The organism is Bacteroides sp. 1_1_30, assembly GCF_020982715.1.
GTDB classification, from domain to species: domain Bacteria; phylum Bacteroidota; class Bacteroidia; order Bacteroidales; family Bacteroidaceae; genus Bacteroides; species Bacteroides xylanisolvens.
Genome location: NZ_JAJKHN010000056.1, coordinates 1 through 44,311 on the forward strand (window position 1 = coordinate 1; position 44,311 = coordinate 44,311).

Genomic DNA, 44,311 nt, shown 5'->3' on the forward strand with positions numbered 1-44,311 from the left:
GTGAAAATACTATAATATCTATCAATATTAGAGTAAATCATTTGAGTTAGATATAATGGATTCTTATGTAAAAACATAGCCCCTACTTTGTAAGAGCTATGTAACCTAACCATTAGTTGACATTTACATTTATGTCTGCATTCACATCGTATGGAGCGTCTTGCCAAGGCATCTCTTCAACTTCCCATTTAATCTGATCAAGAACCTGGGTACCGTCATCTTTATATCCACCACCGAAGATCAGCGTATATACATATCTCTTACCCGGTTCCCATTTTACACCAAAAGGAACGAATAGTCTCCAAGCCTTATCTTCACTACCCCACAGATAAACCCCATTTTGCTTAATTTTACACAAAACTGAAAGATAACTTTGCTTTTCTTGATTTGCCTGATCAATCGTCTTAGTTTCCGGAGTCCACTTTGTAAGTTCCTGCGGCAAATACATCTTGCCAGTTAATTCTTTGGCTTCTGTTCCAATTTCCATAATCGGAGTTTCAAGGTTCTTCGGTTCAAACGCGATGTGTTTCTTTTCTTGAGTATCCCAATCTTTCATGGAAATATCTGTACCAGTCTGTGGTAATGTCAAGTCACCATCAACAGCAATGTTGTGGATCTGGATATCTTCAACATCAACTCTCATGGATTCCATTTCTGTTTTTGCTTTGAAGCATGCCTGTGAGAGTGCATGTTTGAATAATATCTTAACCTTTCCTGCGTTCGTATTTTTGTCCACCCCTCGTGAAATGGCGTACATCAAGTCTTTCTGAAATTTAGCATTGGTAGGTACAGAATAACGCACCACTTGTTTTGAGGCAGAAAAGACCTCCACGCTATATCCTCCGCTAGGGTCTGGTTGTGGATGGAATGCAAAGAAATTCAGTTTTTTGTCCGTAGGCCAGTATGCCTTGTCTGCCGGGTTAGCATAATCCCACGCAGAACCATTGTGTCGGATTTCAACACCCTGGCTTAATTCGTAATCGGATTCGCTCAGGCTTTTTCCTATGAACAGTTTGCCATCAGTCTCTGTGAAAGCATAGACATCAAACGGACTGTCTTTAAGGTTAACACTATTGGTTTCGTTGACAGCTCTGGTGGTTACTCCCGATGTCAGTGCGTGAAAACCTACAACGGCGTTAGTTTCGTTGGTCGTCAACTCATCGTTAGTACAACTTACTGCCAATGCAGCCAATGCAAGAATGTAAAAGCTCTTTTTTTTCATAATTTTGCGTTTCTTATTGTTTAATTAAAAAATTATTATTCTACAATGGAATATCTATTTCAATGTCTTCCCAACCTTCAACTTCCGGATCGAAAAAACCTTCAGTGTCATCGGTGTCATCACCACCATCGGGATGTGCCAAATTTAAATCAACTACAATACTAAAATCCTCCATGGGTAAACCTATCGGATTCTCGCAATGTATCTGTTGTGTCACATCAATATCTAACTTTTTGTATTTATTATCCTTATACACTGCGTATATAGACAGAATGTGGACATGTTCGCTCGTTCTTCTATTTTCAGGGGTGAATCCGCCTCCAAACATATAGAACCATCCTTGCTGCTTCCATTTATCTACTTCAAATACTATATTATGCTGTATTCCATCTTCATGCCTTTCCACACAACATCCGGTATAGAGTTCCAATTCGGCTGAACATCCCGACAGTACAGCATAGATAGCATCTGCTTTTTCCAACCTTTCAATGCCATTTATCCTATAGTCCACCCTTGCTGTTCGTCTGATGGGTTTTGCCGTTATCAACCTGGACGTTTCGGAATCTGTAAGCGCAACCCTTAGGTTCTCCAAGCACAAAAAATCAGGAGCCTCATAATATATTCCTTTCAATTTGCGAGAAACAGGAGTCGTTACTATTTTGCCTGCATCTGTCTCCTTAAAGATGTTTCCATATTGACCCACATTATAGGCTGTAAACTCATACGCTCCATTAGGAATCATTACTATACCACCTTCCGGTGGCAAGGCAAATTCTACGACAGTATTTGTTTCTTCATTACGAAAGACGACAGCAACCACTTTCGGAATATTCTCCTCGCGAATATTGCTCCAATCAAAAAGGATTCTTACCTCTTGGTCATGTGGATGACTATAACACAAGTCTTTATGCTCACAAGAGACAAGAGACAAGAGACAAGAGCAAAACAATATCGAAATGATACCCATTCTCATCTTATACCTCCTTTCTGTGCATTTTTGTTGCCTCTTCCAATCAACCAAACTAGAGATATTTCTGCTTTTGTCGGACCGAACCAATTCATCCTGCGAGTTTTCTGCCATACATAGTGATCATCAATAGGAAGATATTCTTTGTAAATGCCACCTAAATAGCCTAGACCCAATGTGAAATCCATATTTAGGCGTGAGGTCAGTGGAAGAGAGTAACCATAACTTACACCACATCCATAGGTCCATTTATCACCCAGATAACCACGGCCACCCAATTCGAAATCATAAGTTAACATCTGAGCGTATACACCTAAATGATGTCCGCTTAGAGGTTTTATGTCAGACTTTTTGCCCAGCCAACGTCTTATCTCAAAATCACCGCCATAGGTACGCCAATAGTTATGCTTACGATCACTTTTCCACCAAGCATACATCCAATTCAAACTGGCTGACCATTTTTTACCAAGATAGAATTCAATTCCGATATTCGGAATCAACAATGCATCGTATGTCAAATTGGTTTTTATAGCCATGTAGAACGGTTTCTTATTAGCAATTACCGGAACGTAAATGGTATCGCATTCTATTTCTTTGACTGGTATATAGACTGTATCCGTAACATGGATATAAACCGTATCGGGCATGAAAACGGATGCACAAGGTTTTCTTTCTTTTGCAAACTGAATAATAGTGGAACGTAGTTCAGGAAAAACTTTTTGATATAGATAAGCATAGATCCTACCACTATGTAGAGTTCTAATTTCATCAAAGTATTTATACTTCTCCGCTTCATCCAAAATCATCAACTGTTCCACAATGTTAATTGCTTCTGCTTGAAATGGAATGCCTTTATCCCTTCTAACCAAATCCAGAAGTCGATTCCAGTCACTTCCTTTAAAATGCACGTCAATTGTGCTTATTTTTTTCTGCACATTGGTTGAAAGAAATTCAATAATCGCATCTGCTCGTTTTTTCGAAAGACTGCTATTTATTGATATGCCCCCTTCCGGAGAAGTCCACCCTTTGATAGATATATTATTATAATACAAAGTAGTATCCTCAATTGACGAACACAATTCCAACAGACGCTCCAACTCCAATTTGTTGCTTCTTAATTTCATATCAAGATCAGCTCTCCCTTGATAAAAGAAAATTCGGACAGAATCTTTCTGAACCTGCGCATGTAACATGTTCGCACCATATATAGAATAGAGTGCAACAATCAAGCCACATAATAAGGTTGTCAAATTTCTGTTCATACTAATATATTATACATTCGTTATCTATTTCGAGTGCAAAATTAACTCCGATTTTTCTCCCCAACAAAGAGCCAAACAACTATTTTATACTTGTTTACACTTAAAGTTTTATGGCATAATACTTGATTTACTGGTCATATCTACTTATTTATACTTATAATAATAGTAGTATATAATTATAATGCTTATCTTATCAATTTCATGATACTTATGGCACTTTATATACTTTATGTTGCATACTTACCCTAATTATCCGATTAAACCTCGAATACTTATAATGATTACATATTATAGATAAATATTTGGTTTTCAATAAAAAAACTAATTATATTTGCACCTAATAAAAATAAACATATACATTAACAACTGAAAATCGATTAATTATGACAGTAGGAACCGTATATCGACAGCTTATTGATAATTCGATAGAAGAAGGTACTATGATGGAACATCAGCAAAAGAACGTATTCCTTCTTTTCTTAGGCATTGTATTTCTCTGTATTCCAACTTACACCTTCAGTATACCATTCCCGGGAACACTGTACTATTATATGAATGCGATTCAGTTTGCGGCATTGGTGGTGTTTACTACACTTTACTCCACAAAGAAAATCAATATCAATACAGCGTTTTCTTCCATCTTAATCGTTATACATATAGAAACATGTATAGAAATAATCTATTGTTCTATTTATAATGATTACTCTTTTCAACGATTACTCATTATGAGTAATATGGTAATATCAATATTATATATCATGATTGCTAACTGCGCATATATGTATAAAGTATCCATCCAGTTATCCATATTAGCTGTTGCTTCATATATAGCCTGTGTTGTTGTCACGCATGGACCTTTTTTGACCTCTTTTCTCCCTTTGATAATCATTATATATAGTATGGTAGCAATACTGGGACGGCTGTTAAATAAAAACATCAATTCCCTTCAGAAGGAATACAATATCCTGAAGGCAGAAGAGGCCTCCCTCTTAAAATCGCTTCAGATGAGCAGAAAAGAGCTGTTTGCATTTGCCGAGCTCGCAAACAATGACAATACGGAAGAAAAGAACGGTTCGCTGCTAAGCATATTGGGGGAAAAGACAAAAAAGAACCTCTATGCAGCCATTACTTCACACATGAAAGAAGAAAAGAGCTACATTGAAGTGCTCCGGACCATATTTCCAGAACTATCCCCATCTGAGTTAAGCATCTGCCGACTGATTGTGCAGGATAAGACAGTCAGTCAGATATGTGAAATACTGCATAGAAGTAGCGGCAACATTACAAGTCAGCGCTCAAGCATAAGAAGCAAGCTCAACCTAGACAAAAATGACAATTTGAAAGAAGTTTTATTAGAGCGGATGAGAGCGGATGAAGAACAAGTATAGTCATGAATCGGAAATGACAACACAAAGAACAAATGAGGCTCCTGGATCCACCTCAAAAGGTTGGGAAGAACAGAAACTTTGTGAAATCATAGAATTGTCAAGGCAGGTTCAGGTTATCAGCAATTAAGTCAATAAGCAAATGAGTAACTTGGAATGAACCTTCAAGAACTAAAGAAAATGGCTGAATCGGTGAATGCTTTAAGCATTAAAGTTTATCCTGTCTTGGATGATGGAACAAAATAGAAAGTAAAAGAACAAGGTACAGGATACTATTGGCGATGCCATAAAGACATCAAAAAATCTATAGATACACTGAAAGAAGCGAAGAAAGAGAAGAAAGGACAATGGATTTCCGATAGTCAAATTTGGTATTGGGGATTTCTCATGTTTACATTGATAGCCCTTTGTATGACATTAATAGGATTGTTCTTGGCTCCATGGCTTGTTCAACAAACCTTGGTTGATTATAACTAATTCCAATCAGCAGTTGAACTGCTGTGATTTATAAGTTTAACCGAGGTCATTAAATCCTCGAAATTAGTTGTAAATATTTTAAAATTAAGGGATAATATACTTGCAAAAGTCCTTGAAAATCATTAACTTAAAGTAAAAAATACCCCTATTTTTTGCTTGTTATGATTCCCAAGGACAAAGAGTATAGACTAATAAAAATCTATATGTATATCTGCGATATGTACGAACAATGTCTCAAATACCATTGCCAAAGATATAGCAATAATTCGAAACCATTGTTCTCCGACGAGGAAATTCTTACAATTTATTTCTTTGTCGGTTATGAGCAGAAGTACACCTTCATCAAGGATATTCACAATTTCGCTAAAGAGTACTTGCGCGACTGGTTTCCAAACTTGGTGTCCTATCAGACATTCAATTACCGTCTCAATAGGATGGCCAGTGCTGTTTCGGAACTGTCCTCGCAGTTATTAAGTATGTTCAAGCCTTCTGATTGTCAGGAGGATACCGTTATTGTTGACTCGATGCCGATAATCACGTGCTGCGGAAGAAACCGTAAAGGCAAGGTCGCCAAGGATATCACTGACAAAGGATATTGTTCCACCAAGAACCTGTACTATCATGGACTAAAGCTTCATGTGGTAGGTTATCGCAGGAAAGGACATCTTCCTCATCCGTGCCAGATAGCACTGTCACCTGCATCCGAGAATGACCTGAAGGTCTTTCAGAGCGAATGCATGCCGGGGCTTTTCAACAAGAAGATCTTCGCTGACAAGATATACCGAAGCAGTGACTACTGGGAGAGGGAAAGAAGCGATAGAGCTAATGAGTTCTACGCTCCCGTCAAGTCCGTCAAAGGGGCTTCGGAGGAAGAAAAACGGAGAAGCAAGGCTGCTGATGACCTTTATTCTCAAGCCGTTTCATCTATCAGGGAACCAATCGAGGCACTCTTCAGTTGGCTGAACGAAAAAACAAATATTCAAAGAGCTAGTAAGTGTCGCTCAACTTGCGGACTGCTAATTCATACGATGGGAAAGGTAGCCATCGCATTTCTCTACCTTATTTTTAACTACTGATTCAAATACTTCGGTAAATTTTTACCGAAGTATTGAATATATTTGTACTGCGTATTCTATTTGCGCAACGTAAATATATCATATTATGGGTAAAATGTCTGGGAATAAGGGTACTAAAAAAGGAATAGAGAGAGGTAAAAGCTGGTTCAGACAAACCAAGGTATCATCGAAATTTCCCCGAAAGTGATTGACTGGAAACTTGCAAACAGGAAATTGAATAACGAAACATGGCGAAAAAGAAGAAGAATCAAGGCCATTATTGCCACATCTGCGGTGAATATCTGCCCAACGAAAAATTCTCCGGCAAAAGACATGCGCAACATGTATGCAAGGTGTGTCTTTCCTTGCCTCAGGATGTACAGGCGGATATGGAACGCTGCAACGAGATAGAGAAAATCATATCCAAATACCCCATGAGCAGTCAGGACGGTGAACTGCTCGAACGATATGCCTTACTATATCAGGATAAGGATTCGGGAAAGTATGCGCAGGAGATACTGGAGATGAAAAACGAGATTCCGGACAGCTGTGAGGTGGACAGCCTGTTGGAAAGTTTCGAGACCGGAGACATGGCGTTTTCAGAACTGGAAGACGACATCCGTTATGAGGTGGAGAAGCTGTTGGAGAATCATATCAGCGACTTCATGCAAGACAAGAACTTCATCCCCGAGGAAAGGCACTTGCAGGAAATCACAGGATGGGTTCTGAAGGAAGTGTATGATGCGTTTCTTATACGGGTCATACCGGACGAAAGATGCTTCGGGCTGGCCAATGAGATTGTATGCGACCTTGTAAAGGGATGGAAAGAGGACGGTTTTGAGATAAAGACCTATTCCGAGTCGCTGGTGGTGACGGAAACGGAACGGCTGGTCATCCGCCGGTTAACCGGCAAGGATGTGAACGCACTGCATTCAATAATGAAAAAGCAGGAAGTGATGTATGCCTGGGAACACGGCTTCGCAAAGGGTGATGTCCGCAAATGGATAAACAGACAGCTCGTCAGATACCACAAGGACGGCATCGGATACTACGCCCTCTGCCTAAAGGAGAACGGGACGCTGATCGGACAGGCCGGTCTGTTGAAAAGTACCATTAACGGGGAAGAAAGGGTGGAACTCGGATATATCCTCGACAACGCCTACTGGCACCATGGCTACGCACTGGAAGCCGCCCGTGCGTGTCTGGACTATGCCTTCCGTCAGCTGGAGCTGCCATCCGTCTGTTGTAGTATCAGACCCGAGAACGAGGCATCCATCCGCGTGGCAGAAAGGTTGGACATGTCCCTATGTGGCGAACATACAGTCACCTACCGTGGAAAGGACATGCTGCACTTGATTTATGAACGGTCAGGAGATGACGGACATGGAATGAAGGGAAAATAAACGAATTCAATCTTATCAGCATTTGGTCGCATAGCATGGCCGGATATTGATTGAAACAGAAAAAAGACAGGCAAGTGTATGTTACCAGGCAAGGATGAAATCAGAAAAGACAGTCAGGAGGTGTATGCGTATATCCGACAAAACACGACCTGCAGCTATGCAATCCAGATGGAACTGTGTATGGACAGTACACGTCTTTGCATAGCCCTTCTTCATCTGATGCGCGAACAGAAAATCATTCAGCATTACCATGAAGGAAGTACCTATTATATGGCCATTCTGGAAGGCAATGCAGACCTGTTTTAGGAAACAACTGGTAAAAAATCAATCCTGTTGAATTTGCATTCCTATATTGGATGCCATTTCGGGACAAAGGTGTAATTTTGCAGAAATCTAATTTGGAAATCATGAAAGAGTATGTGAAGAAGGCTGCTGATGCCTTCCTTGTGGAACGACCGTATGGTATGCGTGTGGATTACAGGAAGCAGGGATACGTGCTGTTTAACCGCAACTTGAATCTGTTGGGCAAAACGGAGCCGGCCAGTCTGGAGGAACTACCTTTGGAGCGGTTTGATGTGGAAGAGATTCCGTTGGCTGGAGAAACCGTAGAAGAACATGCCGGTTTCACAGATGTGTTCTTTTACAGCGAATGTACCAACCCCTATGCCGGACAGGTAGTGAATCTGAAGAAACTAAAGACGTACAATCAGTATGTCTATCCCTTGGCCACATTGCTGAACCGGACATTGTAACGCAGTCAAGGTCGTTGATAGAAATATATGCAATACAGACAAGTTATGGAAAAGCCAATCAAGAAGTCATTCGAATTGAGAAACTGCCTGGTACATCTGTAGGCAAACGGATCGAGTTAAGCCTGTTTGTCAAAGATATGGATCATAGCATATCATCCATATCTTTGACAATCTACACCACGACTTTAGATAAGAATCCTGCATATCATCAGGAGGGAATCTGTAAGGACGAGAGATTATGCCATACTATCATTGAAGGTATAAAATCAGCATGTAAAAATATGCGGAAAATGACAAGGACTGTAAAACAACCGAGTTCCATAAATGCGGAGTTAAGAATTTTCATCTATACGTTGGCTACTATCTATGGATAGGCAGTTTCGCCACTCTGTTACTGGGAGAATTTGTTTTGTCGGCAACGCATAAAAGGCATTTTTCATGAGTCAGACAGATATCACGATAACACTATTTTTGCAGTGGTATCTCTTCTACGGAAGTCTTTAAGCAGAAGATGCCTTTAACTCCAACCATTCCTTCTACCACCAAGCTACTTGCCAGTTCTACTGCTTCTTTCTCATTCTTGGCCGATACATTCAGTGTTTCCGTCTCACCCAGTTCTGTAGTAACAGTGACCAGATAGCGATGGTGGGATTCGGAATCCAGCCGTACCTCTTGTGATGAATCAGTCCAGTGAATAAGTGAAGCAGGTTTCTTTCGTAAGTTCTGTAGCATTTTTACTTTGACAGGTGCTGGTGTTCCGTCCGGAAGGACTTTCCGGAAACGCTTTCCACAGCAGGAGCATGCCCATATAGGTGGATTCCGTGGTATGTAGTCACCACCTACCATTCCTTCTCTTCTGTATTCAAGCACAAATTCGATAGGAGTCATCTCTCCGGTACCATAGATGATCTCCACGACACGCTCACCACATTGCGGACATTTGGTTGGTTTCCGCTGCACATCAATGATTCTTGTTCTCAGACTTTCCATACTAAATCTTTTTAAACTGTTGCAAATATAGCAAGCATTACTGACATTCAACTGTTGAATAAGGCTTTTCTTAAAACAAGTAGCCATACCAAGAGAAGAATCAGTGCCATTCCCAAAGCTAAATAAAGCATCTTCTTAAAATAGACTGCTTTATCCAGTTCTTCCTTTTCCTGAGTCTTCTTGCGGATGTCCTCCATCTTATCCACCGTCACCTGTGAAAGAACTGTACTTTTCCCTATATCCAGCAGCTGGTGGTAGGTGTCTGTCATCCGTTCCCGGTTTCGCTTGCGCAACTCCCGATTTTCTTTATTGCGTTGCAGCATATTGTTGATACATCCTAAGGTTCCTATAAAAAGTGATTTTGTTGCAGCTTAATATAATGCTCTCCTTGGGAATTTAGGACATTACCGTCAATCTATTTTTATTTTTAAACATTCATTCTCAATGGATTATATTAACAATTCTTTTTTTCTTCCTGTCAAGAGAGAGGCTGTTATGTAGTGATTCTAAAATCTTACCATGTGTCTTGGACTGAAAACTGTTGTCTGACATATCAGGCAGTACGGCTCTTCCTGCATCTGTCATCAATCCGAGTCGCTCCATTCTTCGGCACCTTTCCTTATTTAGCTCCGACCAAATGCTTTTTGCTTTTCGCGGACAGAGTTTCTGTACCGTCCTACCATCATCCATTCTCTTGGTCATGCTGTCAATCCAGCCAAAGCATAGGGTCTCCTCCACTGCATCAATGTACCGAAATGTTCTGTCATCTTTGGATCTGCTACATTTCACAACCACCCAACACTCTGTTTCTATACGATGATTTTGAATCAGTCATTCACGCAATTCTATCCTTGACTTGGCTTCCAACAAATTGACTATTTCCATTTCTACGCCTATCTTTGTAAATCGTTGTAAAGGTATAAAGAAAAGACCATTCTTATATCATTGCCAAACGGGAAAATACGTCAGCAATGAAAATCATACCTGAAAGCGGATTTTACATTCCAGCCAAGGCTGTCACACATTCCTGACGGATGGAGCGGATGTAGTCGAGCATCACAGAAGGATTGACACTCCTGCCGTCCATCTTGCAGGTGATGTGCAGGTGTTCGCCGGTACTGCGCCCTGTAGAACCTGTGATACCGACCACATCACGCGGACGGACCATCGTGCCCCTGACGACAAGAATCTTCGACAAATGGCAGTAACTGACGGTATACCTGCCATGCCGCAGCGTGACATATTTGCCGGAAATCTTGTCCTGGCCGACCTTGATGACCCGACCGGACATCATGGCCATCACTTCATCGCCCCGGGCATGCAAGTCCAGTCCACCATGAAACTTTCTTTTCCCGGTAAACGGGTCCTTGCGGTAGCCGTAAGGCGAAGTAACCTTGATACGGCGCAGCGGATAGCTTACGCTCATATAACGTTCCATCCATTTCTTCTTATCCATATCTTCTGATGCCGGGGTATCTTTGGAGATTTCTTCTGTGGAAATCCCGTTTCCGCAAACCGGCCATGTAGGTTCCGTACCCATACCTGACACCTCTACCTTGTAGCGTGCAGGAACGGCAGCGACGGTATTGAATTGTGCTTTGACAGGAGCTGCACACAAACAGACATTCGCCGCCACCAACCATAAAAATTTTCTCATAACGGCAAAGATAGCATGCTTGTCCTACTCATCTCCTGCTATCGGAAAATTTCCTTTTAAATATGGTACGTTTTAGCATTTGAAATATGATTATTTACTTTAAATCATATTCCAAATATTGAATTTCGTACTTTTTAATCACTTATATAGCCACTTATTAACTCTCAGAACAGAATCGCTCTATATTTGCGTAATATAACTTTATAATATTATTTGGAATATGAAACAAGAGCATTTTGAGTTCAACGAACTGCCTTATCAGACACTGGCCCGTTTCGGTCTCACACAAGAGATGATCGAAGACCTACCCATGCGTGTACTCGAAGAAATCGGGAGAGGCGGCTATTCACCGGTACTGCCCGTACGTGTGACCGACGAGAACGGCGAAACCATCGAGAGCCGCAGCCGCTTTGCCTTTATCCGCATGGATAGCGGAGCGGTGGATGTAGTCTTCTATCCCGCACTGAAGTCCTCACCGTTGGAACGCTATGACGGGAACCAGCAGAAAAAGCTGCTGGAAGGCAAGACCATCATCGCTGACGTGGAGATGGCGGACGGACGCCGCAGCAAGTCATTCGTACAGATTGACGAAGGGACCAAACAGGTAATGTATGTCCCGACCCCCATCATCGCCCGCAACCTGAAAGTGCTGGCCGGAATGATGCACCTCGGTACGGTGGAAGTGAACGGCATGCAGCATGGTGAGCCGCTGACAGTAGCGGTGGAAGGCGAACCTGTCACGGTAGGTATCGACCTGCATAACAAAACCGGCATCCGTTTCTGTGCTGGCGACGCGCAAAAATGGAAAGAACAGCCCAAGAGGGAATGGGACAAATACACCTTCGGCTGCTACGGCTGCTGGGTGATGGACGACGACGGCAACCTTGATTATGTCCCCGAGGAGGAATACACCGAAGAACTGTGGAACGAACAGAAGAAGAGCGGTGAACGTAACCGTGCAGCCGGCCTTCATAAGTAGAACCTGACCAATCAAAAAAGTATGGCACAACAGAAATATTACCCCGAAGAGATTCTTGTCGAGAAAATGCAAAGCGGTGAATACGGCTGGCTCGACTATGTCAACCATTACTCCGCCGAGTGGCAGGAGGAATATGTGGACTACTGCGCAGACAAAGGCCTCACGGTAGGCGAAGACTCCGCAGCCGCCTTCGTCCGCTTCAAGGACGGACAGCTGGAGGAAGCCCTGGAACGCGGCGACGCTTGACAAACCAACATCATAACATCAGACTATGGCGATACGAACAAATACCAACCCCCGGCAGATGGACTTGCAGCCCGAAATGCACAGCATACTGTTGCGCAACGGGCTACAGGCCCATGTTGCGTTTGACGGAGGCGGCTACCGGCTGATCGTGCAGGGACATGATTCGCCGTTGTTGGTCTATCCGATCACCGAACGTCAGATGCTGGCCCTGACGGACTGGGGAACCAATACGGCCAACAAGAAAGCCTACAATGTGCTTACGAGCATCATCGGCAAAGACTTCTACATGCCCAAGAACTTTGTCCATGCCCGCAATGCCAACGGGCGTGTGGCGATGGGGCTGCACGGCTACCGCATCGGCATCGGTGAGTACGGTCATCTGGGACGGCTGGGCATGCCTCCGCCGTTCCTCGGCTGGACTCCACGCCATCAATGGGGGTTCCACCTGCGCAGGGTCGGCGGACAGCTGTTCTTTCCAGGCCCCTCCATCGTACCCGAAGGACCCGACGGACGCATGAAACCCGGTGAGCTGCAATCGGGCGGCTACGGATTCTACTACAAAGGTCGTCAGGCGGAACCTCCTGCCAGAGAGCAGGACGTGCTTCAGAATCTACAAGCGGCCATCACACCGCTTGTCAGCCGTCCGCGCAGTACGGAACCGGCACGTCCCTACAAGAAACTGATAGCCTCTCCTGTCTATTTCTCCAACGAGAAATGGTCGGAATGTCTTACTTCACACGGCCTGATCGTGGACGCGGAGCAACGGACGCTGACCGTACAGTCAGAAAACGTACAGGCCGACATGGTCTATGACCTGACGGAAGCGGAAGTGCATACACTGGTCAAAGCTTCCATCGAGGAGCAGCCCATAGAAAAGCGTCTGGAACTGCTGAACGACATCATACGGGCGGATTATGCCGAGAAAGTGACCCTGGAACAGCTCAACAGCAGCGACCGCATCGCCATCGGACTGCATCCCGAAGTGCAGCAGGAACTGGAAGAGCGACAACGGCAGGAACAGGATCTGTTTCAGCCGGAAGAGGCTACGCTCCAGCAAGCCTCCATACAAGGTACGGTCGGTGCCGCCGTGGACGGACGTGACCTCCAGTACCTGAACGAGAACAAGGGCTGGTACCGGGAGGAGAAACATGGTCGGGAGGTCGAGGTGAGCAAAATCGCCGTACAGCCGGCAGAGACAGAAGGGAAATACAAGATGTCCGCTGTCATAGACGGAAAGATCATCAATCATGAGATCAGCCAAAAGGACTACGACAAGTTCCTTGCCGTGGACGACTATCACCGCATGAAGATGTTCTCGAAGATTTTCAGCGAAGTGGATATGAAGACCCACCCGGGAGCAAGCAAAGGACTGGGTGTGAAAATCTTTGCCGCCCTTACAGCCGGTGCGGTGGTCGCCTCGGAGGCCGCCCACGACCTTCATCACCATCATCATCACCACGGCCCGCATTTCCACGGAGAATGTTTCAGCGGTCCGAGACCGTACTTCAAACCCGGTGTGGACACTCCGAGGGATGTGGCCATCCGTTACTTTGAAGCGCAAATGAACCAAGATATCAACGAAATGAGAAGAGGAAGATAAACCTATGAGAAACGGAGACCTTACCTACGACGACTTCCTGCAACGACTGAACATACAGGACGTACTGATTGATGCGGGATACCACCTGAACCGCCGGGACGGTTTGCGCTATCCTGCGTATGTCCGTCTGGACAACGAAGGCAGACGCATCCGTGGAGACAAGTTCATTGTGACACAACAGGGGAAATGCTGTTTCCAAGCACAACAGCAGAAAGTGTATAACATCATCTCCTTCATCAAGGAGCATCCGCACTTCTTTGCGGAGTATCATGCCGGCATGTCTCCGGACAGGCTGGTAAACCTCGTTTGCAACAGACTGCTGCACATACCCGTCACGGAGCGGGAAACCCGGATTGTCCAGCCCAAACGGGACGTGAAACCGTTCCAGATGACGGACTACGACATCCACAGGTTCAATCCGCAGGATCGGGAAACGCAGAAGAAGTTCTATCCTTTCTTCAAGCACCGCGGCATCGACCTGTATACGCAGTATGCCTTTCACCGGGATTTCTTCCTGGCAACCAGGCACCGGGCAGACGGCCTGCAATTCACCAACCTTGCCTTCCCGCTGTCCCTGCCCAGGAATCCAGAGCAGATTGTCGGTCTGGAAGAGCGCGGTCGTCTGCGTATGGACGGAAGCGGCAGCTACAAGGGCAAGGCCGAAGGAAGCAATTCAAGCGAGGGGCTGTGGATTGCCAGTCCAGCCCAAACCCCTCCGGCTTCTGCAAGACATATCTATTGGTTTGAGAGTGCCTATGATGCCATGGCTTATTACCAGCTTCATCAGGCACAGAACAAGGAGTTGAGAAAAGCAGTATTCATTTCTACCGGCGGAACACCAAGCCAACTTCAATTTAAGGGAATGATAAAGGCCAATCCTCATGCCTTCCATCACCTTTGTTTCGACCGTGACCGTGCCGGGCAGATTTATGCCATTCATTTTGCATTCACTCATTCCGGCAGGAACTTTACCACCAGTCTGTCGAATGATGACAAGCTGATAGTTCAGGATTACACCAACAATAAAATACAATATGAACTGTCCCTTAAGTCTTTTGATTTCAATAAAATCATATCCACTTTGGGACTCAACACCAAGACCCCGAATCTGAATGACAGAATGGATATCGATGACGGTTATCTGCAAGAGCAGAAGATGGTCTGTATGGATGAATATGAAATGGCCTGCGCCAACGGTTCGGCAAGCAAAGAAGAATTAGAGCGAATGAGAAACAATCTGGAAGCTATCCAAAAGGCTCTTCAGGAACCTTCTGTTTCTCCTCTGGAATCTGGAGAATGTATCATTTATGAATCTGCAGCAGAAGGCTATAAAGACTGGAACGACCAGCTACTCGGCAAGCGCATACAAGCGGAGGAAAAAAATGCTGACGACTGGGAAATCAGCGGTAAAGCAACACTCAATCGAGCCTTGTCCGATTTACCGGATGTCAATCCCGAACATATCCGAAGCGGACTGTATGACGAAACCGATCACGAAGCCATACGGAAACGACTTGAACGTGCGGACAAAGTGATATTTTCCTTTGAAGTCAATGATCAGGGAATGTCAGACAAAGGCTTTCAGGAGATGTACAAAATCCGGGAAGATCTTGCCCGGCTGGAAATAGACATTACAAACTCGCTTTCCGGTATGAAAGAAGATTATCAACCTCATTTTCACCGCTAAACACATCAGACCATGCAGACAAACCGTTCTTCAAACTGTCCTTTGGCATACACGCCGCACACCGGACAGTTCATCATTGACGAACTGCCCACACTGCTGCTGTGTACGGCAGCATGGGTGTACGGCGGCATGGAGGGACTTCCGTTGACCGTCGCTGCCGTATCTGCCGCCGCCGTACTGACGCTGCTGTTGCTCTACCGCTACATCTATCTGCGGAGAATCCGCTACAGCATCGGTACGGAACAGATTGTCAGTGAACATGGCATTCTCTGCCGTAAGGTGGACTATATGGAGCTGTACCGCATCGTGGACTTTCAGGAGCACCAGAGCCTGCTGCAGCAGCTTTGCGGACTGAAGACGGTGCGCATCCTCTCCATGGACAGGAATACACCCCGTTTGGATCTCATCGGCATCCGCCGCAGGGAGGACATCGTATCGGTCATTCGTGAACGGGTGGAAATCAATAAACGAAACAAGGGAATATATGAAATCACGAATCATTAGCCTGACTGTACTCGCCTTGTCGGTGTGTCTGCTTCCACAGGCGGCCAAAGCCCAGGTTGCAGCCTCCAATCCACTGGAGTGGACAGCCCTGGCAGAAGGAAATGACCTGATAAACAAGCAGGTCGAGAAGCAGATCAAAGGTCAGACACAGACAGCCCTGCTGCAGAACACCATCGCCGCCGAGTTCAACCGGATCCACAAATGGGAAAAGCAGTACAACAGCTATCTCAAGACGGCCAGCGGCTATGCTTCGTCACTGAAAGCCTGTACACACCTCTACAACGACGGTGTACGGATATTTCTGACGCTGGGCAAGCTATGCAAGGCGGTCCGGAACAATCCGCAGGGTATTGTGGCAAGCATCGGGATGAACAACCTGTATATTGAAACGGCAACGGAACTGGTTTCCGTGTTCACGCTTCTCAACGATGCGGTGGCCAAAGGCGGCACGGAAAACATGCTGACCGGAGCAGAGCGCAGCAAGACCCTCTGGGCACTGAATGACCAGCTGGCAGCTTTCAGCCGGAAGCTGCACCTGCTCTATCTGAGCATACGCTACTATACCCTAAACGATATGTGGAACAACGTGACGACAGGCATGCTCGACCGGGACAACGGCGAAGTGGCACGCATGGCCCTGTCACACTGGCGCAGGGCGGCTGCTCTCGCACGATAAAAATGAACGGATATGAAAAGAACTATCTGGATAAGCCTATTGCTGCTATGCTTTGGAATCGGCAAGGTACAGGCACAGAACGACCCAGTGCTTGCCAGCATGATTCTGCTCTACACGGAAAAGGCAGAGAAGGAACTGAAGAACCAGGAAAAGGTCATGCTGATGCAGACCACCGGCCACGTGTGGACAAAGGAAGAAGTGGAAGCCACGACCGACCTGCAGCGGGAGTTCAACAACTACCTGGACTCTTTCCGCTCCATTGTCTGTTATGCGGCACAGACCTACGGATTCTACTACGAAGTATCGAGACTGACGGACAATATGGGGGACTTTACGAAACAGCTGGGACGCAGTCCGGCCAACGCGCTTGCCGTCGCCCTCTCCGCACAGCGCAACCGGATATACCGGGAGTTGATCATGAACAGCGTGGAGGTCGTGAACGACATCCGGACGGCCTGTTTCTCGGACAACAAGATGACAGAAAAGGAACGGATGGAGATCGTCTTCGGCATCCGTCCGAAACTCAAGACCATGAACACGAAACTTCAACGGCTGACCAAGGCGGTGAAATACACCACTCTGGGCGATGTCTGGCGTGAAATCGACGAAGGGGCACGCCCGGCAGCAGACAAACGCGGTATCGTGGATGCAGCCAAACGACGCTGGCGGCAGATAGGAAAGAATGTTAGACCTTAAAAAAAGAATGACAGTATGGGATTTTGGGATTCATTATTGAGATACGGCGGCAAGGCCGTAAAAGGTATGGGAAAAGCAACGGTCACCACCGGCAAGAGTATGGGCAATGCAGCCCTTCACCCCTCGCAGACCTTGCGGGGCGCAGGACAGGCCATCAAGACGGCCACCGTCGGCGGAGCAGTCGGATACGTGGGTTGGGAAAAACTGACGACGGACAAGAGCGTGGTGCGCATCGTGAGTGATGCAGTCATCGGGGAACAGGCAACAGACTCCCTTTCGACCACGGCAGAGAGCGTGCAGGCACTGACAGACAAGACCGGAGAGACTGTAGGAGCCATCGGTGATGCCATGACAGGCATCCATTCAAAACTGGACGGCGTAACGAACTTCCTGCAACAGACCGCCAACGGAGGAGCCTCCGATATGCTCGGTAACTTTCTCCGCAACCTCGGACAAGGAAAAGTGTCGGGGCTGAATATGGCAGGACTGGTAGCGGCAGCGTTCCTGATATTCGGCCGTTTCGGTTGGTTGGGCAAGATTGCCGGTGCATTCCTGGGAATGATGCTCATCGGCAACAATGCCGGTGTACTCCGCACACCTGACACAGGTAATGCACAACGGGTACAGACACCCGACCCTCCGGCGGAAGAACAGAAACATAGCGGAGGAATGAGAAGATAGAAAAGACAATTCAACAAGCATTGACAATGAAATATACAGAAGAAATGATCCTTTCCTCAGAAAGCGGATACTGTATGCCTTTCGAGGAACGGCAGGGCAAGGATGTGGAGCTGTCGCTGGGTTACGGCGAGCAGACCGACCCGGTGACGGGCAAGGAATATTTCCACCACGGCATCGACTTCGATGTGCGGTGCTACACGCTGGCAGCCGTTGCCTGCGGTATCGTTTCGGGAGTGGGAAACGACCCGGCACTTGGTATCTGCCAGAGCATCCGCTATGGAGAATACGAAGTGACTTACGGACATCTGTCGAATGTATTCGCCCAGTTCGGACAGCGAGTAAAAGCCGGGCAGACGGTCGCATTGAGCGGTGACAAGCTGCATATCGGCGTGAAATTCAAAGGTGAAGAGCTGAATCCGCTGGAATTTCTGACCATGCTCTATGGTAACATTCGGGCCATGCAGCAGCCGGGCTTCACCGGCATGGCGATGAGTCTGCCTACCGACTATGAATCGGACAGGCGGGAAATCGAGGAGCTGATGTTGCGCTTCCTGCCCCACTACATAGAGGACCTGCAGCGGGGTGCCTACCGACTTCCAGCACATACGGAACAATCGCTCCGTCACATCTTTACGATGGGTGCAGCCAAAGAGTACTTTTACGAGAATATGCCGAGCATGGCCAATCCGCTCGGACTGGGACAGAAAGCCATGCCGCTTGCCTGCAAGGTACAGAATCTGCTCATCGCCGACTTCCTGCATTACCTTGCCCTGCGACACGATGTGTACCTATCCACCATGGGCGTTGACATAAAAAAAAACTCTATGACGAAGCCCTGAAAAGCGGAGATGTCATCGACCCGCTGGCGGAACTGGACATTGACATCCAGAGCTTCGACATTCCCCGGGCAGTGACGGTCTATCCAGACCGGGCCGGCATCAGGTGGTGGACGAAAGCCTGGTTCAACAACCGCGAAGAAGGAGAAACAGCCGTGGAGATCGAACGGGAACAAGCCATACGGTTCATCCACGGCAACATCGAAAAGGACGCATGGCTGGAAGCCTTTTATCCCAAGCAGATGGAGGTTTACCACCAGGCCATCGAACAGACGAAAGAACAATTATTGATGAACAGGATAAATATATGATACACAATGGACGGAATCAAGCATAGCAGAGAGTTTGCGGAGTTGGAACGCCTCATGAGCGACTATTTCAACTGCCATATCGCTCCGGTCATGTCAAAGACGCGGGAAGTCCTCCATCAGCGGCAGGTGGAAGAAATGAAGGAGTATTCTTCTTCGGCAAGCGGCATCCTGAGCATGATGGCATCATCGGCACAGCCGTTCCATGATCCGTATCAGCAGCTCAAAGTGACCGGTGAGTGGAACTCGAAGACGACAGAAGATTATGTGGAGATGTGCCGCACGGAGATAGCCGGCTCGGAAAAGATGCAGCACGACCTGGCATACATGGCCGGACAATGGCGTGATACGGTCATAAAGGAAGTGGGTCGGGCACGTTACGATGAGTTGTCGGCACAGCTCGGCTGCGACCTGGCCTATGCCTATATGGACCACCGGGTAAATGACATGATGATTGACCGGCTGGTGAAGGAACGGATACCCCAATCGTCAGCCGCCTACATTCTCCGCAAGGCCGGAGAGTCCAGTCTGCTGGGACTGTCACAGACACTGAACCGTTCGCCGATGGCCGAGGATATTGAGGCACAGAGCGAGGCTGCGTACCGCCCGAACGGATGGGAAAAAGGAGCCGGTCAGGTATTGGGTGCGGCAGCCGACACCCTGATGATGGGCGGTACCGGTTCATGGACGACACTGGCTAAGTTTGTCGGTGCGGACATAGCCATCTCCACGGTAGCCGACAGCCTTGAACCTGACAGACCGGAATCCCTTTCAGTGGAACAGTGCATCAGCAAAGGGGTGTTCGGAAGCGGGCGGAATGTTTTCGAGGATTTTCGGAAGGAAGCAAACCGGTTGCCGGTGAAAGACAACAAGGCTATCCGCGAAGCCAACGGACAGTTGAAGCAACCCATCCCTGTCATGGAGTTCAGTTTCACGGAATGGGTGCAGAACCCCGGCGCAGGCATACCCTGGGCAGATGTACTGCACCAGTGGAAACAACGTCCGCAACGGTACAAGGACGTGCCGATGGTCGTTGCCCCCGGACAGGAGGAAGCCTATCTGCGGGATTTGAAATCACAAAAAGGAACAGAAACCAATGTGGCAGAACAGCAGGAAACCATGGAAGAAGAGAAAGAAAAGAATCGGGAAAATGCCAATCCGGACGACAGAGCGGCAACACAGGAACAGCCGGGACAAGACACCCGGACAACACCGCAGAACGGGAACGGCTGGGACGGACTTCTCGGCACATTGGGACTGGACGGCATGGAACATGTCATCGGCAACCTCGGTTATGTGATGGCCATGCTTCCCGATGTACTGCTGGGCATCTTCACCGGCAAGTCACCCTCGCTTCGTATCGGTGACAACCTGCTGCCAATAGCGAGTATCGTAGCGGGCATGTTCGTGCGTAATCCGCTGCTGAAGATGCTTCTGATCGGTCTGGGAGGTGTAAACCTGCTGAACAAGGCTGGAAACGAAGCCCTGCAGGAACGGAACGAAGGGAAACTGAATGTAACAGGCCGAAACGCTGCGCTGTACCGCCGCTATGCGGACGAGCCGTTGAATTCCCGTATCGAAAATCCGGTCCTGCAAGGATCGACGCTGATAGCTACGATAGACCGGATACCCTGTACCATCCAGTTGTCATCGACAGTAGCGGAAGCCTGCCATGCCGGAGCATTGCCGCTGAATACCCTGGCAAATGCCGTCCTTGCCAAGAGCGACCAGCTCCGGCAGACAGCCTCACGACACTATGAGGATGGACAGCAGGAGACAATCGTGCGGACAAGGGGCATCCAATAATCCTAATCATCAAAAGAAAGACGATATGAAAGAGAAATCGCAAATCGAAAAGAAAGCCGAAGAAAAACAGATAGACCTGCTTTCTGCGGCTTTGGGCGGAGCTTTGAATGCCGGAGGCCACTGGCTCAACGCAACGGGAAAGGGATATCCGCTCTTTTATCCCAAGGGTGTTTCGGTCAGTGCGTTCAACGCCCTGTTCATGGCATTGCACTCGGACAGGAACGGTTGCAAGACCAACCTGTTCACACTCTTCAGCGATGCCAAGGCGCAAGGCGTATCGGTACGTGAGCATGAGCAAGGCGTTCCATTCCTGTTCTACAATTGGAACAGGTATGTCCATCGCAACAATCCTGAACTCATCATCAGTCGGGGCGACTACCTGAAACTGAGCGAGGAAGAACAGAAACTGTACAAAGGTGTGCATAACCGTGAAATCCGCACGCTGTTCAACATTGACCAGACTACATTGCCCTATGTGGACAAGGAACGCTATGAAGCGGCCCTGAAACGCTACGGCAGTGCCGTGGAGAGAGGATATACGGAGAGCGACAACCGTCAGTTGCGCATCCGTTTCAACGACTTCCTGCTGAAGATGCGTGACAACCTTGTACCGGTACGTTCGGACGGAAGCGGTGTGCCCCACTACGAAACGGACAAGGATGCGGTCTATATGCCGCGACAGAGGGAGTTCGGACACTACCATGACTATGTGCAGGAAGCCCTGCGGCAGATAGTGAGTGCTACCGGTCACCAACAGCGGTTGGCACGTGAAGGCATGGTGATGAAGAAAGGCGTAGCCCCATCAGAGGATGCCATCCGACAGGAACGGCTGATCGTGGAGCTGGCCTCGGGTATCAAGATGCTGGAGCTGGGTCTGCCGGCGCGATTGTCGGAAGAAAGCCTGAAAACAGTGGAATACTGGTGCCGGGAACTGAAGGAGAATCCTAATCTGGTAGCTGCCATCGAAAGCGACGTAAACAATGCCATCGAAGTTATCAACAAGGCGGAACGCGGCGAGAAAATCGAATATGCCACGCTACGCAACCGGCGTGACACCTCGACCATGCAGGAACAGATGCCCAAACACTATTTTGTGGCGAATGAAATCCGGCAGCACCCGGACAGGGAATCGAAAAAGATAGTCCTGGTCATCGACCCGCAGGCGAAAACGGCCGATGTAATCCTTCCGGCCGGAGCTTCCACGGAAGTGGACAACGAGATACCGGGCATGAACAAGGGACGCATCGCACGGGCCCTACAGAAGGAAGGCATCGAACAGGTACGATTCTTCAATACGGACGGTGCCCTGGGCTACCATCCCGATGATAGCTATTTTGCCGAAAAGATGATCACGCTGGCGAGGCTGAAAAACTGGGCCATGGAGAAACTGTCCACACTTGATGTGTCCTCGGCCGTCAAACGGGCGAACGAAATCGGGTTTGACCAGGTGGAAATGATTCAGGACGACAAAAGACGCTGGGCACTCTATCTGAAACCCGAAAACAAACCGGGGTACAGCATCTATCCTGACAAGGAGGATATAAACCGTTTTTTCTCCACGCTCAAGCAGTCGATGGATAATATCGGCAAGGTACGGATGGAGCTGGCGCACAAGTATTATGCGCTGGCGGAAGTCAAACCTGACCTGAAAGTGGACCTGTTCGGCAGCGAAGCACCGGAAATAGACTTGAACCGTATCCAGCGTGTTTCGATATTCAAGACCAAGCAGGACGGCATCCAGTGCGTTGCCACCATCGACGGAAGAAAGTCACCGGCCAGAAGTGTCACACCGCAACAGTGGCAGCGGATGTGGATAGCGGAAGACCGGGACGGCTACAAACGCCATCTGGCAGCCGCCCTGTTTGCCGACGTGCTGCAAAAGAGCCGGTCAGAGGAAAAACATACCGGGGAGAAACAGGAGCAGGAGGCCGAACAGCAACAGAATGAAGCGACAGTACTGGAAAGACCGGAAAGCAAGAGAGAAAATCTTTCCCCACAACAAGAAGCATGGAACGAGCTGAAGGAGAAGCATCCCGATGCCATGCAGTTGGTACGGAGCGGTAACAAATACCTGCTTTTCAACGAAGATGCCGTGCGCAGTGCAGAGCTGCTGGGGCTGACATTGAATAAAGGGGACGGAGTCCCGTACGGATTTACAGAGTCAGCGGAATTTCGGGCAAACCTGCTTGACAGCTACCTGCCGGAGTTCATCCGTGCCGACGAGCGTGTAGTCATTACGGACATGATTGCGAAAGAAAACCGGAATGCCGAACAGGAATCCTACAGAGGCATTCACAGATAACTATATGGATATGAGCAAGAATCAAGAATATGCAGCAAACTACGCAGAATTTGCCATGGAGCAGATGCGCCGATACGGAATACCAGCTTCGGTGACACTGGCACAAGGCATACTGGAAAGTTCCAACGGGCAGAGCCGGCTGGCAAAGAACGAAAACAACCATTTCGGTATCAAGGCTACTTCCGCATGGATTGCCGGAGGGGGCCGGTACGGGATTTATACCGATGACCGTCCGAACGAAAAGTTCTGCAGCTATGACAGCGTCGGTGATTCCTACGAGCACCATTCACGTTTCCTGAAAGAGAACAGCCGCTATGCCCGCTGCTTCACGCTTGCCCCGGATGACTACAAGGGATGGACGGAAGGCATCGCACAGGCGGGTTATGCCTCGGGCGGACAATATGCCGAGAACCTGCAGAAGATCATCGAACAGAACGGCCTGCAGAAATATGACCGGCAGGTGATGCAGGAGATGACCCGGCAAGGCCGGGAGTTCGGGGTGGAGAACAATCCGCTCCGAACTTCCGGAAACGCACCGCAAGGCACAAACTATTCGTTTCCAGTGGAACGCAAGGAGTTCCTTTTCGTGACTTCGCCTTTTGGTATGCGCCAGGACCCGACGGATGGAACCCGGCAACAGATGCACAAGGGCATCGACATACGCTGTAACGGTGATGCGGTGCTGGCAACGGAGAACGGTGGCAAGGTGGTGGCAGTGAACCTGAACAGGAATACACCCGGCGGCAAGTCGCTGACGGTGGAATATGCCCGTGAGGACGGCAGCAAGGTACAGTGTACCTACATGCACCTCGGGGAAATATCCGTCAAGACCGGTGATACGGTCCAGGCCGGTCAAAGGCTTGGTCTATCAGGAAATACGGGTACGCGGACAACGGGCAAACACCTGCATTTCGAGGTAACGAACTTCTATGCAGACGGAACCCGGAGAGAGATTGACCCGGCAGCGTATCTGACCGAAATTGCCCGGAAAGGGCATATCAGGCAGCAAGTGCTGCATAACGGAAACGACCTGCTGGCCCGATATAAGGGATTGGAGGAGCCTGCCGCAGACAAAAGCATTTCACCCGACGGATGGATGAAAAAACTGCTTTCCTCCGAGGATAGCGGCGTGGGAATGTCCGGATGTAACGATCCCGTTGTGGAGATGGCAATGACCGCCTTCAGCTCACTCATGCTCCTGGCCGTACAGATTGACAGGAAGAATGAACAGGAACAGATGGAAGCCATTTCGGAAGCGGCGGACAAACGGCGAATCAACTTGAAACCGCTTGTACCGGAGATGAAGAGCTGCGAGTTGACCGTCTGTGAGAATGGGAAAGCCGTCCTGAAGGCGGACAACGGTTCGCTGAAGGTGTTACGAGAACTGACTGCTGCCGAACTGAATCGGTTGTCCGTAACGCTGAATAACGGCTCGCTATCGGAAGAGGCCAAACGGATGCGTGTAGCCGGTATGCTGAATACGGTCATCCTTTCGGAAGCGGCTTCCCGTAATTTTGAGCAAGGGATGTCCCAACAGCAGGGACAGACGGAGAATCTGAAAAGATAGATGCAAGGCGATATGATAAAATGCGTGATGATACAGCTATGCAGAGGTCTGTTCGGACTGTTCTACCTTGTTCTGTATGTCCTGTCCTGCTACCTGATTTTCGGCTTGACGGTCACGCTCATCATCGTGGGCGTGCAGCTGCTTCTCGCCGGATGGCTGGTCTGGGCCATGATACGCGCACCCGATTAGAGGCGGTACATTCTCAACTCAACGATCAATCAACCACATCCTGCTTGTCGGGAAATCATGTTTCACATTAAAAGACAATCAAGATGATCAAATGCAATGTTACAGTATGCGGCGTAATCGGACGTGATGCGTCGATACGCACGAACAAGGAAGGAAAATCGTTCCTGGTGTTCCCGCTTCGTGTGATGATTTCTGCTACCGAAAGGAAGACTGCTCCCATCGAAGTGGATGTCAGCAAGGAAACTGCCGGCGAGGAGACAGGAAGCTACCGGAACGGCACCCGGGTCGAAGTGCAAGGGACAATGTTCCTCAAACACCGGGGCGACCGGATCTACTTCAATCTCTTCGCCAGTGAGATTGGAACGGCGGATGTCCATGCGGCGGATGCAGTCAGGGGAGTCATGGAGTTCCGCGGCAAGGTCGGTCAGCAGATCGAGGAAAAGAGGGACAAGAAAGAACAGCCCTATACGATGTTTTCGGCCTTCAGCACGGAGAAGGTGGAAGACGGGTTCGAGTACCAATGGGTGCGCTTCTTCTGTTTTGGAAAGGAGCGCGAGGCCTGGTTGCAGCCGGGCGTGAAAGTGGAAGCCAAGGGAGAAATGAGCCTTTCTGCATACAATGGGAAAGTGAACGTGTCGTGCAAGGCGGAAGAACTGGCCCAGTATGTAGCGGAATCGTCTAACCTCAATCAGTAAGCGATATGGCCGGATACAGAAAACAGCATAGCGACGGGCCGAACAGCGAGGACAAGGCTCTGGACCTGTTCGCTGAAATGATGATTGAAAAAATCGAGAGCATCCGTCAGGACTGGAAGAAGCCCTGGTTTACCGAAGGCACGCTGCCATGGCCCCGTAACCTTTCGGGACGCGAATACAACGGCATGAATGCCTTCATGTTGCTGATGCACTGTGAGAAAGAGGGTTACAAGATTCCGCGCTTCTGCACGTTCGACTGCGTGCAACGGCTCAACAAGCCCGGCAAGGACGGTCAGGAACTGCCACGGGTTTCCGTCTTGCGCGGAGAAAAATCGTTTCCGGTCATGCTGACCACCTTCACCTGCATTCACAAGGAGACGAAAGAAAAAATCAAGTATGACGACTACAAGAAACTGTCCGAAAATGAGAAGAAGGAATACAATGTCTATCCGAAGATGCAGGTGTTCCGCGTCTTCAACGTGGCACAGACCAACCTGCAGGAAGCAAGGCCGGAGCTGTGGCAAAAACTCGAAACGGAATATATGCAGCCGAAGCAGGAAACGGGAGAACAGTTCAGTTTTGCCCCGGTCGATGCGATGATTAAGGATAACCTTTGGATATGCCCCATCAGTCCGCAGTACCAGGACAGTGCCTACTATTCCATTTCGAAGAATGAAATCGTCGTGCCGGAAAAGCGTCAGTTCGAAACCGGAGAGGCATTCTACGGAACGCTGTTCCATGAAATGACACATTCGACCGGTGCGGAAGGCGTACTCGACCGGATAAAGCCGACTTCTTTCGGTTCGGAGGAATACGCCCGCGAGGAACTGGTGGCCGAACTGGGAAGTGCCTTGACAGCCCAACGTTACGGAATGGCCAAACATATCAAGGAAGACAGCTGTGCCTACCTGAAAAGCTGGCTTGACGCGCTGAAGGAATCACCGCAGTTCATCAAGACGACACTGCTGGATGTGAAAAAGGCTACCTCACTGATTACGCAGAAAGTGGACAAGATTGCGCAGGAACTGGAACAACAGGTCGGTGAAGAACAGAAAACCGCACCGAAAGAGAAGATGTTCTACTCTTCCGTGGCCTATCTCCAGTCCGGCTATGATACGGCACGGCTGGATGCCTTCAGGAACAAAGGGGATTATGAAGGGCTGCTGACGCTTGCCAAGGAGTATTACGACGGCAACGGCATGGATGAGAAAGATACCTATGCGTCACCTCTTCAGAACCGGGGTGACGACCTGCTGATTGAGGACAAGGACTTTGCTGTAGTGTATAACGGAAGTGTGGGCGGAACCTATGAGGTGATGCTGAAATGTTCGGAACAGGAAGTACGGAACCACATCACGCGCTACGGCATTGACCGTGCCAGCAACGACGTCAGAGAAGTGGCCAAGGATATGACAGCCGAACGGTTTGCAGCCATGGCACAGCAGAAGATTCCAGCATTCGAGATGCCAAACGGAGAGATGCTGTATCTCGAATACAACAGGGAATCCGACAGCCTCGATGTCGGACATGTCACCAATGCGGGACTGGCTGCCCGGCATACGTTCCCTTATGACCACAACGAGACACTGGATGCCAACCTCCAGAACATAAACGAGAATCTGAACGAAATGGAGGAATACCAGGAGGAAGAGCAGAAAGTGGAGTATCAGGGCGGAATGCGCCGGTAGAAACAGAAATGGACAAGCGGAGTCAGTCGGCTCCGCTTGTTTGTTTGTACGCCCAGCATGGGTGTTCGCTATAGGGTGCAAGTCCCGAACGAGCCCTGATAGTGGGAATCGTTAGCCCAAGGCAAGGGTGTCCTGCGTGAGTAGGAATCTGAAGGAAGCTGTCGGCAAAATCTCGGCTCTACGAACAGAAACTGATTATGAGGCTACATTTGGTGGACAAGTTTGCAAAACAACACAAAGTCCTATAACTATCCGAATCCCTATGTAGTAGAATCAGAGGGCACATGAGATGAAAGCGTACATTCTTATCTGGGGAGGTCTCACGGACGGGTGCAACACGCTTGTATCCGGTTGAAACAAGATTTACCGTGAGAAGTCAGCAGAAGCCATAGTACCTGTTAGTTACTAATAATGGGGAAGGGCTGAACCTTAATTACGTAAGATACCTGAATGTTACCTTATGAGAGGAAGAAGGCAGAACATAGCAACTCTATCCGACCAATCGGCGCAGTGGGTGGAACCCGAAGTCATGATTGGTATGCAGACTTTCATGGGGATAACTGAAAATCATCTTACAGCCATTAACCAGGAGAAAGGTGCACTATTGGAGTATATTCTTTCCCCCTCTAATCTAAACCATGCTTATAAACAGGTGAAGAGTAACAAGGGTAGTGGCGGCATTGACCGTATGGAAGTGGATGAGCTGCTTCCTTATCTTCGTAGCCACAAGGATAAGCTAATAGTTTCCATCTACAATGGTAAATACCATCCGAACCCCGTGCGTCGTGTGGAGATTCCCAAATCGAGTGGAAAGAAACGTAATCTGGGCATTCCCACGGTGGTTGACCGTTTGATTCAGCAAGCCATCTCACAAGTGCTTCAACCTCTTTATGAAGCCCAATTTTCACCAAGCAGCTATGGTTTTCGCCCTCATCGTAGTGCTCATGACGCGTTATTAAAGTGTGGCGAATACATCTCTGCCGGTTATGTGTTCACGGTAGATATGGATTTGGAGAAATTCTTTGATACAGTCTGCCATAGTAAACTGATAGAAATTCTGTCCCGTACTATCAAGGATGGTCGTGTCATATCCCTTATTCATAAATATCTGAACTCTGGTGTACTTATAGGAGGTAAGAAGAAAGAGAGTTCAGTCGGAGTTCCCCAGGGTGGTCCCCTGAGTCCCTTGTTAAGCAATATAATGCTTAATGAGTTAGACAAGGAACTGGAGAAACGTGGTCATTTGTTCGTTCGGTATGCTGATGACTTGGTCATCTTCTGTAAGAGCCGCCGTTCCGCGCAACGTACATTGGATAATCTGCTTCCCTTTATTGAAACGAAGCTTTTTCTAAAGGTGAATAAGGAGAAGACCCATGTAGCTTATATGCGTGACATCAAATTCCTTTCCTATGCCTTTGGTCGTAGTAATGGCAAATGCCAATTCTACATTCATGGGGATAGCATCAAGAAGATGAAAAGTAAGATACGTGAACTCACTAGCCGTAACAATGGTTGGAGCTACGAATATCGTAAACAACGTCTGACTTGTTATCTCCGTGGTTGGCTCCACTATTTTAAGTTGGCAGGTCTAAGACATCGGATAAAGGAATGGGACGGTTGGCTCCGTCGTCGAATACGGATGTGTATTTGGAAGTCTTGGAAACGGGTTCGAACCCGGTATCGAAATTTACAGAAGTTCATTCCCGATGAGAACCGTGTGCGAATGGCTGCCTTTTGTCGGAAGAAATACTGGCGAATGGCAAGTCATTCTACCGTACATGAGGCTTTCTCGGATGAACGCTTGCTCCGAGCTGGTTATCCCACTTTTAAGATGTACTACCATCCTGTGTTTAGAGGTTAATTAAGGAACCGCCGTATGCCGAACGGCACGTACGGTGGTGTGAGAGGTCGGAACGGGAATTAATCCCGTTCCTCCTACTCGATCTTACCGGTCCAGAAGCCGGTCTATCATGACCGGCAGCTCCTCCAGTCTGCAATATCGGTTACTGCCTCCGGTGTAGTCTTTGGCATGTGAAGCTGTGCGTATCAGAAAGTTGTTCAGCTCGATTTTCACGCCGCTGCCCGTTCGGGAGAATGTGGATGAATGACTGATATATACAAACCTGCCGTTACGTTCGATGAAACAGGAGGTATCATAACGACCTTTCAAACTGGAAACCACTTTAGCCCCGGAAGCGGTTGCGTACCTGGTGAGTTCATGGATAAGAGCCGTCTGAAACCGGCGGTATTCCCGGGAAACGGAGCAGCCAGCATCCGCAAGGGTCGCAGCCTGCCACCTGGTGTAAAATTTCTGTGTCATATTCTTTGCTGTTTTAATTGTGTAAATAGCTTTCCCAATTCTCATGGTCAATGGTCAACTGATTCATTTCCCAGTCGTATTCCACTTCCGGCATATTGGAATAGGGAAAATAGACGGTGTAACCTATCTGTCCGTAGGAGCAATGCAACGGCGTGACGCATATTTCTTGACCGAAATAAGACTTTGGCGTACAGTATTTCCGCCAGTTGAAACGACCTGCAATGATATTGCAGCAAAGCATCTTTAGTGTTATGATGCCTTTCCAGCTCTGATAATCTTTTGTCTTAACTTTTTTCATCTGTCAATGTGCTATGTTATAATAAATTTCGGGTTCACTTGACACGTTGTAAATCCAACTGCCGCAACGTACCAGCAGGGCATTCTTGCCGTAATAAAGCTTTTTCATTCCGGATATGTTTCCCGTGCGGTGGAAGTTCGGAAAACGGCTGATGTCTATTCTTTGCGCATCTCGCTTATAGAGTGTCTTGGTTTTCATTGGAAGGTGTTTTTTAATGTTTCATACAAGGTCTTTATCATAGCTTCGGCATCCTCCATATCGCTGACAATGTCCTTGATATGGTAAGGCGCACCGTTTCTGCCGTGGCCGTCCGTACCTATCCACAGATAGGCTTCGTAATCAGGGTCAAAGCCCTCGTAATAATCCTCTATTTCGCTGATAAGGCTGCCGGTATCGTTGCCTTTCATGCCGACCGTGAAAAAGAAATCCTGCCCCATCTTCGTATAACGCTGAAACTCAAACTCCACCCGTTTTTTCTTTTGGATGTCAGTCTTCACTTCCCAGCCCAAACTGGCGGCTACTGCGGTAATTTGTTGAATTGCTGTCATATCGGTAAATTTTTTATTCCCCTCTTCTTGAAGCCTTCCGACTTCGCCCAAGGGATTGTTTCATGTGCGGTCCAAACGGTGGATACAAGAACTATGGGCAAGCAGCCGGGAATGAAATTTATGAAATGCCGTAATCTTTGATTGCGGAAAGTTTTGTCAAATTTCCTTTCAGGAAGCGGCAGTGATGCTTGACTGATGTTCATCCGCCGTACCTTTGCACCCGAAACAATCCTCACGGCGTGGTCGGTATGCAGAAATGAATAATTCATTAGAACCGGGAGAAATACGAATAGAAAAGGAAGGCAAGCGGTAGAGCGTATCAGTATAAAAGGAACAGGCTGTCCGACAGGAAATCCACCCGCCGGTGAGACGGGTGGACAATCAAAACCTGCGAATACGTCAATAATGGTAATCTACCACACCTCCGACATAGAACTTCGTTCCGGGTTCGAGTCCGCAGACAAACTTCACAAAGGAAAGGGATGTCTCGGCATAGGTGTTGGTGCAATCATCATTCAGATAGAAATGATAATAGGTGTCCAACGGATTTGTCAAAGCCTTTTCAATGGCATAGACCGGTCCCCATTCCAGCATGCTCTCGATGGTAATGGCTTCCGCTTTCTTGCGTACATTGGCAACAAATTCGGCTTTCCACTGCTCCACACCGCCTTTATAGAGGATGGTATCTTCGGATGTCTGCTCAAACATTTCTTTGGGCAGTAAGCATGTCACCAGATTAGATATTGCCTCCTTGCGCTCTTCCTCGCCCATATTTGCGCAATAGTCATAAAAACTGAAATCTCCGCCAATGAACGTTTCTTCGGTGATGTAATTTTCCTTGCTGATAGGCTTGGTTGAAATCTGAAAAATACTGCTGTGCATAACGATAAATTTTAATGTTAAACTTTTTTCTTCCCTCTGATAGAGCCTTTCGGCCTCCTTTTCGGGATAGATTTTACATGCGGTTCCAACAGCAAGGCCAGGACGGTAAAAGGCAAGTAAACGGTCTGGAATTTAGCGGAACACCCAAATCTGTGATTTGCGGAAGGCTGCCGTTCAATTCTTGAACAGCTTAGCACACAGCGGTACTTGACGACCGGACAGACGCTGTACCTTTGCATGGGAAAATCACACCGACAAGGAGCACCGGAGCGAGAAACGTGGAAAATGCAGCGTAGCCGATAAAAGGGAAAGAAAACAGAAAGTAAAAAAGGAAGTCTTTCTAAAAGCTGTCTGGAAAAATAGGTATAAAGGGGCTTACTGGCATAAAACAGACATTTCTCGGGTTGTACTCATATTCATACATGTAGTCAGCCTGCTTTTAACTGAAAAAAAACGTAGCTGGCATTGAACATGGTTCAGTACCAGCCACAGGGTTTCAATAGGACTGTATCCTATAAGCATATTCAATCCACTACCGTAAACTCATTGATATAGCAATAGGCATCCGAATTTTCCTTTTCCCATTCCTCACCCAACATTTCGGCATCCTTCATGGACTGGATGGGTTTGCCTGCTATCTCTCCAAGCCAGTCGAACAGGGTCTTTGTGTCTTGAAAGTACTCGAAATAATACTTGTCATCAGCGGTACACAAGTCAACGAGGTATCTGTCGGGAAAATATGTTCCTTCGCTGTCGTTGGTCTGATAGAAAACACATCCCGGCTCTTCTGCCTGATAATAATAATGGAGTGACGGGAATTTCTCACAAACAAGGTCAAAGACTTCGTTGCAAGGTGACCATGCCGTTTCCGTTGTAAACTGAAGATTGTCTCCGTTCATTTCAAGATTGCTCCAGTCACCACGGCAGTAGGTCTTGTTCCAATCACCGCCCAATCCATCTACAAGGCATCCCAACCAAGAGGTTCCGAAGCCGTTTTCAACGGACGGTTCTTTCCGTTCCTGCAATCCTTTCATCAACTCATAGAGGCTTTTGACTTCTTTTGCGTTGCCCTCTATAACATACGCTGTGCTGCACCAATTTGGCATAATTCTAAGATTTAATTGTTGAACACTGTTGTTTTTATTTCCCTTTTCTTGAAGTCTTTCCGACTTGCTTTCGGGATGAATTTTACATGCGATTCCAACAGCAAGGCCAGGACGGCAAAAGGCAAGTAAATGGTCTGGAATTTAGCGGAATACCCAAATCTGTGATTTGTGGAAGGCTGCCGTTCAATTCTTGAACAGCTTAGCACACAGCGGTACTTGACGACCGGACAGACGCTGTACCTTTGCATGGGAAAATCTCACCGGCAAGGAGTCTGATGATGAAATAAAGGAATGGCACGAAAGAGCTATAGAAAAGAAAGAGAATGATATATCGTGTTGCAAGTGAAGAAATTACGATGAAATCTATTTTAGTAGAAATAAAATTCGCTATATTTGCCGGATATTGTATAACATAAAACAGGAAACAATGGAAAAGACAGTTGCACAAATCAGTGAGTTATTCGCTCAATTCTCCAAAGATGCCGGTCTCCAGATAGAGAAAGGAAACAAGACGGCAGGCACCCGTGCCCGTAAAGCATCGCTTGAACTTGAAAAGCTTCTCAAACAATTCAGAAAAGAATCGCTGGAAGCATCTTCAAAATAAATTCAGTTTTGTGACGTAAGCCGTATCTGAATAGAGCCTCTTCGTTCTTGCGGGGAGGCTTTATTGATTATCTTCCAAATAAGTTCTGGAGGTAAAATTGATATGCTAACCGAATGTTTCCTTGCATCTTTATTACACCCCTTGATGACGGGTAACAAGTAAGGCGGGTAGTATCGAATTTGTCAACTCGTGCGGAAATTCGCCTCCCTTGCTGTCCGCATTAGAGATACATCTGTCCTAAATATAAAAGAGTGCTCGATTGAACACTCTTTTAATAGGTTGAACTTCAACATCTGTTATTCCGATTTCTCTGTCACTTCTGAAATATACAGTTCAACTTTCGTATGCCGGTTGGCTTCTACAGGTATATGGTCTGAAATTCCACCCCTGTAGCTCTGAACAATCCGCTGGGCCGATATTCCACGTCTCTCCAGTTCCGAGACGATAAAGCCGGCTCTTGACACACTCAAGGATTGATTGATGTCGGATGTGCCGGTCATGCTGTCAGCGGCACCGATCACTCTTACAGACAAATTGTATTTCTTTGCCACACGAGCCAGTTCGTCCAGATTGAGAGCTTGCGACGCATCTGTCAGTCGTGCGGAATTGAGCGCAAAAAAGAAATAGATGGGTGCTCCGATACACTTGCCGTCGTCATAATCACAAAATGTAGAATCCACGGCAAAGTCATTCCGGTTTCCTGTCGATGTGCTTTGTAGAATCTGATTTCCACTTCCGGATAGGATGGCTGCAGAATCAAGGGGTGACGTACCGTCCCAATGTCTGTGCTTCAGCCTTGCACGCAGCGAGTTCAGTCCGCTGTAATTGTTCACAGGGAATTTGCCTCCGTTCATGTCATCCTTGAAAAGATGACTATATGTATCAAGCAGTCCTTCGATTTCCAGAATTTTCTTCAACTCGGCAAGTGTCCGTCTGTCCCGGTCATGAAGTCCGGCATATCGTCTGTTTTCCTCCGTCAGGTAATTGACATAGCCTATCAGTTGTTCGTTGCGACGGATATAAGGCATCGCATCGACGGCCCGTTTCCAGCCCACTTTGCCAAGATGAAATGTGAATCCAGCGGTCAATGAAAGCATATGATCGCCCAGACGGTTCGCTCTTCCATATCCGTCGAAGTCCTGGAAGGTGGTCGTATTGGACAACTCCAAAACTACACTCACTCTTTTTGAAATGCGGTATTGCCCCTGCACACCATAAGATATAGCAAACGGATTATGTCCGTTGGCAGCATGATGCAGCAGGCCGGCACCAACAAAAGGCGTAAGCCCCCAACGTACCTGTTCCTGCCGGGCATATCTGCGACCAAGGACATTCCACAACAAGTCTGCATGGATGTGATGATACTTTTGAGTGGACAATGCTCCGTCCTTGAATTGCAATCCGCTGTAGTTTATCCTTGCACCAACCGAAGGTGTAAACCACTTGCCGAAAGCAAAACTGTAGGACGGTTTCAATCTTCCGAAAATGTCTTCGCAACCAAGTGGTGTACCGAGAAAAGCGGTTGCTCCACCTGCGATGCTGACAAACCAGTTGCCGCTCCGCGACATCGGAAGCACAACTCCGTCAAGATAGGCCGGACGAAGCGGTTGAAGCAGTTCCATGGATTCGTACCGGACAGCGTATTGTACAGTATCTTTCTGTATGGGTTGTACACCAGCATGTAACTGCAACGAGCAGAGCAAGGTGAAGATGAAAATAAAATGTTTCGTCATATTCCAATAATTTAATTCGTTATACATTTGATTGATTTCAGATCAGTGCCACTTAGCGTTTGGGTTTCTTGCCGATGGCAGGGCGCATCATGCGGCTCGCCATTCTCATACAGCGCAGAGCCCAGGCACGGTTGTCCTCGTCTTCGTCACGACCCCATTTGAGGTCACTTCCGCCACCGCCACCACCATGTGATTCGGCAAACGTAGTGGCTTCGTCCACCATACCGAGAAACAGCATCGTTGCACAGTGCATGACCTCCGTGCCACGTTCGGCAATGGATTGCATCAGTGAACCGTCCAACAGCCGCCGTTCCGATTCACCCATCTGTGCCGATGCGCTACGGTATTCACTGACCATATCCTCCAGCAGAACATCTTTGAGCAGGGTGTCCACCTTGGAGTGAACATCCTGTGAATAACGGTAAGCTTCCTCTTTGAGCGTTTCTGTACGCTCTTCTATGGCATCCATATTCTCCTTCAGACTGATGAGTTGTCGGTCAGCCGTCTGCAATTTCTCCTGTTTATCTGCCAGTTGTCTGGAAATGCCCTGCAGCTCTTTCTCCAGCATTTTTATCCGGGCAGCCAGTTCTGCCACATTGCCCTTGTTCTCCTTTAAGTCGAGCTCGGCTGCCGATAACAGGGATTCCTTTTCTGCTTTCTGCGCTTCCAGATTAGCGACCATGGTTGTAAGTCCTTTTACCCGGCGTTCTGCCAGGCGGATGTCCGTTTGAAGTTCTCCCAGCACCTGTTGGTGACGTTTGATATTCTCCTCAATCGACGTACACTCTTCGGACAGCATGCGGCGATATTCCTCGGTACTTCTGTGCCGGGCACCTGTCTCGGATATGCTTGTTCCCCTCGACATGCCCCACTTGGTATTGACCTCCGAGAAAAAGTCCGAATGGAGCTGTTTCATTCGCGCACTGTATTCAAACTTATCCTTTCCGGCAAATATCTCCTTGTACGCAAAGCGGCCGTCCTTGATTGGCAGAAGCGTGCAATGTACATGGGGATTGATTTCGTCCAGATGTACAATGAAGGCAGCGATATTCTGTTCACCGTATCTGCCACTTACAAATGAATAGACATTCTTTGCCCAGCATTCAATGTCAGCCTTCCGCTGGATATGGCTATTGTCCGCATCTTTTTCGTAATCCACCTTCTGGCTGCCAAAGGCAAGTTCCTGCATGCGCTCTCTGGATCCGCCGAAAATGATGTTCACCACCGTACGGTATTTCGGTTCGGGCAATCCCTCATTGGGATCTTTGATTCCGCGGAATCTCAATATGTCCGCCATCCGTTCCGGAATATTGCGGCTCGTGTCAACGGGACGTATTTTCCCGCCGGACACGACTTCAAAATTCAAGTGTTTGCGTGTGGGGTCGTAGTTGCCTTTGGTCATGGCATATTTTTCCGCCCGTTCGCTGCGGTCGCGCAGATGTTCGTTGCTTTGGGCAGCAGTAATGCCTTTTGATACCTGCACGTCCAGCACCTGTTTGGGATTCATCATGTTGTTTTTGGGTTTATCTGAACACTCCTTCGTGTCCCAGCTTGCTGCTTGTACGGACACCCTCCCTGTGACGTCAGTCATCAGGGGTATTAGGCTCCCCCGTCCCTTAGTTCGTGGCAGACGGGCAAGCCCGGATGCCTCCTATAACCGGCAGCACTCCAGAACGGGAAAGGAAACGGATTGTTCGCAGTTATACATTCGGTTTCTAATCTCCGGTCTGGTACGACTTCTCCTGAGCCTTTGCTGCAAGTGCGAGAAAAGGCTTTATAAGGGCTTTCAAGTCTTCTATGCGGTCTTCCTCATGCCCGACATCATTTGCCCTGTTTTCGTCAAAGAAAAGCCCTGCAAGCTCGTTGGCAGTAGCAAGCAGCCCAGACCAGTCGCCATAAAGTTCGAGATGGAAGTAGTCCATGGCACCTGAAATGTCATCGAACCTCGACTTCCGCAGGGCGCGTTGCAGGGCGGCCAGTGCGATGCACTCCTGAGCAGCCAGGCTGATTTCCACCGCCTGACTATTGCTACTAGTATCTGAACCTATACGGGTGACACTGTCCGGACACGAAAGGTTGTCCTGCATGGCAGTCCCGTCCATAGCCTGGCGGATGAGTTGTCCACATCGGATGCCGGTTTCATCCGTATCGGTTTTGCCAGTTATCCAATCGAACAATACCTCATGCATCAGGTCGGAAAACTCCGGCACCTGCTGTCCGGAACAAGACTCCACGGAACTGCCGTTCTGTACGTTCATGGTAATGATGACGCTTTTGGAAAGACGGATACGGCTCAGCAGGCCGAACCCCTCCAGTGCATCGAGGAAAGAACGGACGGTAGCCCTGTGCCAATGCCATTCCACTGAAAGGTCTGAAACCGTCACATGACACTGGTTGGGATGGAGTTCAAACTCCTGATTTCTTAAAAAGGGGGAAACAAAACCGGCCAGGGCCTTGTCCAGCAAATCACAATAGGCTTCCGTTTTCGTTTTCCGTTCACCCACTTTCTCCTTGAGGTAGTCGAATGCCTCTCTGTCTGCCAGTATAGGGACAGCTATTCTTTGTCTGGTTTTCATTTTCAATCTGTTTTTGAATGGTTATTATTGCGCGGATATATCAGTGTTGCCGCTGTCCGCATCCTGCGGCAACCTTGCGTGATGATAATCATGATAGCTTTCGGCCAGCAGTGCAGGATGTTGTATCCATCCGGTAATCCGGTCTAAATCCCCAGATTCGGTCATTACCCGATCGGAGGGATAGAACAGGGCAGCCAAAAGAAGAAAGGCGACGGTGACTGCCAGCGTGTACAGATGCGGTACAAAGCCGAGGACCAGTACAGCCGTAGCCAGAGCAACAAACGAGGATGCCCTGCCGGGCAAACGTCTCAGCCAACGGTCCGTCCGCCTGAACGAATAGATAGCGGCACAAACTGCGGTCGATAACAGGATACCGAACTCGCCGGCATGTCCGCAGGCATAGACATAGTGAAAAAGCAAAAGCAGGATCAAAAGAATCTGCACATAGAGCCTACGGGCCTTTTCACGGTATACCATGGCGTTATAGAACCTTGCCATAAAAGGGCGGTTGCTCTTGTACAATGCCATGGGCACTGCAAACAGCATGGTACAGAAAATGAGTTGTAAGATGTTCCAAATCATAAGTAATAGGGTTTTTCGCGTGCTTGAATGGGCAGTATCACCAGTTCCAGACGGACAATGTTGTGGGAAGCCAGCAGGATGATGGCCTCGGCATCCCGTGGTGAGAGATACATCGCAGCCTTCTTGATGCGCTGCCTGAACGTATGTTCCTGCTTGCGGTAGGTGGCCAATGCCTTGTCCAGTGCATACTCCGGGATTGTCCAGGTCATGCCCTTGGTGTACGGGCCTTTGTCCTTGTAAGCCCGCAGTACCAATGTCCGGGAAACGATGTAGTCGATATGGCCGTTCCTTGGCAGTGCGTACTCCTTATAGATATTGTCATCAACGACCTCTATCCATGTACGATACTCCCTGATCCAATAGACCATCTGTCGATATAACGTATTCCTCATGAGGCAACGGTCATAGAAAATTCAGCAGGACATCTTCCTTATCCTTCTTGTATTTGAACACACCTCCCTTGGAATGTAGGTCCAGGTCAAGGCACAATTCGCCATACATCTGCTCCAGCGAATCATAGATGGTGACAAGGATGGTGTCAACCTTGCCGTCCGCACCGGTCTGGCAGTTCATCTTGAACATCTGGCCGAAAGCAGGATTGGAATATGCACAGGTGCTGTGACCGAACTTGACCGTATGCGATGGAATATGGTGGTAGAGCGTTATCAGCTCCATGTCGTCCTCGAACATATCCATTACCTCTTCCAGGTCATAGGAATCTCGCAATGGAAAGGTCAGCAGAGCATAGTCGCCGTAGAACTGCGGCTCTTCCATGGTGGTCACATCCAGCAGCTGTGGCAACTGAAGCGGGACGAACGTCATAAAGTCGTCAAAAAAATGTCGTAACATATTCATGGTATTGTTATAGCGTGTGTATGAAAATTTCCATCAGCATCCCGGGAAGTTCAGACAGGCGTGTGCCTTCCGATTGAAAGATCCGGCTCAGGCTTTTGAACACCGCAGGGGTCTGAGCCGTCATCCTGTCAAGCTGTTTCCGCTCATCCTCTGAAAGCAACGCCATGGAAAAAGCATCCAGTGAAGAATAGGGCTGCACGAGCATCCATATATAGGCATGTGCCTGTACGGGTGTCTTGACCCTCTTGTTGCAGACATCATCCATGCAGGTCTGCATGTTCTGTATCTGCCGGCGGTTGGTGCGAAGGGCCAGATAAAGCATGGCCTCCTGGTAGGTGATTTCCTTACGCTCGGCAGCAAGGAGTATCTGAGAGCAGCATTGCTCGGTGTTGCGGGTGATATCTGTCAGACCTTCACCGTCCAGTTCATGCAGGTGTGCAAGGAAGGCACGGAATACGGCATCCTCCTTTGTGATAAAGGCTCTCAGGTCTTTGGTACTATGTATGCCGTCACGGTTGGTGCGTGCCAACAGCGAACGGTAAGCGGAAAGGACCTGGGTCCGATTTCCTTTATGTGCCGGCTGGTCATCCAACGAACGGAAGAAAGGGCGGATTTTCTGTACGTCATCCAGCAGTTCCGTATCACGGGCATAGGAGGAAAACTGATTTTTGAAGGACAGGAGTTCCTGATAGGTACGCGGCTTCGAAAGAACCAGCCGTGAGAACTCGTTGCGGATTGAATCGTGCAGGCGGACACATGCCGAATGTGTGTCGGGATGTTCCCGTATAAGCGAGTCCTTGCGGAGATGAAAAAAGACGGAATCCTTTAGTTCCTGCCATTGGTGGACGTGAAGGGTCAGTTCCTTGAAAGAAGCACTTTTTAGGCTTCGTATATCGGACAGATACTTCCGGTAGGTTCCGGCAGGGTCTTCTGCCACTTCCGACAAAGGCTTGCCGCTTCCGTCACCGCAAGATGACAATCCGCAAATGGTCAGTGAAGCGGCACATACTCCGCTCAACAGCCAGACTCTTTTGCAGTATGATTTTACACTTTTCATATTTGTTATTTCATATTAAAGCAGTACAAATCTATATATAAAAATCGTGATAATATTCTTTTGATGTCATAATTAGCGATTTTTTCATAATCATATTAACAATATGATTATCAATGAAAACAAGTGAAAGAAAAACAGGATTTCCATCCGTTTAAACGATTATTTTTCCACAATATAATTTTGGATTTAAAGGAAAGTATTATATTTGCACTTGTTATCAAAACAATGTATAATCAAATGGCAAAAGTCGGTTACATATTCAGGGAAAACAATGAAAGTTTTGACACGGAAAGAGAATGGATGCAGCAATACGGATGTGTACAGATTGTAGAAGAAACGGTCGAACACGAAACGCTGCGTCCGATGTGGAAACAGCTTATGGCAAATCTTGAAAGAGGTGACGAACTTGTCGTGGTCAAGTTCAGCAATGCCACACGCGGGCTGAGAGAACTGTCCGCATTCATTGAACTGTGCCGGATCAAGATAGTACGTATCATATCCATCCACGACAAGGTGGATACCCGAGGTGAACTGTTTCCTTCCACGACAGCCGCTGACGTGCTGTGGATAATCGGTGCGTTTCCGGAGGAGATTGCGGCATTGCGCAGGTACTCTGCCCATGTGGAAAGGCTGCGCCAAAGCATCAAGGCACCGGCAGCCCCGAAAGTGCTGCCCAAAGCCGAACGAGACAAGAAAATCGTGGACATGTACACCAACGGCCATTCGTTCGATGACATCTGGGCTGCCAGCGGCTTCAGCAGCAAAAGTTCAATATGGCGCATACTCAACAAATATGGTGTAAAGCTCGACCGTGGCCAGACCAGCGGTCCGCGTGTCAAGAAGAAGACGGAAGAGGATGATAGCGGAGTAGAAAACATGTGATGTAAATCCGGATAAATTTCACGCTGTATTATTTTGTAGTTCAGAGATTATTTTGTATCTTTAGATTCAATTACAACTATATAAAATAGAAGACTTATGGGAGAACTGATTGTATTATTTGTGGTATTTTGGGTTGTCGGAAAGATTCTGAAAGGTATATTTGGTGGATTCAGCCAGAGCGACTACCGGCGTGACCGTTAAGCCGGAAGGTAAGTGCATATTTTATCATTCATTTTATCAGACCATGACAAAGGCAGAGATTGTTGACCGGATTGCAGAACAGACCGGTATAGAAAAGAACACGGTAACAGCCGTAGTGGAAGCGTTTATGAAAAGCGTGAAAGATTCGATGATTGCAGGAGAAGAGGTTTTTCTGCGAGGGTTCGGCAGTTTTATAATCAAACATAAAGCACAGAAAACAGGACGTAACATTTCAAGCAATACGACTGTCATCATCCCTGCCCATTCGGTTCCTGCCTTCAAGCCTGCCAAGACTTTTCGTGACATGGTAAAAGGGGGCATCGAGGCTAAATAGCACTGAATCTTCATAACTGATAACTGATATAATTGATTAGAAAGATGATTGCCGCATCGCTCTGTCTTTGGAGCAGGTGCGGCATTTGTTTTTATTCCGGTATATTCCTCATGGCGATATCATACTTCAGAATCTGTTCCCTTGTCAGCCATTGTGGTTTTTCCTCCTCGGTGAAACTGTCATAGAGCCTGGTCATGTACTCCAGTTGCCTCTCTTCATCACCGGCCCACAAACGATTGGGATTTCTGTTGCCGAAACCAAGATAATATTCGCAATCTGCCTGCAGGCGTCCGAGTAGCATGTACCGGAACTTCAAATCGTGCTGTAATACTTCATCTACTGTCATTTTATTCTATTTTTTTTTAAGTGTTTCATTTGCCCTGCTTTGAAATTTACCGACTTCATCGCAAGGGTCGCTTTCTGGTGCCCATCATACGGCGAAGCAGGAATGCAAAGCAAGAACCCCGGAATGAAATTTTATGAATACCAGAATCTTTGATTGCAGAAGGTTACGTCAAATTTCACTTCGGGTAGCGACAGTGGTACTTGCAGAGCATTCTTTCGACGTACCTTTGCACAAGAAAACATTCCCGAGCGAAATGTCGGGATGCAATCAGGGCCTGCCCGCCATTGCAAATGATAAAAAAGGGTTGGCTTGCCGTTATAAGTGGAAAAAGGAATAACTAAAAGAGAGAAAAGGGCAATATATAAAAGTCTGGTGACGCTGGAAAATCGGGCGTGAAAAACGATACCGTGCCGAAAAAGGCGGTACGGTATCGTTAAAACCAATCAGCAATCCATGCCTGGAACAGCTGTTCAGAAACAATCAATGTCGGCTTCCTGGAATGTCTTCGGGAAATGCTGGTAAATCAATGCAAGATTCAGCATTACCATCGGATACTCCACAAATCCGCTCCTGCGTTTGTAACCGGAATCCGTTGCCAGCCCGTTCGCACTCAAAAATTCCATGGCATCCGGATAATGGTTCACATCAATAAATGTCCGGTCGGGCAATCCAAGGGCATCCATTTCCTCCAAATTGACAGAAAGGACGATATACTCACTTTCATCCTCCACGCTCTGTAACAGAAGAGCCAGCCACCCGTTGGCATAAAAACGAGGTACAAGATAGCAGTTCTGTCCTCTGAACCTGTACTCCTTCCGTTCCAACGAGCGGTCCGGTTCAATAAGCCGGAACTTATCTTCTCCGGCAACAAAAGTTCTCATTGGATTGCTGACATCTACATAGATGCCGTTGGCATGATGGCAAAGATAGTCCGCATTTTCTGCACGGACGATTGCAAATGTAATATCCATATCTATTTTATTGAGTTTAACTGATTGAACTATCTGCTTTATCTGTATGACGGCATCAGTCCGTCACCTCATAATAATATTCCAGCTCGCTGCCTTTCAGATTCTCGATGGCGTATTGGTCGGCTTGCATCCAAAGGATGTTGTAGAGCTTTGCCATTTCCGGGGCTGCCTCGTAGTGCTGCCAAATTTTGTGGTTGAGTACCAAAATAAGTTCTGTGAGGTACTTGTAGCTCTGTTTCCACTCTGCAAATGCTCGGTTAAAAGTGTCTTGGACTGCTGGAAGTCCGAAGCGGTCTGCTATCGAAAAATCACTCCAAAAGGTTGTCTGTAACGTGTAGCCGTTTTCTGCCATAAATTCTCTGAATGTCATATCACTACAATTTTAAAGTTGATGAATTTTGTTTGTTTTCCCTCCGGTAGTTTCTGTACCGGAAGGTTGATTATTTTTTCTGCCCACGAAATTGGCGGTCGGTCCGGGCAAGGAGGATGTGGAAAATACGCTCGCAGGCACGGAGAGGAAGATTTTCCGACAGCCAGCAAAGCGGTTCCTTGACAGGACCGGAAAACGGCAATCAAACTTTGCAGAGAAAAATAACAGGCTTGCGGAATAGAACCCCGAAAAGCAGTAAAAACACAAAGGAGCGACATGACATTATAATGGTACGGAAGTACATGAAGGGGAAAAGCTATAAAAGGGCGGAATGGCTGAAGCCGTCCATGAACAAAAATAAAGCGACCCGAAGGTCGCTTTGTCTGTAAGGCCGAAATCATTTCTTGCCTTTCTTCACAGGTTTTGCCTGTTTTTTAGGAGCTTCCTCCTCTTTTTCAACAGGCGGATAAAACTTGACAGCCACGGTCACGATGCGGTTGTGTCTCGTACCGTCCTTGTCAATCCATTCTTCTGGTTTGAAATAACCCTCGACGGTAAGCATGGTACCTTTGGTCAGCATGTCGAAGGAATCGGTGTTCTCGTTCTTACGCCATGCCTCGATATTCATAAAGCCGGAAATGCGGTTGGATTCCTCTCCGTTTTTCTCCAGTCGGCTTACTGCCAAAGGGAAACGTGCTACGCTGGCATTGGTGAACTGATGGATTTCTGCGTCTTATGTTGTGGTGATAATTATGTTGGCAAAATACTGATAAAACCTGTATTATAGATTATTTCTGCTTTTTATGCCAACATAATTTAGGTTCATATCATAGGCTCTCTAAAAATGACATAAGGTTATCGTCATATTTCCAATGGTTCTTATCATTGGTCATTGGAGATTGGTAAACCTTCAACGCTTGTTCTTTCATCTCCATGCTTATCTGTAGGCTCGGCAAACAACGCCTTTCCGCTTTACAGCGGTAGGTTTTCGTTTACCTGCCCCCGAACCGTACTTA

At 47.6% G+C, this 44,311-nt stretch carries 50 protein-coding genes; 26 read left to right on the forward strand and 24 right to left on the reverse strand.

Features of this window, described 5'->3' with window-relative positions:
• Window positions 1-112: 112 nt before the first annotated feature.
• From LPH68_RS16480 to LPH68_RS16490, 3 genes are read right to left on the reverse strand one after another with little or no spacing between them, the layout of a single operon-like run.
• Window positions 113-1,222 (reverse strand): fimbrillin family protein, encoded by a 1,110-nt coding sequence (locus tag LPH68_RS16480; RefSeq protein WP_230296987.1) that lies wholly within the window; start codon window positions 1,220-1,222, stop codon window positions 113-115.
• 40 nt (window positions 1,223-1,262) lie between these two features.
• Complete coding sequence (locus LPH68_RS16485) at window positions 1,263-2,195, reverse strand: DUF5119 domain-containing protein (RefSeq protein WP_181758031.1); 933 nt, start codon at window positions 2,193-2,195, stop codon at window positions 1,263-1,265.
• Window positions 2,192-3,451, reverse strand: a complete 1,260-nt coding sequence (locus LPH68_RS16490) for a DUF3575 domain-containing protein (RefSeq protein WP_230296988.1) — start codon at window positions 3,449-3,451, stop codon at window positions 2,192-2,194. The genes LPH68_RS16485 and LPH68_RS16490 overlap by 4 nt, the downstream gene beginning before the upstream one ends.
• 383 nt (window positions 3,452-3,834) lie before the next feature.
• Between LPH68_RS16490 and LPH68_RS16495 the strand changes: the two genes are divergently transcribed.
• From LPH68_RS16495 to LPH68_RS16520, 6 genes are all read left to right on the forward strand, one after another.
• Window positions 3,835-4,839, forward strand: a complete 1,005-nt coding sequence (locus LPH68_RS16495) for a LuxR family transcriptional regulator (RefSeq protein ID WP_230296989.1) — start codon at window positions 3,835-3,837, stop codon at window positions 4,837-4,839.
• A gap of 677 nt (window positions 4,840-5,516) precedes the next feature.
• On the forward strand, window positions 5,517-6,389 hold the full coding sequence (locus LPH68_RS16500; protein ID WP_230296990.1) for a transposase: 873 nt from the start codon (window positions 5,517-5,519) through the stop codon (window positions 6,387-6,389).
• 227 nt (window positions 6,390-6,616) lie between these two features.
• On the forward strand, window positions 6,617-7,771 hold the full coding sequence (locus tag LPH68_RS16505) for a GNAT family N-acetyltransferase (RefSeq protein ID WP_230296991.1): 1,155 nt from the start codon (window positions 6,617-6,619) through the stop codon (window positions 7,769-7,771).
• Window positions 7,772-7,849: 78 nt separating this feature from the next.
• Window positions 7,850-8,077 carry a hypothetical protein gene (locus LPH68_RS16510; RefSeq protein WP_230296992.1) on the forward strand — a complete coding sequence of 76 codons (228 nt, stop codon included), beginning with the start codon at window positions 7,850-7,852 and terminating at the stop codon, window positions 8,075-8,077.
• Window positions 8,078-8,178: 101 nt separating this feature from the next.
• Complete coding sequence (locus tag LPH68_RS16515) at window positions 8,179-8,523, forward strand: hypothetical protein (RefSeq protein WP_172775581.1); 345 nt, start codon at window positions 8,179-8,181, stop codon at window positions 8,521-8,523.
• A 14-nt stretch (window positions 8,524-8,537) separates the two neighbouring features.
• The gene (locus LPH68_RS16520; protein ID WP_230296993.1) at window positions 8,538-8,897 is read left to right on the forward strand and encodes a hypothetical protein; all 360 of its coding nucleotides are present in this window, start codon (window positions 8,538-8,540) and stop codon (window positions 8,895-8,897) included.
• A gap of 91 nt (window positions 8,898-8,988) precedes the next feature.
• On the opposite strand, the gene LPH68_RS16525 is transcribed toward LPH68_RS16520, so the two are convergent.
• The 3 genes from LPH68_RS16525 to LPH68_RS16535 all read right to left on the reverse strand — a co-directional run bounded on the left by LPH68_RS16525 (window position 8,989) and on the right by LPH68_RS16535 (window position 11,170).
• Window positions 8,989-9,513: a hypothetical protein gene (locus LPH68_RS16525; RefSeq protein WP_230296994.1), complete on the reverse strand. Its 525-nt coding sequence runs from the start codon at window positions 9,511-9,513 to the stop codon at window positions 8,989-8,991.
• A 47-nt stretch (window positions 9,514-9,560) separates the two neighbouring features.
• Window positions 9,561-9,836, reverse strand: a complete 276-nt coding sequence (locus LPH68_RS16530; RefSeq protein ID WP_230296995.1) for a hypothetical protein — start codon at window positions 9,834-9,836, stop codon at window positions 9,561-9,563.
• 674 nt (window positions 9,837-10,510) lie between these two features.
• A complete protein-coding gene (locus LPH68_RS16535) occupies window positions 10,511-11,170 on the reverse strand; it encodes a M23 family metallopeptidase (RefSeq protein WP_230296996.1) in 660 nt (219 codons plus the stop codon).
• Between the two features lie 220 nt (window positions 11,171-11,390).
• On the opposite strand from LPH68_RS16535, the gene LPH68_RS16540 reads away from it, so the two are divergent.
• From LPH68_RS16540 to LPH68_RS16555, 4 genes are read left to right on the forward strand one after another with little or no spacing between them, the layout of a single operon-like run.
• The gene (locus LPH68_RS16540; protein ID WP_230296997.1) at window positions 11,391-12,149 is read left to right on the forward strand and encodes a DUF4099 domain-containing protein; all 759 of its coding nucleotides are present in this window, start codon (window positions 11,391-11,393) and stop codon (window positions 12,147-12,149) included.
• Between the two features lie 21 nt (window positions 12,150-12,170).
• Window positions 12,171-12,395: a hypothetical protein gene (locus tag LPH68_RS16545; protein ID WP_230296998.1), complete on the forward strand. Its 225-nt coding sequence runs from the start codon at window positions 12,171-12,173 to the stop codon at window positions 12,393-12,395.
• Window positions 12,396-12,420: 25 nt separating this feature from the next.
• A complete protein-coding gene (locus LPH68_RS16550) occupies window positions 12,421-13,995 on the forward strand; it encodes a hypothetical protein (RefSeq protein ID WP_230296999.1) in 1,575 nt (524 codons plus the stop codon).
• Window positions 13,996-13,999: 4 nt separating this feature from the next.
• Window positions 14,000-15,682: a toprim domain-containing protein gene (locus LPH68_RS16555; protein WP_230297000.1), complete on the forward strand. Its 1,683-nt coding sequence runs from the start codon at window positions 14,000-14,002 to the stop codon at window positions 15,680-15,682.
• Between the two features lie 5 nt (window positions 15,683-15,687).
• On the opposite strand, the gene LPH68_RS26860 is transcribed toward LPH68_RS16555, so the two are convergent.
• Complete coding sequence (locus tag LPH68_RS26860) at window positions 15,688-15,813, reverse strand: hypothetical protein (RefSeq protein ID WP_370638805.1); 126 nt, start codon at window positions 15,811-15,813, stop codon at window positions 15,688-15,690.
• On the opposite strand from LPH68_RS26860, the gene LPH68_RS16560 reads away from it, so the two are divergent.
• From LPH68_RS16560 to ltrA, 12 genes are all read left to right on the forward strand, one after another.
• On the forward strand, window positions 15,758-16,186 hold the full coding sequence (locus tag LPH68_RS16560) for a PH domain-containing protein (protein WP_230297028.1): 429 nt from the start codon (window positions 15,758-15,760) through the stop codon (window positions 16,184-16,186). The two genes, LPH68_RS26860 and LPH68_RS16560, sit on opposite strands and share 56 nt — an antisense overlap.
• Window positions 16,167-16,862 (forward strand): hypothetical protein, encoded by a 696-nt coding sequence (locus LPH68_RS16565; protein WP_230297001.1) that lies wholly within the window; start codon window positions 16,167-16,169, stop codon window positions 16,860-16,862. The genes LPH68_RS16560 and LPH68_RS16565 overlap by 20 nt, the downstream gene beginning before the upstream one ends.
• 12 nt (window positions 16,863-16,874) lie before the next feature.
• Complete coding sequence (locus LPH68_RS16570) at window positions 16,875-17,558, forward strand: hypothetical protein (protein WP_230297002.1); 684 nt, start codon at window positions 16,875-16,877, stop codon at window positions 17,556-17,558.
• Window positions 17,559-17,573: 15 nt separating this feature from the next.
• A complete protein-coding gene (locus LPH68_RS16575) occupies window positions 17,574-18,239 on the forward strand; it encodes a hypothetical protein (RefSeq protein ID WP_230297003.1) in 666 nt (221 codons plus the stop codon).
• A 26-nt stretch (window positions 18,240-18,265) separates the two neighbouring features.
• Complete coding sequence (locus tag LPH68_RS16580) at window positions 18,266-19,078, forward strand: M23 family metallopeptidase (RefSeq protein WP_230297004.1); 813 nt, start codon at window positions 18,266-18,268, stop codon at window positions 19,076-19,078.
• A 23-nt stretch (window positions 19,079-19,101) separates the two neighbouring features.
• Window positions 19,102-19,386 (forward strand): hypothetical protein, encoded by a 285-nt coding sequence (locus LPH68_RS16585; RefSeq protein WP_172727233.1) that lies wholly within the window; start codon window positions 19,102-19,104, stop codon window positions 19,384-19,386.
• Between the two features lie 6 nt (window positions 19,387-19,392).
• Entirely contained in the window at window positions 19,393-21,189 is a 1,797-nt protein-coding gene (locus tag LPH68_RS16590; RefSeq protein ID WP_230297005.1) for a hypothetical protein, read from the forward strand.
• A 25-nt stretch (window positions 21,190-21,214) separates the two neighbouring features.
• On the forward strand, window positions 21,215-23,491 hold the full coding sequence (locus LPH68_RS16595) for a zincin-like metallopeptidase domain-containing protein (protein WP_230297006.1): 2,277 nt from the start codon (window positions 21,215-21,217) through the stop codon (window positions 23,489-23,491).
• A gap of 10 nt (window positions 23,492-23,501) precedes the next feature.
• A complete protein-coding gene (locus tag LPH68_RS16600) occupies window positions 23,502-25,058 on the forward strand; it encodes a glucosaminidase domain-containing protein (protein ID WP_230297007.1) in 1,557 nt (518 codons plus the stop codon).
• Between the two features lie 272 nt (window positions 25,059-25,330).
• Window positions 25,331-25,942, forward strand: coding sequence for a hypothetical protein (locus LPH68_RS16605; RefSeq protein ID WP_230297008.1), 612 nt, complete (start codon window positions 25,331-25,333; stop codon window positions 25,940-25,942).
• A 5-nt stretch (window positions 25,943-25,947) separates the two neighbouring features.
• On the forward strand, window positions 25,948-27,630 hold the full coding sequence (locus LPH68_RS16610) for a zincin-like metallopeptidase domain-containing protein (RefSeq protein ID WP_230297009.1): 1,683 nt from the start codon (window positions 25,948-25,950) through the stop codon (window positions 27,628-27,630).
• 460 nt (window positions 27,631-28,090) lie between these two features.
• Window positions 28,091-29,491, forward strand: coding sequence for a group II intron reverse transcriptase/maturase (ltrA, locus tag LPH68_RS16615; RefSeq protein WP_230297010.1), 1,401 nt, complete (start codon window positions 28,091-28,093; stop codon window positions 29,489-29,491).
• Between the two features lie 84 nt (window positions 29,492-29,575).
• Here the strand turns inward: ltrA and LPH68_RS16620 are convergent, their stop codons facing one another.
• The 6 genes from LPH68_RS16620 to LPH68_RS16645 form a co-directional block, all read right to left on the reverse strand.
• Entirely contained in the window at window positions 29,576-29,950 is a 375-nt protein-coding gene (locus tag LPH68_RS16620) for a hypothetical protein (protein ID WP_230297011.1), read from the reverse strand.
• Between the two features lie 13 nt (window positions 29,951-29,963).
• A complete protein-coding gene (locus LPH68_RS16625) occupies window positions 29,964-30,248 on the reverse strand; it encodes a hypothetical protein (RefSeq protein ID WP_230297012.1) in 285 nt (94 codons plus the stop codon).
• 3 nt (window positions 30,249-30,251) lie between these two features.
• Window positions 30,252-30,446, reverse strand: coding sequence for a hypothetical protein (locus LPH68_RS16630; RefSeq protein ID WP_230297013.1), 195 nt, complete (start codon window positions 30,444-30,446; stop codon window positions 30,252-30,254).
• Window positions 30,443-30,796 (reverse strand): hypothetical protein, encoded by a 354-nt coding sequence (locus LPH68_RS16635; RefSeq protein WP_230297014.1) that lies wholly within the window; start codon window positions 30,794-30,796, stop codon window positions 30,443-30,445. The genes LPH68_RS16630 and LPH68_RS16635 overlap by 4 nt, the downstream gene beginning before the upstream one ends.
• A gap of 399 nt (window positions 30,797-31,195) precedes the next feature.
• Window positions 31,196-31,678, reverse strand: coding sequence for a hypothetical protein (locus LPH68_RS16640; protein WP_230297015.1), 483 nt, complete (start codon window positions 31,676-31,678; stop codon window positions 31,196-31,198).
• Window positions 31,679-32,202: 524 nt separating this feature from the next.
• A complete protein-coding gene (locus LPH68_RS16645) occupies window positions 32,203-32,784 on the reverse strand; it encodes a hypothetical protein (protein WP_230297016.1) in 582 nt (193 codons plus the stop codon).
• Window positions 32,785-33,211: 427 nt separating this feature from the next.
• On the opposite strand from LPH68_RS16645, the gene LPH68_RS16650 reads away from it, so the two are divergent.
• Complete coding sequence (locus LPH68_RS16650; protein ID WP_007903436.1) at window positions 33,212-33,388, forward strand: histone H1; 177 nt, start codon at window positions 33,212-33,214, stop codon at window positions 33,386-33,388.
• 296 nt (window positions 33,389-33,684) lie between these two features.
• Here the strand turns inward: LPH68_RS16650 and LPH68_RS16655 are convergent, their stop codons facing one another.
• The 7 genes from LPH68_RS16655 to LPH68_RS16685 form a co-directional block, all read right to left on the reverse strand.
• Complete coding sequence (locus tag LPH68_RS16655; protein WP_230297017.1) at window positions 33,685-35,121, reverse strand: OmpA family protein; 1,437 nt, start codon at window positions 35,119-35,121, stop codon at window positions 33,685-33,687.
• Window positions 35,122-35,173: 52 nt separating this feature from the next.
• Window positions 35,174-36,631 carry a MobV family relaxase gene (gene mobV / locus LPH68_RS16660; RefSeq protein WP_230297018.1) on the reverse strand — a complete coding sequence of 486 codons (1,458 nt, stop codon included), beginning with the start codon at window positions 36,629-36,631 and terminating at the stop codon, window positions 35,174-35,176.
• Between the two features lie 205 nt (window positions 36,632-36,836).
• Complete coding sequence (locus LPH68_RS16665; RefSeq protein WP_230297019.1) at window positions 36,837-37,697, reverse strand: MarR family transcriptional regulator; 861 nt, start codon at window positions 37,695-37,697, stop codon at window positions 36,837-36,839.
• Between the two features lie 24 nt (window positions 37,698-37,721).
• The gene (locus tag LPH68_RS16670; RefSeq protein WP_230297020.1) at window positions 37,722-38,279 is read right to left on the reverse strand and encodes a hypothetical protein; all 558 of its coding nucleotides are present in this window, start codon (window positions 38,277-38,279) and stop codon (window positions 37,722-37,724) included.
• Window positions 38,276-38,671: a hypothetical protein gene (locus LPH68_RS16675; RefSeq protein WP_230297021.1), complete on the reverse strand. Its 396-nt coding sequence runs from the start codon at window positions 38,669-38,671 to the stop codon at window positions 38,276-38,278. Before LPH68_RS16675 ends, LPH68_RS16670 begins: the two co-directional genes overlap by 4 nt.
• A 10-nt stretch (window positions 38,672-38,681) precedes the next feature.
• Window positions 38,682-39,128, reverse strand: a complete 447-nt coding sequence (locus LPH68_RS16680) for a hypothetical protein (RefSeq protein ID WP_230297022.1) — start codon at window positions 39,126-39,128, stop codon at window positions 38,682-38,684.
• 13 nt (window positions 39,129-39,141) lie between these two features.
• On the reverse strand, window positions 39,142-40,191 hold the full coding sequence (locus tag LPH68_RS16685) for a hypothetical protein (protein WP_230297023.1): 1,050 nt from the start codon (window positions 40,189-40,191) through the stop codon (window positions 39,142-39,144).
• A gap of 237 nt (window positions 40,192-40,428) precedes the next feature.
• On the opposite strand from LPH68_RS16685, the gene LPH68_RS16690 reads away from it, so the two are divergent.
• Both LPH68_RS16690 and LPH68_RS16695 read left to right on the forward strand, forming a co-directional pair.
• On the forward strand, window positions 40,429-41,073 hold the full coding sequence (locus LPH68_RS16690; protein ID WP_155819219.1) for a recombinase family protein: 645 nt from the start codon (window positions 40,429-40,431) through the stop codon (window positions 41,071-41,073).
• Window positions 41,074-41,317: 244 nt separating this feature from the next.
• Window positions 41,318-41,608, forward strand: a complete 291-nt coding sequence (locus LPH68_RS16695) for an HU family DNA-binding protein (protein WP_230297029.1) — start codon at window positions 41,318-41,320, stop codon at window positions 41,606-41,608.
• 91 nt (window positions 41,609-41,699) lie between these two features.
• Here the strand turns inward: LPH68_RS16695 and LPH68_RS16700 are convergent, their stop codons facing one another.
• Window positions 41,700-41,954, reverse strand: a complete 255-nt coding sequence (locus tag LPH68_RS16700) for an LPD11 domain-containing protein (protein ID WP_230297024.1) — start codon at window positions 41,952-41,954, stop codon at window positions 41,700-41,702.
• Between the two features lie 133 nt (window positions 41,955-42,087).
• On the opposite strand from LPH68_RS16700, the gene LPH68_RS16705 reads away from it, so the two are divergent.
• Window positions 42,088-42,291 carry a hypothetical protein gene (locus LPH68_RS16705; RefSeq protein ID WP_230297025.1) on the forward strand — a complete coding sequence of 68 codons (204 nt, stop codon included), beginning with the start codon at window positions 42,088-42,090 and terminating at the stop codon, window positions 42,289-42,291.
• Between the two features lie 133 nt (window positions 42,292-42,424).
• Here LPH68_RS16705 and LPH68_RS16710 read toward each other — a convergent pair whose 3' ends face one another.
• The 3 genes from LPH68_RS16710 to LPH68_RS16720 all read right to left on the reverse strand — a co-directional run bounded on the left by LPH68_RS16710 (window position 42,425) and on the right by LPH68_RS16720 (window position 44,019).
• Window positions 42,425-42,925, reverse strand: coding sequence for a DUF4313 domain-containing protein (locus LPH68_RS16710; RefSeq protein ID WP_230297026.1), 501 nt, complete (start codon window positions 42,923-42,925; stop codon window positions 42,425-42,427).
• A gap of 55 nt (window positions 42,926-42,980) precedes the next feature.
• A complete protein-coding gene (locus tag LPH68_RS16715) occupies window positions 42,981-43,295 on the reverse strand; it encodes a hypothetical protein (protein WP_230297027.1) in 315 nt (104 codons plus the stop codon).
• A gap of 397 nt (window positions 43,296-43,692) precedes the next feature.
• A complete protein-coding gene (locus tag LPH68_RS16720; RefSeq protein ID WP_230297030.1) occupies window positions 43,693-44,019 on the reverse strand; it encodes a single-stranded DNA-binding protein in 327 nt (108 codons plus the stop codon).
• Between the last annotated feature and the right edge of the window lie 292 nt (window positions 44,020-44,311).

Excerpts from the sequence above, each read along its gene's own strand:
- LPH68_RS16480 (WP_230296987.1), bottom strand. The coding sequence starts at position 1,222 with ATGAAAAAAAAGAGCTTTTACATTCTTGCATTGGCTGCATTGGCAGTA.
- LPH68_RS16485 (WP_181758031.1), bottom strand. The coding sequence starts at position 2,195 with ATGAGAATGGGTATCATTTCGATATTGTTTTGCTCTTGTCTCTTGTCT.
- LPH68_RS16490 (WP_230296988.1), bottom strand. The coding sequence starts at position 3,451 with ATGAACAGAAATTTGACAACCTTATTATGTGGCTTGATTGTTGCACTC.
- LPH68_RS16495 (WP_230296989.1), top strand. The coding sequence starts at position 3,835 with ATGACAGTAGGAACCGTATATCGACAGCTTATTGATAATTCGATAGAA.
- LPH68_RS16500 (WP_230296990.1), top strand. The coding sequence starts at position 5,517 with ATGTATATCTGCGATATGTACGAACAATGTCTCAAATACCATTGCCAA.
- LPH68_RS16505 (WP_230296991.1), top strand. The coding sequence starts at position 6,617 with ATGGCGAAAAAGAAGAAGAATCAAGGCCATTATTGCCACATCTGCGGT.
- LPH68_RS16510 (WP_230296992.1), top strand. The coding sequence starts at position 7,850 with ATGTTACCAGGCAAGGATGAAATCAGAAAAGACAGTCAGGAGGTGTAT.
- LPH68_RS16515 (WP_172775581.1), top strand. The coding sequence starts at position 8,179 with ATGAAAGAGTATGTGAAGAAGGCTGCTGATGCCTTCCTTGTGGAACGA.
- LPH68_RS16525 (WP_230296994.1), bottom strand. The coding sequence starts at position 9,513 with ATGGAAAGTCTGAGAACAAGAATCATTGATGTGCAGCGGAAACCAACC.
- LPH68_RS16530 (WP_230296995.1), bottom strand. The coding sequence starts at position 9,836 with ATGCTGCAACGCAATAAAGAAAATCGGGAGTTGCGCAAGCGAAACCGG.
- LPH68_RS16535 (WP_230296996.1), bottom strand. The coding sequence starts at position 11,170 with ATGAGAAAATTTTTATGGTTGGTGGCGGCGAATGTCTGTTTGTGTGCA.
- LPH68_RS16540 (WP_230296997.1), top strand. The coding sequence starts at position 11,391 with ATGAAACAAGAGCATTTTGAGTTCAACGAACTGCCTTATCAGACACTG.
- LPH68_RS16545 (WP_230296998.1), top strand. The coding sequence starts at position 12,171 with ATGGCACAACAGAAATATTACCCCGAAGAGATTCTTGTCGAGAAAATG.
- LPH68_RS16550 (WP_230296999.1), top strand. The coding sequence starts at position 12,421 with ATGGCGATACGAACAAATACCAACCCCCGGCAGATGGACTTGCAGCCC.
- LPH68_RS16555 (WP_230297000.1), top strand. The coding sequence starts at position 14,000 with ATGAGAAACGGAGACCTTACCTACGACGACTTCCTGCAACGACTGAAC.
- LPH68_RS26860 (WP_370638805.1), bottom strand. The coding sequence starts at position 15,813 with ATGCCGCCGTACACCCATGCTGCCGTACACAGCAGCAGTGTGGGCAGT.
- LPH68_RS16565 (WP_230297001.1), top strand. The coding sequence starts at position 16,167 with ATGAAATCACGAATCATTAGCCTGACTGTACTCGCCTTGTCGGTGTGT.
- LPH68_RS16570 (WP_230297002.1), top strand. The coding sequence starts at position 16,875 with ATGAAAAGAACTATCTGGATAAGCCTATTGCTGCTATGCTTTGGAATC.
- LPH68_RS16575 (WP_230297003.1), top strand. The coding sequence starts at position 17,574 with ATGGGATTTTGGGATTCATTATTGAGATACGGCGGCAAGGCCGTAAAA.
- LPH68_RS16580 (WP_230297004.1), top strand. The coding sequence starts at position 18,266 with ATGAAATATACAGAAGAAATGATCCTTTCCTCAGAAAGCGGATACTGT.
- LPH68_RS16590 (WP_230297005.1), top strand. The coding sequence starts at position 19,393 with ATGGACGGAATCAAGCATAGCAGAGAGTTTGCGGAGTTGGAACGCCTC.
- LPH68_RS16595 (WP_230297006.1), top strand. The coding sequence starts at position 21,215 with ATGAAAGAGAAATCGCAAATCGAAAAGAAAGCCGAAGAAAAACAGATA.
- LPH68_RS16600 (WP_230297007.1), top strand. The coding sequence starts at position 23,502 with ATGAGCAAGAATCAAGAATATGCAGCAAACTACGCAGAATTTGCCATG.
- LPH68_RS16605 (WP_230297008.1), top strand. The coding sequence starts at position 25,331 with ATGATCAAATGCAATGTTACAGTATGCGGCGTAATCGGACGTGATGCG.
- LPH68_RS16610 (WP_230297009.1), top strand. The coding sequence starts at position 25,948 with ATGGCCGGATACAGAAAACAGCATAGCGACGGGCCGAACAGCGAGGAC.
- ltrA (WP_230297010.1), top strand. The coding sequence starts at position 28,091 with ATGAGAGGAAGAAGGCAGAACATAGCAACTCTATCCGACCAATCGGCG.
- LPH68_RS16620 (WP_230297011.1), bottom strand. The coding sequence starts at position 29,950 with ATGACACAGAAATTTTACACCAGGTGGCAGGCTGCGACCCTTGCGGAT.
- LPH68_RS16625 (WP_230297012.1), bottom strand. The coding sequence starts at position 30,248 with ATGAAAAAAGTTAAGACAAAAGATTATCAGAGCTGGAAAGGCATCATA.
- LPH68_RS16630 (WP_230297013.1), bottom strand. The coding sequence starts at position 30,446 with ATGAAAACCAAGACACTCTATAAGCGAGATGCGCAAAGAATAGACATC.
- LPH68_RS16635 (WP_230297014.1), bottom strand. The coding sequence starts at position 30,796 with ATGACAGCAATTCAACAAATTACCGCAGTAGCCGCCAGTTTGGGCTGG.
- LPH68_RS16640 (WP_230297015.1), bottom strand. The coding sequence starts at position 31,678 with ATGCACAGCAGTATTTTTCAGATTTCAACCAAGCCTATCAGCAAGGAA.
- LPH68_RS16645 (WP_230297016.1), bottom strand. The coding sequence starts at position 32,784 with ATGCCAAATTGGTGCAGCACAGCGTATGTTATAGAGGGCAACGCAAAA.
- LPH68_RS16650 (WP_007903436.1), top strand. The coding sequence starts at position 33,212 with ATGGAAAAGACAGTTGCACAAATCAGTGAGTTATTCGCTCAATTCTCC.
- LPH68_RS16655 (WP_230297017.1), bottom strand. The coding sequence starts at position 35,121 with ATGACGAAACATTTTATTTTCATCTTCACCTTGCTCTGCTCGTTGCAG.
- mobV (WP_230297018.1), bottom strand. The coding sequence starts at position 36,631 with ATGATGAATCCCAAACAGGTGCTGGACGTGCAGGTATCAAAAGGCATT.
- LPH68_RS16665 (WP_230297019.1), bottom strand. The coding sequence starts at position 37,697 with ATGAAAACCAGACAAAGAATAGCTGTCCCTATACTGGCAGACAGAGAG.
- LPH68_RS16670 (WP_230297020.1), bottom strand. The coding sequence starts at position 38,279 with ATGATTTGGAACATCTTACAACTCATTTTCTGTACCATGCTGTTTGCA.
- LPH68_RS16675 (WP_230297021.1), bottom strand. The coding sequence starts at position 38,671 with ATGAGGAATACGTTATATCGACAGATGGTCTATTGGATCAGGGAGTAT.
- LPH68_RS16680 (WP_230297022.1), bottom strand. The coding sequence starts at position 39,128 with ATGTTACGACATTTTTTTGACGACTTTATGACGTTCGTCCCGCTTCAG.
- LPH68_RS16685 (WP_230297023.1), bottom strand. The coding sequence starts at position 40,191 with ATGAAAAGTGTAAAATCATACTGCAAAAGAGTCTGGCTGTTGAGCGGA.
- LPH68_RS16690 (WP_155819219.1), top strand. The coding sequence starts at position 40,429 with ATGGCAAAAGTCGGTTACATATTCAGGGAAAACAATGAAAGTTTTGAC.
- LPH68_RS16695 (WP_230297029.1), top strand. The coding sequence starts at position 41,318 with ATGACAAAGGCAGAGATTGTTGACCGGATTGCAGAACAGACCGGTATA.
- LPH68_RS16700 (WP_230297024.1), bottom strand. The coding sequence starts at position 41,954 with ATGACAGTAGATGAAGTATTACAGCACGATTTGAAGTTCCGGTACATG.
- LPH68_RS16705 (WP_230297025.1), top strand. The coding sequence starts at position 42,088 with ATGAATACCAGAATCTTTGATTGCAGAAGGTTACGTCAAATTTCACTT.
- LPH68_RS16710 (WP_230297026.1), bottom strand. The coding sequence starts at position 42,925 with ATGGATATTACATTTGCAATCGTCCGTGCAGAAAATGCGGACTATCTT.
- LPH68_RS16715 (WP_230297027.1), bottom strand. The coding sequence starts at position 43,295 with ATGACATTCAGAGAATTTATGGCAGAAAACGGCTACACGTTACAGACA.